Origin of the sequence: Paraherbaspirillum soli (genome assembly GCF_042654985.1) — a bacterium.
GTDB lineage: Bacteria > Pseudomonadota > Gammaproteobacteria > Burkholderiales > Burkholderiaceae_D > Paraherbaspirillum > Paraherbaspirillum soli.
This window is the reverse complement of record NZ_JBHSMT010000026.1, coordinates 347,027-402,857: the sequence shown is the minus strand read 5'-3', so window position 1 is coordinate 402,857 and position 55,831 is coordinate 347,027. Positions and strand designations below refer to the sequence as shown.

Here is a 55,831-nt window from a genome sequence, read left to right as displayed (position 1 = left end):
GTCGGTGATGCCGTTGGCATCATGGGTAGTCAGCGTCACGGTCACGCGGTTGTAGACATTCGACCATTCGGGGTGATGATCCATTTTTTCGGCCAGCAGCGCGACCTGGGTCATGAAACCGAAAGCGGCATTGAAGTCGGCGAACAGGAAGGTCTTGTGAATCGCATCCCGGCCATCGACCGCATTCCAGCCGGGCAGGTTTGGCAGCGCGGCGGCAGCGCCGATAAAGGTAGTTGTTCTTGTCATTACAGTCTCCGGTCTAAAAACCATGATTTTATAACCGGAAGCGTCTGGACGAGCAAAAGATGCGAGTTGACCGCCGGGAACTGGTTGACTGTGGCGCTGGCAAATCCGTTAACGACAACGGATTTGCCAGTAATGCTTACCAGCGGCCGTTCATATCGTAGCCACCATACGAGGCAACTTGCAAGCCGTTAGTCCAGAACGGATCAATCTGGTATCCATACGGGTTTCCATACCGGTATCCATATGGGTATCCATATGGGTATCCAATCGGGTATCCAAACGGATCGCCTGGATTCGACAGGTTCACGATCCTGCTGCCATTGCTCACGACCGAGCCGGGCGAGCGGGCAAACCCATACCTGGTCGTGATCATGCCGTTGAAGTTAAGCGTCCGGCCATCGACAAGCAATCTCCCGGCCTCAATGCCTTGCCCCCAGCGCATGGTCTCGTTGTTGATGAGAAAACCGCGGACCCGTAGGTCGCCACCCGCCTTGATAAAACCGCTCTGATTGATGAGTCTGTCATTTGCGACAATCGAGCCCTGGGTATGCAACTTGCCACCCAAATTGTCGATGCCACCAACGGCGTTGATGTCGCCGCCCGCCTTGATAAAGCCGCCCTGATTGATGATTGTGCGATTTGCGACAATCGAACCCTCGGCAGTCAACTCGCCACCCGTGTTGTGAATGCCACCAGAGGTGTTGATGTCGCCGCCCGCCTGGAGAAAGCCGCTCTGATTGGTGATTCCGATAAATCCGAAAATCGAACCCTTGGCATTCAACTCCCCGCCCAGGTTGACAATATCCATGGCTCTGACCTCGCCGAAGCTGGTCAAGACGCCTTTGGTATTGTCGAGCTGGGCGCCCCTGACAAGACCGGCCTTAACCGTGCCCTCGCGGTTGTCGAAGCCACGAACCGACCTAATCAGGCCATTGACCTCCATCCCGCCCCGGCGGTTAACGATTTCTTCGGCATAGACGTAGCCGGCTGCCAGCAGGCCGCTAGTATTATCCAGTCTGTCAACAACTATCAGGTTGCCGCCGGCTGCCAGCAGGCCGCTCGTGTTATCCAGCCTGCCAGCAACTCTCAGGTTGCCGCCGACCGCCAACCTGCCTTCCGTGTTGTCGGTATTGCGACCGACGTACAGGGCGCCGCTCAAATCGACATAGCCCATCTTGTTATTGAGATTGCCGTCAACATACAAATCACGCGCGAACACAATGCCGCCCGTGTTGTTAAGACTGTCGTCGATACGCACGCTGGCATCCGATGCCAGCGTGCCGCGGTTGTCTACCTGCGCGCCGGTGAAACTGATGCCGCGCTGCGCATCCACCCGTCCGGCATTCGTCAGCAACCAGGTCCGGGCATTGATCGTGCCAGCCGACATCACCGAACTGCCCTTCTCAAGCACCACGTCGCCGCCCGACGAAAGCGTGATATCGCCGGTCAATGACTGCAACTTGCCGGCGACGTTGACGCCGACACCGGCTTCCTTACCCACCAGGTTGATCGAGTTGGCATACATGCCGCCCAGCTGTGCAACGTCAATCGCAACCGCCGGCGCATCGTCTTGCGCGGTGACCACATCTGGTCTGCTGTTCGAGTCCGTCGTCGCATCGTAGTGGCCGGCTCCTGCCACCACGTTCAATTGCTTCGCATGCAGCGCAGCGTTCAGCTTCAAGCTGCGGGTGACCAGATCGAGCCGGTCGCTCCCTCTGGCATCGAGGCCTTCGCCCTCAACCAGGATGCGGCCCTGCTTCACATCGAGCGCGGCAACGTTGCCATCGCTGTCAAACACCGGTTTGCCGGTCGATAGCGTGACGCGCGACGCATTGATGAAACCGGCGCCGTTGGCTGTGATGCCGTTCGGATTGGCGACGATCAGATGCGCGGCTTGGCCGGCAATCTCGGTGCTGCCGTTCAGCAGCGATGGCGCACTGCCCGTCACCTCGTTCAGGATCACCTGCGCCGGCGTGGCGCCGAGTTGGCTGTTGCCGTCAATCCGACCGCCAAGCTGCGTATCCACCGCAGCATTGCTGTTGTTGACGATCAGGCCGGCTTTGCCGACGTTGTAATCGGTAAAAACATTATGCGAAACGCCCGCTGCATTCGGCCCTGTGATGTTCAGCACCGGCACCCCGTTCGCCGCGGCGGCGATGCCCGGCTGCTGCGCGGCATTGGCGTCCGGCGTCAGTTGCGCGTGCGCCGGCGGTCCGTACAGCATGACGATCATCGGCTGCAGCGCCAGCAGCGCCGTCACAATTTTCTTGCGCGTGAAAGGCTTTGATGCAGCCGTTATCGTAGTTGCTTTGGTCATTTGGTTTCGCTTCATGATGTTGTCCTGGTAAAGAATTAACTTGCCGCTCAAGCAAATTGCCTGGGCAGTGACGATTCGTGCATGACGGGTGAATTGCATGGACCTCCTTCCATAGAGTGACGATACGGATTGCCTGCTTTGCTTGCGGCAAGCAGGTTCAGAACCGATTGGTGACAAAAAACTGAGTGATGGGGCGCTGCTTTTGAAAACGGCACATCGAGTGCAGCACTGGCAGATCCGTTGACGGCAACGACCTGCCAGCAATGCTTAATCGTTAGCCGCCCGAGGCGATTTGCAAGCCGCTGCCCCTGACCATATCCAACGGATCTAACGGATCTAACGGGTATCCCAATGGATCGCCCGGATTCGACTGGTTCACGATTTTCCTGCCGTTGCTCAGGACCGAGCCAGGCTGACGGAAAAATCCATACTTGGTCGTAATCGTGCCGTTGACGTTATTCGTCAGGCTATCGGCAAACAATTTCCCGGCCTCAATGCCTTGCCTCTTGCCCGAGGTCTCGCTGTTGTCAAGAAAGCCGTGGATCCGTATGTCGCCACCCGCCTTGACAAAACCGCGCTGATTGGCTAGTCCACCATTGGCGACAATCGAGCCCTTGGCATTTACCTTGCCCCCAAGGTTGACAATGTCGACGGCACTGACATCGCCGCGGCTAATCACGATGCCTTTTGTATTGTCGAGCTGACCCTGGACCATGACGCCACCGGACTCAACTGTGCCGCTACGGTTGTCGAAGCCGCGATCCGTCGCAATCTGGCCATTGACCATGATCTCCCCCAGGCGGTTGACGATTTCGTTGACATAGGCATAGCCGTCGACTGCCACGTTACCGCTCGTGTTATCGAGTCTGCCAGCGATACTCAGGTTGCCGCCGACCGACAACATGCCTTCCTTGTTGTCGGTGTTGCGACCGACGTACAGGGCGCCGTTCAAATCGACATAGCCCATCTTGTTATTGAGATTGCCGTCAACGTACAAATCACGCGCGAACACAATGCCGCCCGTGTTGTTAAGACTGTCGTCGATACGCACGCTGGCATTCGATGCCAGCGTGCCGCGGTTGTCTACCTGCGCGCCGGTGAAACTGATGTCGCGCTGCGCATCCACGCGTCCGGCATTCGTCAATAACTTGGACTGGGCATCGATCGCGCCAGCCGACAACACCGAACTGCCCTTCCCAAGCACCACGTCGCCGCCCGACGAAAGCGTGATATCGCCGGTCAATGACTGCAACTTGCCAGCGACGTTGACGCCGACGCCGGCTTCCTTACCCACCAGGTTGATCGAGTTGGCATACATGCCGCCCAGCTGTGCAACGTCAATCGCAACCGCCGGCGCATCGTCTTGCGCGATGACCACGTCTGGCCTGCTGTTCGAGTCCGTCGTCGCATCGTAGTGGCCGGCTCCTGCCACCACGTTCAATTGCTTCGCATGCAGCGCAGCGTTCAGCTTCAGGCTGCGTGTGACCAGATCGAGCCGGTCGCTCTCTCTGGCATCGAGACCTTCGCCCTCGACCAGAATGCGGCCCTGCGTCACATCGAGCGCGGCAACGTTGCCATCGCTGTCAAACACCGGCTTGCCGGTCGATAGCGTGACACGCGACGCATTGATGAAACCGGCGCCGTTGGCCGTGATGCCGTTCGGATTGGCGACGATCAGATGCGCGGCTTGACCGGCAATTTCGGTGCTGCCGTTCAGCAGCGATGGCGCACTGCCCGTCACTTCGTTCAGGATCACCTGCGCCGGCGTGGCGCGGAGTTGGCTGTTGCCGGCTATGCGGCCGCCAAGCTGCGTATCCACCGCAGCATTGCTGTTGTTGACGATCAGGCCGGCTTTGCCGACGTTGTAATCGGTAAAAACGTTATGCGAAACGCCCGCCGCATTCGGCCCTGTGATGTTCAGCACCGGCACCCCGTTCGCCGCAGCAGCGATGCCCGGCTGCTGCGCGGCATTCACATCCGGCGTCAGTTGCGCGTGCGCCGGCGGTCCGTACAGCATGACGATCATCGGCTGCAGCGCCAGCAGCGCGGTCACAATTTTCTTGCGCGTGAAAGGCGTTGGCACCGCAGTTGACGCACTTGCTTTGGTCATTTGGTTTCGCTTCATGATGTTGTCCCAATAAAAATTAACTGGTCGCTCAAGCGCATTGCTTGAGCAATATCGATCCGTGCGTGACGAATGGATTACATAGCCTCCTTCCCGAAAGTAGTGATACGGATTGCAGGTCGACAAAAAGCCTTTCAAACTGTCGACCTGACCGCCGATCGTTACAGCACCGGCCTCAGCCGCGCCATCACAGAGCCCAATCCAGGTACGACCCGACCTGGCCATTGACCTCCATATGCCCTCCCTGATTGACTATTTCGTCGACATAGGCATGCTCGGTAACCATCACGCCATTCGTGTTATCCAGTTTTTTCGTCTGCAGAATTCCGCTGCCCTCGTACGCCCAATCATTGACGTCGCCGACACGAATATGAATAGAGCCATTTTTGTTATCGACTTCGTCAGCGCCTATGTAGCGCGCGTCGATATTTCCATTTTTGTTATCGAGCTTTCCAAACACGGTTATATAGCGTGCGTCGATATTGCCATTCGTGTTGTCGAGAGTCCCGCCAATGCGCATATCGGCATCAGATGAAATCGAGCCGCCGTCGTTGGATACAAGCCCGTAGGAAGTGTGAACACCGTACTGCGCCACTATCTTGCCGGCATTACTTAGCAACTTGGATTGGGTAGAAAGCATGCCGCCGATCGATGCCACCGAACTGCCTGCAGCAAAGACCACGTCGCCGGCGGACGATATGACGATATCGCCCGCCAACGACTGCAGCTTGCCGGCAACGTTAACGCCAACGCCTGCTTTCCGAGCGACCAAGTAGATCGAGTCTGCATACATGCCGCCCAGCTGCGCAACGTCAATCGCGACCGCAGGAGTATCGCCTTGCGCGGTGGCCGCACCTGCCGGCGCTTGCAGTTTGCCGTACGAGTTATGCTCCACGTCGTAACGACCGACACCCGTCATCACAGTCAATTGCTTCGCATGCAGCGCCGCGTTCAGCTTCAGGCTGCGTGAGACCAGATCGAGCCGGTCGCTCCCTCTGGCATCGAGGCCATCGCCCTCAATCAGGATGTGCCCCTGCGTCACATCGAGCGCAGTAACGTAGCCATCGCTGTCAAACACCGGTTTGCCGGTCGATAGCGTGACACGCGACGCATTGATGAAACCGGCGCCGTTGGCTGTGATGCCGTTCGGATTGGCGACGATCAGATGCGCGGCTTGGCCGGCAATTTCGGTGCTGCCGTTCAGCAGCGATGGCGAACTGCCCGTCACCTCGTTCAGGATCACCTGCGCCGGCGTGGCGCCGAGTTGGCTGTTACCGGCTATCCGGCCGCCAAGTTGCGTATCCACCGCAGCATTGCTGTTGTTGACGATCAGGCCGGTTTTGCCGACGTTGTAATCGGTAAAAACGTTATGCGAAACGCCCGCTGCATTCGGCCCTGTGATGTTCAGCACCGGCACCCCGTTCGCCGCGGCGGCGATGCCCGGTTGCTGCGCGGCATTGGCGTCCGGCGTCAGTTGCGCGTGCGCCGGCGGTCCGTACAGCATGACGATCATCGGCTGCAGCGCCAGCAGCGCCGTCACAATTTTCTTGCGCGTGAAAGGCGTTGACGCCGCAGTTGTCTTGGTCATTTGGTTTCGCTTCATGATGTTGTCCTGGTAAAGAATTAACTTGCCGCTCAAGCAAATTGCCTGAGCAGTGACGATTCGTGCATGGCGGGTGAATTGCATGGACCTCCTTCCATAGAGTGACGATACGGATTGCCTGCTTTGCTTGCGGCAAGCAGGTTCAGAACCGATTGGTGACAAAAAAACTGAGTGATGGAGCACTGCTTTTGAAGGATGTCGGCTTCACTAGCGGCATGCCGATCATGACGTCATAGCCGAACGTTTTCAGGCCGCCGCGCACGCCAAGCGCGGCACCGGCCAGCATGCGTCCCGTGAATTTCTGGATGGTCTTGCCCGCGATATAACCGGCGTCGACGGCGGTATAGATCTCCTGCCCGCTGACGCCGAGCCCGGCCGCCAGCTCATTGCGCGCCACCGCGCCGCCTGATCCGGCAAGCGTCGCGTTGCCGTCGAAGCCGCGCACCGAATAACGGTCGCCGATGGACAGGTATTCGGTAGACGGAATCGGCACCGGTGCGTGCTGCGCCTGCAGCGCTCCGCGATAAGCGGCGCGCAGTCCGCCGATGGCAAACGGCACTTCGAGGGCGGCATTGGCGGAGACAATGTGATAGCTGCCGCTCCAGTTGGGCTGGTCCGCAACCAGCCCGGGTGTGCGGCTGAGACCGGGCAGGCTGCCGCGCAGGTCGGCGCCGGCGCTCCACGACGCTCGCCCCGTACTTTGACGGTGTGTAAAGCCGATGCCGTACGCCGTTATGTCGCGCGCTTGCGTGACAAGATTGATGCCGCCGAACGAGGTGTTATCGGTACGCCGGTTCAGTTTGAACTGCAGCGAACCTTTGCTGTAACCGGTCCGGTAGAGCACGTAGCCGATGCCGGCTTCGACCCGCCGCGTGCGGCTGACATACGCATAGTCGCGCCCGCCTATGTTCACCGGCTGCCGCGACGACCACTCGCTGGCGCTGAGCGAAAACGTGGCGTAACCATACGGCACGCTCCAGCTGACGCTCTTTGAGCGTGAGCCGCGCGCGTCGTTCTTGAAATGCGCATCGCTGTTGTAAGTGGCGATCAGTTGATCGTACAGATGCAATGGCGAGTCCAGCGCGATGATTGCGCCGAGCTGGTTGCGGCCGGTTGCATCGATCCCGGTGTTCCCCGCAGTCAGCAAAGCGCGCCAACGTTTCTCGGCCGGATGTTTGATCACGATGTCGGTTTCGGCAAACCTGGCGCCAGGCAGCAGATCGAACGCAACACGCGCCTGCCCCGGCAGGCGGCGCATGTTTTCGAGCGCCTGATCGAGGTCGTGCACGTTCAGCACGTCGCCCGCCGCAATCGGCAGCGCGGCGCGTTGCCAGCCTACGCTGCCGCCTTCATCGCTGACGCGGCCGACACGGCCGGCAACGATCTCCACGATGAGGTTTCCGCTCGCGAGGTTCTGTGGCGGAATCTGCGCATGGCTGGTGATATAGCCGCGCGCGATCAGCGCGCGCGTGAGCCAGTCCTGAAAATTGCGCAGGCCCTGCGCGCCGACGCAGGCGCCGATGATGGGTGGATTGGCGGTCAGCCAGCGAAATGGTTCGGCACCGCGCCATTCGAGTTCGCGAATCGCGAAGCACGGCGTTTCCGTCGGCAATTCGAGCCGTTCAGTCCTGTTTGCCCGTTCCGGCGTGAACACATCGGGCCGTGCGGCGGCGCTTTCCTGCGCCTCTTCTATTTGCTGCGCCTGACGACGCGCGGTGGCGGTATCGGCGGCGGGAACTGGAGAGGTTTGCGCCTGCACTCCGTGCGCAACGAATAACACAAGGAACAACACTGCGATCACCGCACTTGGCGCAACGCCAAGTTTGAATGGGACTGACAAGAGATTTCTCCAACCAGAAAACCGATGAATTCGAACCGACGGCTTGATCCGATCCAGTCTCTAAGAGTTTCAAGAGAAATGTGATTGTGACAATCTTTTTGAAAAAGAAGAAGCCTGTTCGCTCCTATATCAATTCAAGAAAAGTCCTATTTCGTTGAATGCGCAGAAGGCCAGCTGACGACGCGCGCCGGCGCTGCTTATGGCTGGCAATCAGTGAAGTTTTAACCATTGAAAAGTAACCGCGGTAAGTAAGTGCTTCATTGCTTGCACTCCCGGCTCTTGCAGCTATAGTTGCGATATCACAATCAACTGTGAGTTTTATATGAAGCACATCTTCTGTGCCGCGGCACTCGTCGCCATCAGCGCCATCGCATGGATTCCGGCGCAGGCTCATGCCAACGTTGATGTCAATATCATCGTCAATTCGGAGCCACCGCCGCCGCGTTATGAACTTGTCCCGCCGCCGCGACATGGATACGTCTGGGCTCCGGGCTACTGGAGTTGGGATGGCCGTCACCATGTGTGGCGGCAAGGACATTGGGAACGTTTCCGATCAGGTCAGTACTATCAGCGTCCTGGCTGGGTACGGCGTCCGAATGGATGGCAATTCGAACACGGCGGCTGGTATCGTTCCCGAGACCGGTACGATCATCACGGGCATCATGGTCACAGAGATGGCTACCATTGCCCGCCGGGCCAGGCAAAAAAGGGAAATTGCTGATGACTCTCATCACGTAGAACCCGACTATCCGGCTCGCAAAAAAAAAGCCGCAACATCGCTGTTGCGGCATTTTTTTTTGCGAGCGTCTTTAGGGCACCTCGAACAACCTACTGCGCAGCCCCGACCTTGAGCCGCTCGCTACGGTTTTTCGAGGTGCCCTTTATTTCAAACTACTGCTCAGCGGCTGCTCTTAACGCATTGCGCATATCCGCTTTTAGATCCGCAATATTCTCAATCCCCACCGATAGCCTGACCAGCGAATCGCTGATGCCAAGCGCCGCCCGATGCGCTGCGGGAATCGTGGCGTGGGTCATGATGGCTGGGTGTTCGATCAGGCTTTCTACGCCGCCCAGGCTTTCGGCCAATGCAAAAATCTCACAGCGTTCCAGAAAACGCCGGGCGCCGGCCAGGTCAGCTTTCAACTCGATCGAGATGATGCCGCCGTAGCCATCCATTTGACGCTGCGCCAGCGCGTGCTGCGAATGCGATGGCAAACCCGGATAGTAGACCCGCGCCACTTGCGGCTGGCTTTCCAGCCAGCCGGCCAGTTCCAGCGCGTTTTCGCAATGCCGTTCGACCCGCAGGTTCAGGGTTTTGACGCCGCGCAAGGCCAGGAAGCTGTCGAACGGGCCGGCGATCGCGCCCACCGCGTTTTGCAGGAAAGCCAGGCGCTCGCGCCATTCCGCCTGCCGCGGTTCGCCGCCGACGACGGCAATGCCGCCGATGATGTCGGAGTGGCCGTTCAGATATTTGGTGGTCGAATGGACCACGATATCGAAGCCGAAGGTCAGCGGACGCTGGACCCGCGGGCTGGCGAAGGTATTGTCGGCGACCGCGATGATGCCGCGCTCGCGGCAGATCTTGGCAATCGCTGCCAGGTCGGCCAGTTTCAGCATCGGGTTGGTCGGCGTTTCCACCAGCACCATCTTGGTTTCCGGCCGGATCGCCGCCAGCAGGTTTTCCGGGTTGGTCATATCGACGAAGCTGAACGACAAGCCGGCGCTGCGCCTGCGGACCCGCTCGAAGAGGCGGTAGCTGCCGCCATACAGATCGTCGCCGGCAATGACGTGGGCGCCGCTGTCCAGCAGTTCCAATACAGTCGCGATGGCGGCCATGCCGGAGGCGAACGCGAATCCTTGCGCGCCCTGTTCCAGATCGGCGACGCAGCGCTCCAGCGCCCAGCGGGTCGGATTGTGCGAGCGGCCGTAATCGAGGCCCTGATGCACGCCAGGACTTTGCTGGACGTAGGTCGAGGTGGCGTAAATCGGCGGCATGATGGCCCCGGTCGACGGATCGGGGCTCTGCCCGGCGTGAATCACGCGGGTGCCGAAATGCAGGCCGGAGGTGTCCTCGGAATGCGATGCGTTTTCAGAATTTTTTGCGGTGGTCATAGCTGGCTCCTGCGTAGATGATTGAGAAGGTCGAAACGGGTAATCAGTCCATAAAATTGCTCGCCGTCGTCAATGATGGCGACCAGGCCGCGGTCAAGCGTGCCGCGCAACGCATCCATGCCTGCATTCGGCCTCAGTTTTTCAATTGCGCGCGTCATGGTGCTGCTGACCGGGGTGGAGAAATGCGCGGCATCGGTCTGGACCTTGAACAGCAAATCGGATTCGTCGATGATCCCGACCACGTGTTGGCCGTCGATCACCGGCAGTTGTGAAATCTCGGCGTTGCGCATGCGGTTGAACGCGATCATCAAAGTGTCGGTCGGCGCCACGCTGATGACGCTGCCTTCCGCATAGCGGCGGCCGATGATGTCGCGCAGGTCGCCGAAGGTTTCGCGTTTGAGCAGACCCTGGTCGATCATCCAGTTGTCGTTGTAGATCTTGGACAGGTAGCGTGTGCCGGTGTCGCAAACGATGGTGACGACGCGCTTGGGCTGGGTCTGCTCGCGGCAGTAGCGGAGCGCCGCCGCCAGCAGGGTGCCGGTCGACGAGCCGCCGAGGATGCCTTCGGCACGTGCCAATTCGCGCGCGCTCAGGAAACTCTCTTCATCGCCGATGGTGTACGCATGCTTGACGCCAGACAGATCGGCAATCGACGGAATAAAGTCCTCGCCTATCCCTTCCACCGCCCAGGAACCGGAGACATCGCTGATTTTGCCGCTTTCGACGTATTCGGTCAGGATCGAGCCTTTCGGATCGGCCAGTACAAATTCCAGCGCCGGGTGAGCCTTGCGGAAAAATCGCGAGAGGCCGGTCAGGGTGCCGCCCGAGCCGACGCCGCACACGATGGCGTCGAGGCGGTGCCCGCATTGTTCCCAGATCTCGGGAGCGGTGGTGCGTTCGTGCGCCAGCGGATTGCTCGGATTGTTGAATTGGTCGATATAGAAAGCGCCGGGCAATTCACGCGCCAGGCGCGCCGCATAATCCTGGTAGTACTCGGGGTGGCCTTTACCGACATCCGAGCGGGTCAGATGCACTTCCGCGCCCAATGCTTTCAGATGCTGAATTTTTTCGACAGACATTTTGTCCGGGACCACCAGCACCACACGGTAGCCCTTGGTACATGCGACCAGCGCCAGGCCAAGACCGGTGTTGCCGGCTGTAGCTTCAATCACGGTGCCGCCCGGTTTTAGCCGGCCATCTTGTTCGGCCGCTTCGATCATGGCCAGACCGATCCGGTCTTTGATCGAACCGCCCGGGTTTTGCGATTCGAGTTTAAGAAAAAGCTGACAGCAACCGGTATCGATGCGCGTGACTTCGATTAACGGGGTATTGCCGATCAGGTCCAGAACTGCAGGACGGGTTGAAAAGTTCATGAGCAAGTCTTCCTGTTGGAAAGTCAATGTTTCATAAGATGAATGGCCGTGGTGCACAAAATTATCAATAGGCAATAATTTTTATCGAATCATAATTCCTAATCCGAAAGCGTGCTGATGCACATGATTTCGGTGGTCGTTATCCTGTCAACCTTGACAGTTACGTCGTGCCCTGCGAGCGAGCAGGCTTTCTTGAACGAAACTGAATTCCAGGTCGCTCCTCATCATGAAACGGCATGATTTGGACAGTAACTCCCTTCTGATCATCACCGGTACGCGGAACAAGCGGCCCTCCCCGTACCTTAGGCATTCGTTAGGCTGTGCTGGAATAGCCGCAACGGCATGGTCTGACTACCAGATATCGCGGCTAATCACGATAGGAGAAACACCATGGCTCTTAGAAAAGATCTTGATGGGCTCCGCGTTCAATTGCCCGGCAATCCGGCGGTTTATCTGGTGGATGCAGGTAGAAAGCGTCATATACCGGACCCAGCCACGTACAACAACCTGTTCCGCGATTGGAACGGCATCCTGCAGGACATCGCTATCAATGAAATCGACACTGGCACGCCAATCAGCGTAGGCGCGGTACTCGCACAAGGGTTCGGCGATCCCGCGGTATACCTGATCGACAATGGCATCAAGCGCCATATCGGATCGCCAGCCACCATGGATCGCTATAACTTTGCATGGGACAAAATCCAGCATGTGGCGCCTATCCTGATTTCCTCGATCGAAACCGGTCCGGCGATTGTGTGGCCGGAGTGAGAGATGCTGTCCACATAGGGTTCAAGAATCACTTCAGCTTATTGCATCGCATGCGTGTCTGCTTTGCCTGATGGTTGACGCAACCCGGACTGGCGCGACTTTATCGCGCCAGTCTCGCGTCGGGACAATGCAATTCAAGTGCGCATCGCTACCGGTACACCGCTTTAAAGGGAGTTTCAAATGCCTCGCAACCATACTGCGCATGCAGAAAAATTGATCCAGGAAAGCAAATTGACGTCGTCAACGGTAAGTCTGTTGAATCAGCAATTCCAAAAGGCGATCCATGAAAAGGTGACTGGCAACGCCGGTTGGCATGGCGCAACCGATATCAAGACGCTGGACGGCTTGGCCGGCACGTTTCTGTGGACGGAAGACCCGCTCAAGGCCAGCAACATTACTTTCAAATTCAACCCCGGCCAGGTCGGCAGTGACGGCACGTATGCAATCACCTACCTACAAAACACGATAGAGCAAGGCAGTTTCCATTGCACGCCGAACAACCCGGCGATTGGATGGGCCTTTATCCTTCTGGATCCGGAGCAGAATCCCAGCGCATTGCGGAGTTTTATCGTGTCGGGAATGTTCACTGACAATGAATGGAAAATCATTATCGCGCTGCTGAACAAGGTGGGCGACAAAGGGCCGCTGTTGCCGCCGTTCTCTGCTGTCCGCATCAGCTAAGGGCACCTCGAAAAACCTACTGCGCGTCCCAATCTCATGGCTGCGATGCTCGCCGTACCTCCGTACGGTTGCGCTTCTCGCCCCGACCTTGGGCCGCTCGCTACGGTTTTTCAAGGTGGCCCTAATTTTGTGAAAGGCGAATATGACTCCATGGATGTGGTTTTGGGCTCCACAGCTTCACCTCCCGTTCAGTGGCAATTTGGCGCAACAGATCGAGCCTAATACCGACTGGTTCTTTAACGGCATCCAGCCAAAAGCGGGAAACGCCGATGTCGAAAAACAGGCTTTTAATATTGCGTCATATGGAAAGCAGCTCGGCCTGCTGACGGAGGTGCTGCTGTCCATCGCCGACGCCGAATCGGTTGATCCGAAAAAGGCGGCCGAGTCGCTTGCCAGGTTAAAAGAAATCCGTCAGAAAATTGAGGATCTGAAATCCGAAAATGCGGCAAAACCGGCCGAGGCAGCGGTCGCGCTGCTTGATAAATTGCGAGCCGACGACCGCCAGCAATTCGATATTGTGCTGCAGCGTTACACGGCGCGACCCGAGACTTGATGGACACCTTTAATTGACTTCAAGATTGCCATCGGACACGAGCCCCCTTGCCCCCAAATACAGTTCCCCAATAGCAAAAAACCGTTGACAGCGAAGGCTATCAACGGTTTTTACTTATTTGGTTGCGGGGGCAGGATTTGAACCTACGACCTTCGGGTTATGAGCCCGACGAGCTGCCAGACTGCTCCACCCCGCGTCTGAAGAATGAAAGTATATACCTTATCAGACATCTTTGCAAACTTAATCGAACTAATCGCATTCACATTGCGCGGTGATACACTTCCAAGCTGCTTTGGTATCCTGTTTAGCCAGTGATTCTCACCCCCATTTCAACGCAACGCGGGGCGTCGCTCAAGCGCCGTCCCGCGTTGCCCAAACACTTATCGGCCTCTATGAAATTTTGCTCCGAATGCGCGCATCCCGTTAGCCTGCAAATCCCGCCGGACGATAACCGCATGCGTTATGTCTGCAGCAACTGCGGCACCATTCATTACCAGAATCCGAAAATGGTGGTCGGTTCGATACCGGCATGGGAGCAGGACGGCGAGTTGCGTGTGCTGTTGTGCAAGCGTGCGATCGAGCCGCGCTATGGATATTGGACGCTGCCTGCCGGTTTCATGGAAAACGATGAAACCACCAGCGAGGCAGCGCGCCGCGAAACCCAGGAAGAAGCCGGCGCACGGATCGAGCTGCATGAATTGTTTTCGCTGCTGAACGTGACGCAGGCGCACCAGGTGCATTTGTTTTATCGGGCCACCCTGCTCGACCGCGATTACGCCGCCGGGGTCGAAAGCCTGGAGGTCGAGCTGTTCACCGAGGCTGAAATTCCGTGGGGCGAGATCGCCTTTCCTACGGTCGAATATACCTTGCGCGCGTTCTTCGCCGATCACAAGAAAGCCAAGCAAGAGGGAACCGGCTTCACTTTGCATACGCACGATATTTTCAAGCCTATGCGCACGGCATAAGAACGGCGCCGATTGTTTTCCATCGGCGATATTCATTACGAGAAACATCAATCGAGCATGTGCACCTCATCCTGCATGTCAGCAATTGAGCCGGGGAAACGGCAATGATCCCCTGGCTTGAACTGGATACGCCTTTCCCCGACGTCAGCGAAGCATTGACCGACGACGACGGCGCCGCCGGATTGCTGGCGGCCGGTGCAGACCTGTCGCCGCGGCGTTTGCTGGATGCGTATCGGCATGGCATTTTCCCGTGGTTTTCGGAAGGCCAACCGATTCTTTGGTGGAGCACCGATCCGCGCATGGTGCTGCACACCCAGCAGTTCGAAATCTCGACCAGCTTGAGAAAAACCCTGCGCAAAGTACATCGCAGCACCCGGACCGACCACCGCTGGCAGATTCGCTTCGATTTTGCGTTCGATCAAGTCATGCGCGAGTGCGCGGCGCCGCGCCGGGATGGCCCGGGGACCTGGATTTCCGATGAGATCGTGACCGGCTACCGCGCCTTGCACCGCTTGGGATACGCGCACTCGTCCGAGGTTTGGCTGGATGACAAGCTGGTCGGCGGCGCCTATGGGGTCAGCATCGGCCACATGTTTTACGGCGAGTCGATGTTTGCGCGGGTCAGCGACGGTTCCAAAATCGCATTGGCTTACCTGGTGCATTTCTTGCGCTTGCATGGCGTCAAGATGATCGACTGCCAGCAGGAAACCCAGCATCTGGCCTCGCTCGGCGCGGCGCCGATTGCGCGCACCGAATTTATCGCGCACTTGCGGCAGGCCATAGCCCAGCCGCAAATTCACGACTGGCGGCCGCCGGTTTTATTTACGGATTAAGGTCGGTCCGGTTCTTATGCAAATTGAATTTACGGTGTAAATTATCACCACCGTCGGTAGCCTGGAATGCACATGACGCACTTAAAAGATCTGCCTTTTTCAGCCTTGCAGTTTTATGCGACCGCCCCCTATCCGTGCAGTTACCTGGATAACCGCCAGGCCCGCTCGCAAGTGGCGACGCCGTCGCACCTGATCAACGCCGATGTGTATTCGGAGCTGGTCAAAAGCGGGTTTCGGCGCAGCGGCATTTTTACCTATCGCCCGTATTGCGACGGCTGCCAGGCTTGCACGCCGGTGCGGATCATAGTGGCGCCATTCACCGCCAATCGCAGTCAGCGCCGCGCCTGGGACAAACACCGGGAGCTGACCGCCTTGGTCACCAATCTGGCCTACGTGCACGAACATTACGATCTGTATTTGCGCTATCAGACCGCACGCCACTGCGGCGGCGGCATGGACCAGGACAGCCGCGACCAGTACGCCCAGTTCCTGTTGCAAAGCAAGGTCAATACGCGGCTGGTCGAATTCCGCGACGCCGACGGCACCTTGCGCATGGTCAGCATCATCGACATCCTCAATGACGGCTTGTCGTCGGTATATACCTTCTACGATCCGGACGTGCCGGGCGCCTCTTACGGCACCTACAACATCCTGTGGCAAATCAGCCAGGCCAGGCAACTCGGCATGCCCTATGTCTATCTCGGCTACTGGATCAAGGAAAGCCAGAAGATGGCTTATAAAGTCAACTTCCAGCCGCTGGAAGCGTTGCGGCAGGGTCAATGGAGTGCGTTAGAATAGCCGGTTTTGCGCCGCCCTCCGCCGCCGACCACACCACTTTATCCATTAGCCTCAAACCTATCGTGCCCGCCAAACTCCTGTACGCCCTCGCCCGCCCCGCCCTGTTCTCTCTTGACCCGGAAGCCGCCCACAACCTGACTTTACCGGCCTTGCGCCGGGCTGCCGCACTGGGACTGACCTCCCTGCTCGGTCAACCGGCGGCCGATCCGCGCACCGTGATGGGAATCCGCTTTCCCAATCCGGTCGGACTGGCAGCCGGCCTGGACAAGGACGGCGCCTACATCGACGGCTTGGCCGCGCTCGGCTTCGGTTCGATCGAAATCGGCACCGTGACGCCGCGGCCCCAAGCCGGCAATCCGAAGCCGCGCATGTTCCGGCTGCCTGCCGCCAATGCCATCATCAACCGCATGGGCTTCAACAACGGCGGCGTCGATGCGTTTGTCGCCAATGTCCAGGCTTCCAGGTTTTATCAGGAGCGGCAAGGCGTGCTTGGCCTCAACATCGGCAAAAACGCCGATACGCCGATTGAACGCGCGGCCGAAGATTATCTGCACTGCCTGGAAAAAGTGTATCCGTACGCCAGTTACGTCACCGTCAATATCTCGTCGCCGAACACCAAAAACCTGCGCCAGCTGCAAGGCGCGTCCGAGCTGGACGCCTTGCTGTCGCAACTCAAGCAAGCCCAGCAAAGGCTGGCCGACCAGCACCGGCGCTATGTCCCGATCGCACTGAAGATTGCGCCGGATATCGACGCCGAACAAATCAAGACCATCGCCGACGCCCTGCTGCGTCACAAGATCGACGGCGTCATCGCCACCAACACCACCATTACCCGCGACGCTGTCAAAGGTTTGCCGCATGAGAACGAGGCCGGCGGTTTGTCGGGCGCGCCGGTATTTGCGTTATCGAACAGCGTGGTCCGTCAGCTGCATGGCGAATTGGGCGATGCGCTGCCTATCATCGGCGTCGGCGGCATTTTCAGCGGCGCCGATGCTCAAGCCAAGATCGCCGCCGGGGCCGCACTGGTGCAGTTATACAGCGGCTTGATTTATCGCGGCCCGGCGCTGGTGCGGGAATGTGCGGCGGCACTAAAAGCTTAATACTTACCCACAGAATCTGTTGGTAGCCCTGTGGATAACTACATTAGATTCTCCCTATCCCATTGATCCATATGGATTTTTTTGCGGTGACACAGGGCGGGCAAAAAAAGCCCGCTGACCTTTCGGCAGCGGGCTAAAACCGAACCCTGACGGCATTCGGAGGAGACAGCGGAGACTGTGCGCGTCGCCCTGCGGCAAAACGCCTTCGGCACATTTCTTTCAAGCCAGTTTTAAAACACGCGGTTCAGAGGCGCTCTTGTGAACCGTGTTGATCCCAGCCGCATGCGGTTCCGCGTGCAGCGCTGCGACGATATCGGCCCGCTTCAACTGCGGCGCAAACTGCAAAATAAAATCATACGTGTACGAACGCAAATACGCGCCGCGCCGCACTGCCAGCCGCGTCACATTGGACGCGAACAGATGCGACACCGCAATCGAACGCAAGCCGTTCTGGCGTATATGTTCGGTCGCCATCGAGGCCACCAGGCCGACCCCAAGGCCGAGCGACACATACTGTTGGATCACGTCGGAATCCATCGCCGTCAGCACGATGTCCGGGTTGATGCCGGCCGCCTGGAATGCAGCGTCGATATGGCCGCGGCCGGTAAATCCGACGTCGTAGGTGATCAACGGATAAGCCGCCAGATCGGCGAGGCTGAGCGGCTCGGCAATCGCCAGCAGCGGATGCTCCTCCGGCACCACCAGCACGTGGCTCCATTCGTAGCAAGGAAACGAAATCAATTCCTTGAATTGGCTCAAGCCTTCAGTCGCGATGCCGACGTCGGCTTTGCCGGATATCACCCACTCCGCGATATGTTCCGGCGAGCTTTGCTGCAGCGCGATGCGGACATCCGGAAAACCGGCGCGGAAACCTTGCACGACACGCGGCAGCGCATAGCGGGCCTGGGTATGGGTGGCGGCGACGGTCAGCGTGCCGCTGGTTTCGCCGGAATATTCGTGGCTGGCCTGACGCAGGTTTTCAGCTTCCTGCAACAACCTTTCGACGATCCGCAAAATCCCTTTGCCGGGATCGGTCAGACCGATCAGGCGCTTGCCGTTGCGGACAAAAATATCGACCCCGAGCTCCTCTTCCAGTTCGCGAATCTGACGGCTGACGCCGGGCTGCGACGTGAACAAGACGTTCGCCACTTCGGTCAGGTTGAATCCGCAGCGGGCAGCTTCGCGGATCGAGCGTAATTGTTGAAAATTCATATTTTTTCCTTTTTCTTCTTACTCTACAAACACCTGCAAACGACGCGGCCGCACCACCAGCGTTTCGCCATCCTTCAAATTGAGTTGACCGAAACGCTCGCTGGAAATCACCGCTTCAATCAAGCCGGCATCGTCGTTGCGCTCCAGTTCCAATTGCGCCAGCGGCCCGATGGCGTGGGCGCGCTTCAGTTGCACCACGATACCGTCGGCGCCTGCGGCGTAGCGTTCAACCTCCAAGTCATGCGGCCGCACATAGCCGATCCCGGCCGCATCCTGTGCCGCGGCGTGATTGGGCGCATCGAAAGCGACGCCGCCGGCTTCCAGCACGCCGCGATGCACTCTCCCGTGAAACAGGTTCACATTGCCCAGGAAGCCGTATACAAACGGCGACGCCGGATGTTCGTAGACCTGTTGCGGGGCGCCGACCTGTTCGACCTTGCCCTGGTTCATCAGCACGATGCGGTCCGCCACTTCCAGCGCTTCTTCCTGGTCATGCGTGACGAAAATACTGGTGACCTGCAACTCATCGTGCAGCCGCCGCAACCAGCGCCGCAGCTCCTTGCGCACCTTGGCGTCGAGCGCGCCGAACGGCTCGTCCAGCAGCAGCACGCGCGGCTCCACCGCCAAGGCCCTGGCCAATGCAATGCGCTGGCGTTGACCGCCGGACAGTTGCGGCGGATAGTGATCGGCCAGCCAATCCAGCTGCACCAGGTCCAGCAGGCTGCGGACTTTTTCACGGATAGCGCTCTCGCTCGGACGCTGGCTGCGCGGCTTGACTCGCAGGCCGAAGGCGATGTTTTCAAACACCGTCATGTGCTTGAACAAGGCGTAATGCTGGAACACGAAACCGACCTGCCGCTCGCGCACGTGGCGCGCCGAAGCGTCCTCGCCCGCCAGCAGGACCTGGCCGCTGTCCTGCGCTTCGAGGCCGGCGATGATGCGCAACAAGGTGGTCTTGCCGCAACCGGATGGCCCCAGCAGCGCAGTCAGCTCGCCGCTGGCAAATGCCAGCGAAACCTGATCCAGCGCGACAAACTGGCCGAAGCGCTTACTGATGTTTTTTACTTCGATGCTCATGCCCTGCTCCTGTTAAGCGCCACTCAAGCAACGATTTCAGCGCCAGGCTCACCAGCGCCAGCAACGCCAGCAAGGAAGCCACCGCAAACGCCGCCTGGAAGTTGTATTCGTTGTACAGAATCTCGACCTGCAGCGGAATGGTGTTGGTTTCGCCGCGAATATGGCCGGACACCACCGACACCGCGCCAAACTCGCCCATCGCCCGCGCATTGCACAGAATCACGCCATACAGCAGGCCCCATTTGATATTGGGCAGGGTCACGCGCCAGAACGTGTTCCAGCCGGAAGCGCCCAGCACCAGCGCCGCCTCTTCCTCGTCGTTGCCCTGCGCCTGCATCAAAGGAATCAATTCGCGCGCAATGAACGGAAAAGTCACGAACACGGTCGCCAGCACGATGCCGGGCACCGCGAACAGAATCTTGATGTCGTGCTCGCGCAGCCACGGACCGAACCAGCCTTGCGCGCCGAACAGCAGCACATAGATCAGGCCGGAAATCACCGGCGACACCGAAAAAGGCAAATCGATCAGCGTCAGCAAGACGTTTTTGCCGCGAAACTCAAACTTGGCAATGGCCCAAGAAGCCGCCACCCCGAACACCAGGTTGAGCGGCACCGCCAGCGCCGCGCTCAACAAAGTCAGCTTGATAGCGCTGAGCGCGTCCGGCTCGGTGATCGCGCTCAGGTAGGCGTCCCAGCCCTTTTTGAACGCTTCGGCAAATACCGCCAGCAGCGGCATCAGCAGGAACAGGGTAAGGAACAGCAGTGCCACGGCGATCAATACTGCGCGCAGCCAGCAAGGCTCCAATGTCGCGCCCGGCGCTTGGCGCGGCGCGATTGCTACCTCTTGGCTGGCCTCGGCCGCCTCCATAAAATGTGTCGCAACGGCGCTCACGTCGGCTCCCTATACGCTTTCCGCCTGGCCGCGCTTGCGGGTCCAGGCTTGCAATGCATTGATGGTCAGCAGCAGCAGGAACGAGGCGACCAGCATCACCACCGCGATCGCAGTAGCGCCGGCATAGTCGTATTGCTCCAGTTTGGTAATGATGAACAAGGGCGTGATTTCCGACACCATCGGCATATTGCCGGCGATGAAAATCACCGAGCCATATTCACCGGTGGCGCGTGCAAACGACAGCGCAAAACCGGTCAACAAGGCGGGGAAGATGCTCGGGAAAATCACCCGCGCAAAAGTCTGCCAGCGGCTGGCGCCCAGGCTGGCGGCGGCTTCTTCCAGCTCGCGCTCGGCATCTTGCAGCACCGGCTGCACGGTACGCACCACAAACGGCAAACCGATAAAGGTCAACGCCACCAGGATCCCGAGCGGGGTAAAAGCGACTTTGATGCCGAGCGGTTCCAGATAACGGCCAAGCCAGCCGTTGCCCGAATACAGCGCCGTCAACGCAATCCCGGCCACCGCAGTCGGCAACGCAAACGGCAAATCGACCAGGGCGTCGATCAGCTTCTTGCCGGGAAACCGGTAGCGCACCAGCACCCAGGCGACGATGCCGCCGAACACCACGTTGAGCAAAGCCGCCAGCAGCGACGCGCCGAACGTCAGGCGATACGAGGCCAGCACTCTGGGCGATGTCACGGCAGCAACAAACCCGTCCCAACTCATCGTGAAGGTTTTGAGAAACACCGCCGACAGCGGGATCAGCACGATCAGCGCCAGATAGAACAATGTGAACCCAAGCGCCAGCCGAAAGCCCGGCATCACCCGGAACGGGCTGGAAGGCGGGAAAAATTGGGTATCGGGTAAAACGGCGGCAGCAGCCATGCTTCATCCTCTTATTACAAATACGGCTAACGAATTCAAATATTCGCATCGGATTGTTATAAAGAGAACGAACTTTTTAGCATGTGCATAGAATGATTTTGCATAAGGGAAATATTCCTGACGAGCGCCCTGGCTAGTGGACTGCAACAGCCGATGCGAGAGTGAAGGGCACGTGCCCGGCGCGCAGAGCAAGGCGCAAAGCGCAGCAATAGCGAGACTATTGCGAGCATTTGCAACGTCGCCATGCGTGTCGGGTACGTGACAGGCGCTCTTGAATCGGTTGTTACAGTCCACTAGCGTTTTCCGCCTGAATTGAAAAAGCGCGGCGGCCCTGCTAACTGGGGCCGCCGCGCCGGGCGTCGAGAGATTAAATAGGACTTGAGGAGAAAGAAGGGCCGGATCAATCCGCCTTGAGCATCCCGCAGGACAGAATTTCACGGTCTGATAATAAAGAGTCCTTCCAATCCGGCAAATCCCTTTTCTGGTAAGCCTCTAGCGACGGATAACCGTTCGCGTCCCAGACCTGTTTGTTGTAATGCCGTAGTTCGATGACTGCATGCTGACAATGCTTGCTGCGCTGTTTTAGAAGGTAAGCAATCCTGGGTTCCTTTCCAGTCATGTCCTGTTCGATAATCTGGTAGCGGCTCTGTTTGCAAGCGCTGTAAGTCGAATGCCATTCAATCGTTTTAGTACGAACATAAAGAGCGCCGGAACAAGCGCGTCCATTGCCAAGAAATCTCCCGGTAAACGGCTTGTCAGCAGCAATCGCACCTTTTGCTGCTACAACTTGCATCGGAAGCTTCGATTCGGCTGCGCTAGTCGCGACAATTGCAAAGCATAAAAACAATAATAGATAGCGACTCATTGGATTACCTTACTTGCTTGAAAAGGCGCGGCAGCCTTGTCAACTGGAGTCGCCGCGCCAGGCCTTAGAAAGCTAAACGAGGCATACGCAGGAGGGGCTGGCCGGATCAATCCGTCTTGTGCATCCCGCATAACAACACCCCACGCTCCGGCAGAGCCGAGTTTTTCCAGTCCGGCAAATCCTTTTTCTGGAAAGCCTCAAGTGAGCGATAGCCCTTCGCACTCCAGACTTCATCGTTGTATTGATAAAGCTCGATGACCTCATACCGACAATGCTTGCTACGTTGTTTTAGAAGGTAGGCAATCCTGGGCTCCGTTCCATTCATATCTTGCTCAAGAACCTGGTAGCGACCTCGTTCGCAAGCGCTGTAAGTCGAATGCCATTCAATCGTCCTTGAGCGGACATAAAGTCCTCCATAGCAAGCGCGTCCATTGCCAAAAAATTTCCCGGTAAATGGCTTATCAGCCGCTGCCGCATTGCTTGTCAATGCAACCGCCAGACATAGTCCAGCGATTTTTATTGTGTGCATAACGCCGCCTTTCCATTGCGGACTAACGTAAATGCATAGTCCAGCTTCTTGCCATACAGCGCATCACCGCCGCCGTTGTAATAGAACGCAATGCTTGACGGAGCGATGAACTTCCAGCCGACGATCACTTTCCGCATCGCGGCTTTCCGGTACCTCAACACTTGACCGGGACGCAGCATATGCGCGCCTGGATTGAGTTGCTTGAGCGATTCGATGGTCGTGCCCTGCGTCCTGGCGATCTTGTCGAAGTTATCGCCCGCCTTGACCGTCAGCTCATAAGTACGGGTATCGGCATCCGGCACGTTCTTGATCGCGAAGTTCGCCATGCGCATTAACAGGTAGCCTATGCCCGCACGAATGTTATGCGGGACAAAGTTGGTCGCAGTGCCGTACGTTAGCTTGCCCCGCCACGCAGGCGGAAGGATCAAGTTTCCTCCCTCATTGCCTATCAATAGCGACCTCAATCCCGGGTCGCCGTCATTGCCAATCTGCATCGGGTTTGTCTGCCATTCCTCGTCCTTCGCTCCAGTCTCCACCCAAGTCATGGCCTTGATGAGTTGCCAGTCCAGCGGCCTATATCCGGCCACGTCGCGCAAGTGGCGATTGAACTCGTCCACTGCCCTTTGAATTTCGCAGTCGTAGACATTCCATTTGGCATTGTTCACCCCTTGATTGACGTAGTTTTGCCAATCCTCGAATTTGGGTTTCGACCTGTTCATAGTTGTCATGTCCTTCTCCCTCTAGTTGCTATCGATAAGCCCCGCTGGCGCGAGGCTGCGCGGTTCGGCAAACCGGCTCTGACAGACGGTTGCGCCGTAAATCGAGAGCCATGTTATCAAACAACTATTATCACTAAGGAAATATTTTCGATTGCAAACAGAGTGATTGGGAAAGGCAGAACGGCAACAGGACAGCCACGCCGACCTCAGCAACCGCACCGGACCTAAGGCAGTTACACGCTAGGCCGGTATCGAGCACGATAACAACCCGCAACCGCGTGCATTTCAGTACGGCAAATTTGAATTCTGTCCCGGCATTTCTGCAGACTGTCGCATTCGGATGGCGGCTCCCGATGCGCTTATCTAAAGTGACGACATGCAACAACGTCACCCACTCAAAAGGAGCTTTCAAATGAACACAGCACGCCAACTTCAAATCGCCATCCTGTTAATCGTTTCCCTGGCCACCGGCATCGCCATGATTGCAGGCACAAACCGCAGCATGCCGGCAAGCGCCGAGGCCAGCCAATTGCCAACCGTAACGGTGATAGCAAAACGCATGAGCCCGCAGGAAAAAGCCGCATTGGCACAAGCCGAGCAACTGCCGACGGTAACGGTTATCGGCAAACGCATGAACAAGAACCTGACGCCGGCAGTCACTGCATAAGCGTCCATCATTGATATCCAGCCTGCTGGGAGAACCATCATGAAATCATCACGCCAACTGCAAGCCGCCACGATGTTGATCGCGGCCCTCATCAGCGCCGCCGTCCTGTCCATCGCCGTCAGCCCGGCGCTGACCGCCACCAGCCCGGTGCTTGCCAGCGAACTGCCAACCGTCACGATTATCGGAAAGCGCATGAGCCGCGCGGAAAAGGCGGCTTTTGCGCAGCCGGAAAACACCCGCAACGACAAGCAAACCACGCTCGCCAAGACCGAAGCGACTACGCTGACAGCGCCAAGCGTCGATTAGCGGCCATTATTGGCCCTACCGTTAGTCATAGCGATCAGCTATTTCGCGCACCTTGCGTTTAAAATGGCGGCAATTTAGATACGTTGCCGCACAACAAGAGCCCACACATGAAATCTGAAACGGTCACCGCACTCAAGGAAACCTCGGCCATCGTCCTCAGCCACCTGGCACGCGCCTTTGACAAGATTGCGACCTGGGTCGCGCAATTATCGTGGTGGAAATTTTTCCTGTTTGCGGTGCTGGCGATGACCGCAAGCGGGATTTTGCAAAGCATCCTGTTTTCGTCGGATCAGGACATCATTTTCATCGAAAATAAAAAGTCAAAAAAACACAGCCCGGCAGCGATCAAAGCCACCGTCAACGGCGATACCAACGTCCAGCTCGACGGCAACGGTCTGCGCATCAACAAAATCTATACCTACACCGACGACGGCCAGGACGCGGCAAGCATGCCAACTCCGCCGGCGCCGCCCGCCCCGGCAACAGCACCGACAGCACCGACACCGCCAGCAGCCCCCGCGCCCTTGCCGCTGCCGCCCGACGCCGCACGCGATGTCAATAACGCCATCGACGAAGCGGTTAGCGCGATCGACGAAGAGGCCGACGACAAGGCGGAAAAAAGGGTTGCCCACTATCAGAAAAAATCGTCTCAATGGTTTGAGAACTTCGTACTGTTGCTGGTGCTCGGCTTGTTCGGCACCAAGGCTTTAATGGGCGGCAAGAAGCGCGCCGAAGCGCTGGCGCGCACCGCCAACGCGGCAGCCGAACACGCCAACCTGCAACGCCAGGTGTCCGAGGCCAAAATACAAATGATCCAGGCGCAGGTCGAACCGCACTTCCTGTTCAACACCCTGGCTTCGGTCGAGTACTTGATCGAAACCGATCCGCCTCGCGCATCGGCCATGCAGAAACGCCTGATCCAGTATTTGCGCGCCGTGTTGCCGCAAATGCGGGAAACCGCCACCGTCACCAACCTGGGACGAGAAACCGACATCGTGCGGGCCTACCTGGATCTGTTGAAGATGCGCATGGAGGAACGCTTGAATGTCGACGTCCAGGTTTCGGATGGACTGCGCAGCGCGGCGTTCCCGCCGATGATGCTGCAATCGCTGGTAGAAAACGCCATCAAACACGGCCTGGAATGCAAGACCGAAGGCGGCACCTTGCGCATCCTGGCGGAAGTCGCCGACAACAAGCTGCGCGTCAGAGTGACCGACGACGGCCTGGGCTTTGGCGCGGTCCCCAGCAACGGCACCGGACTGGGATTGCAAAGCATCCGCGATCGACTCAAACTGTTGCACGGCGATCAGGCCCAATTGGTCATCGTGCCCAACAGCCCCAGCGGCGTCTGCGCGACGATCGAAGTGCCTTATCAATTGGCCAGCCAGAGCAAGGCTGCTTGAAGCGATTCAAAAAAAACCGACATTTCCAACTTTCCACAGGAGCCATCGCACATGAAATCCAGACCCCGTTTTGCGCTGATCTTTGCACTGACGACAGCCGCAATCATTCCTTTTTTAAGCACAGGTGATGCCATGGCCGAAGGCAATGTGACCAAAGCTGAACGCACGGTAGGCGAATTCCAGCAACTGGAACTGCAAGACAGCATCGACGTGTATCTGACCCAGGGACCGGTCAAGCCGGCGGTGATTGAGGCCGAAGAAAGCCTCATTTCGCAGGTGGAACTGGTGAAGACAAACAAAGTGCTGCAGGTAAGAATGAAGCACGATTCATTTTTCGGCAGCCATCATTTCAGTAGTCATCACCCGATTAATGTCTACCTCACCGCACCTGATGTGAACAGCTTGAGCGTGGCCGGCTCAGGCGACATCAAGCTGACTGGCAAATTGAGCGAAAAAGACAGGATCAATGTCTCCTTGTCCGGCTCCGGTGGCGTCAGCGGCGAACTGAACGCCCCCACGGTAAAGGCATCCATCGCGGGTTCCGGCGATATCAAGGTCAACGGCAAGACGCGCGACCTGAATGTGGCGATCGCCGGCAGCGGCAGTTTCGACGGCCCCGCGCTGCTGTCTGAAAACACCAGCGTTTCGGTGGTCGGCAGCGGTGATGCGCATGTCTATGCCAGCAAGGAACTGACGGTCAGGATTGCAGGTTCCGGCGACGTCACTTATAGCGGCGAGCCGCAGGTGTCGTCCAAGGTGATCGGTTCCGGGTCAGTACAAAAGAAAAAATAAAATTCAGGCGCCCCTAAAAACCTACTGCAGGATTTAGCAAGCCCGCCAATCTCGGGGCTGTGATGCTCGCTGTACCTCCGTACAGCTGCGCTTCTCGCCCCGACCTTGGGCCGCTCGCTACGGTTTTTTGAGGCGCCTGTAAAAAATCTTCCACACCAAAATTCAACTATGCCAACCGCCATTATTGCCGACGATGAACGCCTGATGCGCGACCAAATCCGGCTGCGCCTGAGTCAAGCCTGGCCGGAACTCGAGATCCTCGGTGAAGCCAAGAACGGTGAAGAAGCGATCGAACTGGTCAATCTGCACCAACCCGATTTCACTTTTCTCGACATCCGCATGCCGGGCAAAACCGGCCTGGAAGCCGCGCAAGCGATCGGCACCCGCAGCCATATCGTGTTCATTACCGCCTACGACGAATATGCGATCCAAGCCTTCGAGCAAGGCGCAGTCGATTACGTCCTCAAACCGGCCGAAGCCGACCGTCTGAGCCTGACCGTGGCCCGCCTCAAAGCGCGCTTGAGCGCGGCGCCGGCCGACATGAGCACGATGCTGGCGCAGTTGGCCAAGCAGATGGGAATCGCCACCAAGCCGAACTACCTGCAGTGGATTCAAGCCAGCATCGGCCAGCAGTTGCGGCTGATCCCGGTGCAAGAGATCCTGTTTTTCCGTTCGGATGAAAAATACACCAGCGTTCAGACCGGCAGCTATGAAGCGCTGATCCGCAAGCCGGTGCGCGATCTGGCGGAAGAACTGGACCCGGATTTATTTTGGCAAATCCACCGCGCCACGCTGGTCAACGTCAACGCCATCGAAGGCATTACCCGCGATTTGCGGGGCCGTCACCTGGTGCTGGTCAAAGGTCATAGCGAGAAACTGGAAGTGAGCCGCAGTTTTATCCATCTATTCAAGCAGATGTAAAAAACCGGAAACTGCAGCCGTCCGTTGGGGTCCGTAGGGCGGATGAGCGCAGCGTTATCCGCCGATGGATGTGCCACATGTGTTTGGGGCATTAAAAACGGCGGAAGACGCTACGCTTTTCCGCCCTACTTGTTGTTCAAGCAGATGTAGCCAACTCAGGCGCAGCCAATGCCCGCAGCGCAGCCTGCGGCAAATCCCACAAGAAGCCCTGGGCATGCAGCGGCATCGCGGCACGTTGCGCCAGCCGCTGCAAAACATCCAGGTCGCGCTCTTTTTCAAGCCGCTTGAAAACCACCTGAATCGCGCGCGCTTCACAGTCTTCCAGCAAACGCCTGGTCGGATCGTCATCATTGACGCCGCGGGCGTCGATCTTCAACACGTCCGGCCGCACCCGCTGCAGTAAGCTCGCGGCCTGCGTCACATCGTCGGCATTGATCGCCAGCCGAAATTGATTGCGCCGATAGTTGTCCAGCACATAGTTCAACAACCAGCCCTGGTTTTCCGTGACGGTCGGCAGTTGCAGCACGATCCGCTGATGCGGCAGTCCCAGCAATGCCAGGATGCGCCGGAACGCCATGCCGTGATTGCTGTCGACCGCTGCCAGCAAGCGCGGATGCACGCTCAAAAACAGATCGCCGGCCGCGGCTTGCGGCTGCCGATAAAAATTAATCGCATGCAGCATGCGGCACAGCCGATCTAGTTCCACCGACTCATCGTCGCTGGCCGCATGATCCAGCAGCTTCCATAGATACAAACCGTTGTCGCTGGCCGAATAGCTATGGGCAAAGCCCTCGTAGCCGACTATCTGTGCCGGCTCCGCAATCTCGCGCAGCGGCTGGAACACGCTAGTCAGCGCGGTATTGAAGTAACGGCCTTGCGCCCGCCCCTCGTTATCCAGCCAGACCCGGCTATCGCCGCGGGCGCCGCGCCGGCTGCTGCTGTGCAATTGGGCCAGATATTGTTCCAGCGCGGGAAAGGACATGGGCGACCTCGATGCGTTAGGTGAACAGGACTGGATTGAACAAGATTCAAATCTTGGCGATCGACACCTCGGTCGCCTTCACCAGTGCGACCACTTCGGTCCCCACCTCCAACCCCAGGTCCTTGACCGAGCGAGTGGTGATGACCGAGGTGACGATCCCGGCCGGGGTGTCGACGTCGACTTCCGAGACCACCGTGCCTTCGATGATCTCCTTGATTTTTCCCTTGAATTGATTGCGTACGTTGATGGCTTGGATGGTCATGATTTTTCCTTGAGCGAATTGATAGGAGCTTGAAAATTCACAGCTTGGCGATCGCCACTTCGGTCGCCTTGACCAAGGCGATCACTTCCGATCCCACCACCAAACCCAGATTCCGGACCGAGCGCGTGGTAATCACCGACGACACGATGCCGGCGGGTGTTTCGATCTCGATTGCGGACAACACCTCGTCCTCGGTGATGTGCTGGATTCTGCCTCGAAATTGATTGCGGACATTGATTGCCTGGATACTCATCTTTTCTCCTGTGGGTAATGGTCGGCTCTACAAACCTACTGCCCGGCTCAAGCACCTTGCGTAGGGCGGATGAGCGCAGCGTTATCCGCCGTTGATGCGCCACCTGCGGTGGATTCGAGGCGGGTAACGGCGGAAGGCGCTGCGCTTTTCCGCCCTACGCGACTGCCCGGCTCAATCACCTTGCGTAGGGCGGATGAGCGTAGCGTTATCCGCCGCTTTTTAATGCGTCAAACACATGTGGCACATCCATCGGTGGATAACGCTGCGCTCATCCACCCTACATTGAGAACCAATCGCATTATTTCGCGCCGGGTTGATAAATCTTGTCGAACACGCCGCCATCGCTGAAGTGCGTTTTCTGCGCATTTTTCCAGCTGCCGAAAATGTCGGCGACGCTGAACAAACTCAACTTTGGAAATGTGGACGCATACTTGGCCGCCACTGTCGGATCGGTCGGACGATAGAAATGCCGCGCCGCGATGTCCTGGCCTTCGGCGCTGTACAGATACTCCAGATAGGCTTGCGCAATCTTGCGCGTGCCGCGCTTGTCGACCACTTTGTCGACCACCGCGACCGGCGGCTCGGCCAGGATGCTGACCGATGGGAAGACGGTATCGAACTTGCCCTTGCCAAATTCCGCCTGCACCAGATAGGCTTCGTTTTCCCAAGCCAGCAGGACATCGCCGACACCGCGCTCGGCGAAAGTGACGGTCGCGCCGCGCGCGCCGGAATCCAGCACCGGCACGTTCTTGTACAAGCGCGAGATGAAGTCGCGCGCCTTGCTGTCGTCGTTATGATTCTTTTTCAGCGCGTAGCCATACGCCGCCAGATAGGACCAGCGGGCGCCGCCCGAAATCTTGGGATTGGCGACCACCACCGACACGCCCGGCTTGACCAGATCGTCCCAATCCTTGATGCCTTTCGGATTGCCTTTGCGCACCAGCAGCACGATGGTCGAGGTGTACGGCGTGCTGTTATGCGGCAGCCGCTGTTGCCAATCGGCCGGCAGCAGCTTGGCCTTTTCCGAAATTTCGTCGATGTCGTAAGCCAGCGCCAAAGTCACCACGTCGGCCTCCAGACCGTCGATCACCGAGCGCCCCTGCTTGCCCGAAGCGCCGTGCGATGCCTTGAACGTGACCTGGTCGCCGGTTTTGGCTTTCCAGTATTTGGCAAAGGCACGGTTGTAGTCCTGATACAGCTCGCGGGTCGGATCGTAGGAAACGTTGAGCAGCGAAAAATCAGCCGCCTGCACCAGTTGCGCACCCTGCGCGAGCAAGGCAACGGCGATCACGGAACGAACCAGTTGCTTCAACATGAGCTGCTTCCCTCTTCAATATTGCTTGTTTTGGAGAAGACAGATTAATCAGGCGGGATGCAAAACAAAACGAATACTTTCTTCTCTCCATATCCGGAAAACAGATATGCAATCGCAAGGAGGATGAATTTAGGTGTTTTCCTTATATTGGCAATTTGGTATTTTTCTTATGATAGCGATACTTCAAATGTGCTTCCGTTTAGCTATAACGAAAACACAGTTGCAAGTTCTCCATTCATTTCTGAAAGGTATTACATGAAACAATATTTCATGCCTGCATTACTTGCCGCTACTGCGGCTATCGCGCTGAACGCACATGCTGCACCGGTCGCTATAGACAATACGACCGGCATGGTGCGTTTTACCGGCGAGTTCAATGCATCAGCCTGCGATCTGGCATCGACCGACATCAATGGCGGAGCGACGGTCCCGCTGGGTTCCTATAAAACCACCAATTTGACAGTGGCTAACCCGACGACGCCAATACAAAACTACCCAATCACGCTGACCAATTGCGATACCAGCGTCGCCAAAAAAGCACGCCTGTCTTTCACCGGCTTTAGCGATCTGGTCGACCCAACTTTATTGCAACTTCAACTAGGCGGTGCGACTGGTGTAGCGGTTGAGCTGTTTGATTCCACAAACAACAAATTGAACCTGGGCAGTCAATCGGCGCTGATGCCTCTGGTCGCCGGTTCCAATACGTATCAACTCGGTGCACGCTATAGAAGAACGGCGCCAGCCACCGGTTCAGTCACGGCTGGTAAGGCCAACGCGCAAGCGACCATCGTGATCAGCTACGACGATGGCTTGTAAATCCCCCCTGTTGGAACAGCGCGGCCTGACACAGGCCGGATGCTAGCGGTGTGACATTCGATCGCCTCATTTCGGGACGGCTATGGGGCGATCGCATTTATCCAAATCCCTCAATCCGCAAGGTACGGAAAGCTCAACATGCATAAGTGTTTTATGGCGCTGGCGCGAGGTCCGCTGCCTGTTGCCGCAATACTGGCGCTGACATCGCTGCTGCCCAGCGCCCATGCCGGCATCGTGGTCGGCGGCACCCGCGTCGTATTCGAAGGCGGCAAGCGGGAAACCTCCATTTCAGTCAATAACAAAGGCGATCTGCCTTACATCGTGCAGGCCTGGGTCGAGGATGCCGACAACCAGCCGCCCTTCTTGGTCACGCCGCCGATGTCGCGCCTGGAAGGCGAGAAGGAAAGCCTGTTGCGCATCATTTGCGTCAAATGCGACCAGCTGCCGTCCGATAAAGAATCGGTGTTCTGGCTCAGCATCAAGGAAATACCGCCGATGGTCGATGGCGACAATGTGCTGCAGCTGGCGGTGCGTACCCGCATCAAGCTGTTTTATCGCCCGCGCGACCTGAAAGGCAATGTCGGCGATGCGCCGCTCCAATTAGCCTGGACCATAGGCCAAGCCGCGGATGGAGCAGCGACGCTGGAGGTCAACAATCCGACACCCTATTTCGTCAGTTTCAGCAAGCTGACCGCGACTGGCGCAAGCGGCGAGCAGAACATCAAGGCCCGCATGCTGGCGCCGTTCGGCAAGGATAGCTATCCGCTCGACCGTGGAATGGTCGCCACCGCAGTCAGTTTTTCGACGATCAACGATTACGGCGCCGACGTCGACAGTCCCGCGGTACCGATCAAATCGCACTAAGGCGCGACTCTGACCGCGCCGCATCTAGGGGTGTTTTCCGATATCCCCTGACACCCGCGATAAAGACTGTTGCGTTGTCCCCGGGCAGTGCTTGCCCGACGCGCTCGTCCCCACTTCAGCCGGATGGTTTTGCAACGGCCTGTTGAAATTGCATGCATTGCCATGGTCCGCATGGCAATGGCTTTTATTGCCTTCTCGATGAATCCAACTCCCCCGCTCCCCTGTTCATACTTGCTTTGCACCGCCAGCTTCGGGCTGGCGCTGCTATGCGCCGATGGCGCGCACGCGGCAGCGCAAACGTCCGGCAGCAGCGAGATCAAATTCAACAGCGGCTTCCTGGAAAAGGGATCGCCGGACCAGAATGTCGACCTCAGTATTTTTGCCCAAGGCAATCGGGTGCTGCCGGGCGACTATGTCGTCGACGTGAACCTTAACGGCAGCAGAAAAGAAAAACGCACAATCCGTTTCGACCAGAGCGGCGGCAACGATGCGCAACCGTGCGTCACGCTGGCCATGTGGCAGCAATGGGGCCTCAACCTGAAAGCCTTCCCAGACTTGGAAAAGCTGCCGGCCGAACAATGCATGGATGGGCCCTCGCTCGGCATTCCGGAAGCGAAGGTGGCTTACGACGCCAGCAAGCAACAGCTCGACGTCAGCCTGCCGCAAGCCGCGATGCAGCGCGATGCGCGCGGCTGGACCGACCCGGCGCAATGGGACCAGGGCATCAATGCGCTGATGCTCAACTACAACCTGGGCACGACCCAATATCGCAACAACGCCATCGACAGTTCGGACTCCACCTATCTGAATTTGCGCGGCGGCGTCAATCTCGGCGCCTGGCGCTTGCGCAGCTCGGGCAACTATAGCCGCGGCACGCGCTCAGGCGGTGCCTGGCAGCGCAACGACAGCTATCTGCAGCGCGACCTGATTCCGTGGAACAGCAGCATCGTCGTCGGCGACAGCAATACGCCGGGGAATATTTTCGACTCGTTCGCGTTCCGCGGCGTGCAACTCAGCTCCGACGACAGCATGCTGCCGGACAGCCTGCGCGGTTATGCGCCTACCATCCGCGGCATCGCGCAAAACAATGCCACCGTCACCGTGCACCAGAATGGCTTTTTGCTGTACACCACCTATGTCGGCACCGGCCCGTTCGAGATCGACGACCTGTACGCCACCGCCGGCAGCGGCGACCTGGAAGTCACCGTCACCGAAGCCGATGGCCGCAAGACGCGCTTCGTGCAGCCGTACGCCGCGGTGCCCACCCTGCAGCGCGAAGGCCAGTGGAGCTATAGCCTGACCGCGGGCAAATACCGCAGCGCCTATGCGCAAGGCAAGCGCCCCGCGTTCGCGCAAGCCAGCGCGGCACGCGGCATCGGTCGCGGCTATACACTGTACGGCGGTTTGATGGGAGGCGACACCTATCAATCCTTGGTGCTCGGCGCCGGCGCCAACTGGGGCGACTACGGCGCTGCCTCGGTCGATCTGTCGCATGCGCAAAGCAGACGCCAAGACGGACAAGGCAGCAATGCCGGGCAATCGCTGCGTTTCCTGTACGCCAAATCGCTGGTCGAAACGTCGACCGATTTGCATCTGCTCGGCTACCGCTATTCGACCCCGGGCTATCGCACTTTCTCCGAATCGGTGAGCGAGCAGAATACCGCCGCCGGCGGCTCCTTCTTCAATCGACGCAGCCGGATTGAAGGCAGCCTGCAGCAAAAACTGGGGGACTATGCTTCGCTGTTCGCTTCAGTGGCCCGCCAAAACTATTGGGGCACCTCGCGCAGCGAACACTCGTTGCAGATCGGCTTGAACAGCGCCTATAGAAACCTGCTCTACGGCCTGTTCTACAGCAGCACTTCCGGCGGCTGGATGGGCGGCAGCAACCGGCAATTGATGCTGACTTTATCCATCCCGCTGGACGATGGCAGCAACGGCGTGTCGTATTCCGCTGCGCGCAGCGACAGTAGCGCCACCTCGCACAACGCGACGCTGTACGGCTCTGCGCTGCAAGACAAGGCGCTCTCCTACAGCCTGAGCGCCAATCATTTCAGCCAAAGCAATGGCAATGCCTCGCTGTCTTATCTGGCGCCGAGCGGGCGCTACAACCTCGCGCGCAGCCAAGGCCGCGGCCACAGTTCGACCTCGGCCTCGATGAGCGGCGGCTTGCTAGCGCACGCCGACGGCCTCACCTTGGCCCAGGAACTGGGTGACACCATCGCGCTGGTACAAACCCCCGGCGTGGCTGGCGTCAGCGTCGCCTCCGCCAACGGCGTGCGCACCGACCGCGCCGGCAACGCCGTGGTCACCAGCCTGACGCCCTACCGCAGCAACCGGGTGGCGATGGATCCGACCACGCTGCCGGAAGGCGCGGACCTGAAGAACACGGTGGCCTTTGTCATCCCGACCAAAGGCGCGGTGGTGCGCACCACCTTTGCCGCCACCACCGGCGGCGTGCGCATGCTGCTGCGGCTGCTGGACAAAGACGGCAAAGCGCTGCCGTTCGGTTCGCGCATCGAAAATGCGCAGTCCGAAGAGCAATCCATCGTCGGCAGCGCCGGCGAGACTTTTTTGGCTAGCGCACGCCCCGGCGAAATTCTGAGCGCGCACTGGGGCAAGGAAGCGCATCAATCCTGCAGCTTTCGGGTCGATGTGCAGATTGAACTGCGAACACACAGCAGAGTGGGCGAAGCCGCCAACGCGCTAGACCGAAGAGAAGTGGTTTGCCTATAAGCCCGCGCAGACGACAGGGCACCTCTAAAAACCTACTGCAGGGTTTGGCAAGCCCGCCAATCTCGTGGCTGCAGGGTTGGCAAGATCGTCACCGTACAGTCGTACGACTGCGCTTCTTACCCCGACCTTGGGCCGCTCGCTACGGTTTTTAGAGGTGCCCGACAAAGACATGATCAATCGACAGGAACACACGATGAAATCCGCAGAACAAAATACCTGGAAAAAAATATCGCAGACGGCATTGACCGTATTGTTGGCGACGACAGCCATCGGTAGTGAGGCAGCCTCAGTCACGATATCGATCACCGGCTCGATTACGCCGACCACGTGCACGGTATCGACCTCCACGATCAGCTTCGCGTTGGGTGCGGTTTCGGTAGCGAAATTCAGCGGAATCGGCACCGGTTCGGACTGGGTCAATCGGGATCTAACACTGAACTGCCCCAGCATCACCGGCCTCAACATGGACCTGACGTTCACAGGAAACTCGACTGCCGGCTCCCTCCGTCAATATTTTGCGCTACCGAGCAACCAGGGCAGCGGCCTCACCGTTGCCTCCGGCGTCGCGGTCGAACTGTCCACCACCAATGCCAGCAACGGCCGCATCACCGCAACCACGACGCTGTCATGGAGACCGACCAGCAGCAACTCATCCAATAATTATTCCTACCCGCTATATGCGCGTTACGTACAAACCGGTGCGGCCGTGGGGGCCGGCTCCGCCAATGCCAGTTACACGATGAACATCACTTACAAGTAAGCCGGGATTGCGATGGCCATGGATTTATTGAAGCGCAATAAGATGCTGGCCGCTGCGGCCAGCCTGTCATGCATGATCGCCAGCTGCCCGGCCGATGCCGCCAGCGCCTCGATGCAGATCAGCGGCTCGGTCTACCAAAACACCTGTGCGGCAGCAGTGGTGACGCAACCGGCCAATGGCATCGTCCGCCTGGGCAGTTATTGGATGGATCAATTCGTGGCGCAGGGCGGCAAGACAGCTTGGCGCACTTTCACGATTTCGCTGAGCGGCTGCACCATCACGACCGCCAGCAATGCGCAATTTTCTTTCGATGGTCCGGATACATTGGCGCCGGCATTGTTTGCGCTGGCCGCCGGCAGCGTCCGCGGCGTGGCAATCGAACTACGGCGGAAAAATGCCGCCACCAGCATTACGCCCAAGGTCGCGCTGGCTATCCCGATCACCGCCGGCAGCAGCAGCTACGACTTCGAATTTGACGCGCGCTACCGCGCCAATGGCGCGCAACTGGGTGTGGGCAGGGCCAATGCCAATGTGCCGTTTAGCGTGTCGTATAACTGACTCAGGACGCCGTTGCGTCAATCCCGACCGCCAATCTTGAACTACCTCTGCATGAATAAACTAAAAATGACTACACCAACACCTCGCAAATATCGCACCGTGCGACAAGCCAGCTTGACCTCATGCCAGCGCCGCGTCTCTCGACTGCGTTGCCTGATGGCGACAATTATTGTTATTGCTACAGCGCCATCTTATGCGGCCTGCTCGCTCACACCTGCACAACAAAACCTGCACTTCGATCTCGGCAACTTGGCGATCAGCAACGACTCACCCAGTGGCGCGGTGATATACACGACATCAAGTCAAACCAGCGGAACCATAACCAGGCGCTGCCAGCGACCAACCGATCCGGTCCTTGATTCTCCGATGTACTCCATGCGGTTCGGTCGCGGAATTCGTTTCGCACCTCAGATGGGAAGTGCATGGGGTTCACTGCACGCTAGCAATAACGTCAATTGGAAATCCACACTACGGATGCAGGCCAATATGCAAATTCCGTCCACGACACACGCACTCCAAATATCCAAGTGGGGGCAAGCGGTAAATCCCGGAGTCGTAAATTATGCAGAGATAGGAGTTGTCTCCATACCTGATGGACGAGGTGGAGCATCGGCAATCCGATTCACCGCTAGCTACACCATCACACAACCTACTTGCGCCATCTCAACCGGGGATCAGTCAGTTTCGCTCGGGAATATGTCGGCCGGCGGGTTTGCCGGCGATCAAGGAGGGCCATGGAAAAATTTCTCTGTCAGCTTCAGCAGCTGCAGCAATGTCGGCACGATTAACTTTGCCACCTCAACCGGCGAAGCCGATGCGAACAAAACAGGCTTCTACAGGATCTCCAGCACTTCAGGCGCGGCGCAAGGCGTCGCTATCGAATTGAGCCGCAATGAGGGATCGAATACCAATGCGATTGCGCCAGGCGCTTCTTTTAGCGTCGGCACCGGCGGAGCGGCCAACGTGACCGCCAGATTCAGGGCGCGCTACAGGCAAACTCTCAACACGGTCAAACCCGGCTCGGCCAATGGCGCGATCAGTTTTACTGTCACTTACAGTTAATTGCAGCCGTTAATTGCAGCAAACAATACGAGACGAAATAAGTGCTGCCGTCACTCGTGACCGGACTACATTTCTCGCGCTAGATGCCGTTATAGATGCTTGTGAATTACTTTTCTTCACAGGGGCACGACGTTTCGATTTCATCATGACTTTGAAGCACTTCATCCATATTCGGCAATTCCATTTTTGACAGAGACATGAAAAAGACTATCGCAGCTTTTGGTTTGATCGCAGCTTGGTTTGCGGCTGGCGCCGCGCACGCAAGCGATGTCGGCATCACGGCCGATCTCGGCACCACCGGCATGGGTTTCCACGTGACCGTTCCGGTGCAGTCGAGTTTGAACGCGCGTTTCGGCCTGAATTATTTGAGCTACTCGTACGACGGCAGCACCAGCGACCTGGATTACAAGTTCAAATTGAACTTGAATACGTTTGATGCCTTGCTGGACTGGTTCCCGATGGACAACGGCTTCCGCATCTCTAGCGGGCTGGTCTACAACAACAACAAAATTACCGCCAACGCCAAACCGAATCAGATCGGGACTTACACCATCAATGGCAACACCTACAGCGCCGCCAACGCCGGCCAGGTGGACGGCAAGATCGACTTCCGCAAGATCGCGCCGTATGTCGGTATCGGCTGGGGCAACGCGGTTGCCAAAGACAAGGGCTGGGGCTTTTCGTCGGATCTGGGAGTCTTGTTCCAAGGCGGTGCGCGCACTTCCCTGAACAATAGCGGTTGTACCGCGGATGCCGCCACCTGTGCGCGGCTCGCCAGCGACGTCAATGCAGAGAATGTGACTTTGCAAGACAAGGTGCACAACTACAAGGCTTACCCTGTGTTGCGAGTAGGCGTCAGCTATCGCTTCTAAGAGCCGGCTCAAAGCGCTCGCTTCCGCAAATTGCCGCAACGCACGATCCTGTCCAACAGATCGTGCGTTTTTTATTGGGCGCTGTCAGGATTTAAATAGAGGAAACAGGATCACGGCCCAGGTTGCCACTGCCAACATGAAAGTCAGCAGTACGGCGGCGCTGCCGAAGTCTTTGGCGTTCTTCGAAAGCGGGTTGCGTTCAAGCGACACCCGGTCCACCACAGCCTCGATTGCCGAGTTGATCAGCTCGATGATGATGATCCAGACCAGGACCGCAATCAGCATCAATTTTTGCAGCAAGGACACCGGCAAAAACAACGCAACAATGATGCCGGGAATCACGATCGCCAATTCCTGGCGGAACGCGTGCTCATTCTTCCAAGCCGATTTAAAACCTTCGATCGAGTAGAAAAAAGCGGAAAAAATCCGCTTGAAGCCGCTGGTGCTTTTGAATTCGCTGATGCGTTGGGGTGCTTGCTGCGACTGCGATGGGGGCTGTTGCGACTGCCTTGGTTGGTTTCTTTTGCTCATACTGTACTGATCTTCGATAAAAGCGCAAGGTTGCGCCGACGAATTTTAACAGCCCGGATCGGCAGCATGCGAAATGGATTTTCATTGTGATATTTAGCGCTTCAGGCGGTGGCGCCGGCTTGAATTACGGCTCTAATCGAGAGCGATACCAAAGCACAATTTTTCACATTATGATATAAACACCTCCACTGCAATGCACCATTACTTCGATGAAAACTGACCCAACCGACGACACAAGTAAAATTTCGATCCAGGTAATCGAGCGCATGGTTTCGCTGCTGGATACGTTGGCGCAATACCCTGATCCGGTCAGTCTGAAGGAGTTGTCGGCGGTCACCGGTCTGCATCCATCGACTGCCCATCGGATTCTCAACGACCTGGTGGTGAAGCGCTTTGTCGATCGTTCCGAGCCAGGCAGTTATCGCTTGGGCATGCGCTTGCTGGAATTGGGCAATGTGGTCAAAAGCCGTCTCAATGTGCGCGAAGCGGCGCTCGATTTCATGCGCGGGCTGCATCGCAAAACCAATCAGACGGTGAATCTGTCGGTACGTCAAAGCGATGAAATCGTCTATATCGATCGCGCATTTTCCGAACGATCCGGCATGCAGGTGGTGCGCGCCATCGGCGGCCGGGCGCCGCTGCACCTGACCTCCACCGGCAAACTATTCCTGTCCATCGACGATCCGAAAATGGTGCGCGCTTATGCGACGCGGACCGGCTTGGCGGGACATAACAAGAACTCGATCACCGACCTCAGCAAGCTCGAACGCGAGTTGAGCCTGGTGCGCGCCCTGGGCTACGCGCGCGACAATGAGGAGCTGGAGCTGGGCGTGCGCTGCATGGCCGCAGGCATCCGCGATGACTCGGGGAAAATGGTTGCAGGATTGTCGATTTCCGCCCCTGCCGATCGGCTGCAAGAAGAATGGGTGGAAGATTTGGTTAATACGGCGAATCAGATTTCTGCCGTGCTGGGATATACCCCGCAGCAATAAAATGCGGGGCGATGAAGCCCCCGTACCGCGGGCGACGCATCAATGGCGGATAACGCTGCGCTCATCCGCCCTACGGATAGTTGCAGTCGCGTAGGGCGGAAAGGCGCAACCCTTGCAGGGCGCGTATCCGCTTGCAAGCAGATACTGTTCCGCAGGCAGATGGCATGCCATCTGAAACCCCTGCTACACCCTTCCGCCGTTACCCGCCTCGAATCCACCGCAGGCGGCGCATCAATGGCGGATAACGCTATGCTCATCCGCCCTACGGACGACTGCAGTCGCGTAGGGCGGAAAAGCGCAGCGCCTTCCGCCGTTACCCGCCTCGAATCCACCGCAGACGGCGCATCAATGGCGGATAACGCTACGCTCATCCGCCCTACGGACGGCTGCAGTCGCGTAGGGCGGAAAAGCGCAGCGCCTTCCGCCGTTACCCGCCTCGAATCCATCGCGTCATTCGGAACAGCCGCACAAGCTAAAAGGGTTGGAATTTATCCATCAATAACTTGATGAACAAATTCCAACCCTTTTTTGATACCCGACGCAATCCGCGATCACGCTCAGGCGGCAAATCCCGGAAGCTAGTTAGCTCTGGCCGTCGGCCAACTTAACCTTGGTCAAAGTCGGCGCATGCGAATCGGCCAGCCATTTGCGGACGCGATCGGCGTCGGCTTGACGCGAATTCTTGCCGCGCGAATCAAGCAGCACCATCACGATCTGCCGCCCTTCAATCGTGGTTTGCATCACCAGGCAACGTCCTGCTTCGTTGATGTAACCGGTCTTTTGCAAGCCGATCTGCCATCCCGGGTTGTCGACCAGATGATTGGAGTTGGAATATTGCAGCGGACGCCCGCCCGGCTCGACCAGGTATTTCGGATCGGTCGAATACTGGCGGATGACCGGGTGTTGATATGCGGCCAACACCAATTTGGACAAATCGCGTGCACTGGCGACATTGAGATGCGACAGCCCGGTGCTGTCGACGTAATGGGTGTCCGTCATGCCGAGCGCTTTGGCCTTTGCATTCATGGCTTCGACAAATGCGGGCAAACCGCCGGGATAGTGACGGCCGAGTGTTGATGCTGCGCGATTCTCGGAACTCATCAGCGCGATATGCAGCATGTCGGCGCGAGTCAATTCCGAACCGACGCGCAAACGTGAACTGCTGTGTTTTTCGCGGTCGATGTCTTCGTCGGTGACGCTCAACACCTCACTCATATCCTGCTTCGCCTCGACCACTACCAGACTGGTCATCAGCTTGGTCAGCGACGCAATCGGCAATGCCACTTGGGAATTTTTGTCCAGCAACACCTCGGAACTGTTTTGATCCAGCACTAGCGCGACGCTAGAGCGCAAAGCTAGCGGATCGCGCGTCAGATTCAAACCTGCCAACTCGCCGGCGGACATGACAGGAGGCACCGCGGGCACGACTGGCGCAAGGGCAACGCGCTGATAAACCACCTTGCGGCGGCCATGCACCATCACAACTTTCCGGACCAGCTTCTCATTTTTATCGAGCGAAGCAACATTGCGTTGCTTGCGCGCATGCGAAGACGCCGCATGGCGTTTTTTACCAGCGGCGTTGGCGGCAGTTTTTTTATGGGGAGAGGTAGTGGCAGTTGCCTTCTTTGCGGACTTTTCAACAGGTTCTTGTTGTGTTTGAGCAAAACCAGAACTTACAGGCGCGATCGCAAGCGCAAGAAACAATGATAAAAATGCAGCAAGCGCGGATTTGCCCATATACAACTCCAATATCCCAAAATTCGGCTAACAATAACTTTGTCGAAGTGTAGGGAAATACCCGATAAATCGCAAGAAAATTAGGCAGTTAGCGTACTACGTTAAACAATTTTCGATGTCGGACCGTCGGTTCGAAGCCTAAATTATGTCACAACCAGCCGGTCCGGCATTCGCTCTAAAATAATATTTTTTTATTAACCTCAAGCAATACCGTGTCGATTGAGAAAGAATAATCTTGCCGCAAATCAAAATATGCCGACACTTCTGCCGGTGCGCTGTCCCACAGTGATTTGATCGCGATCACGCGCTCTGCCGGGGTGCGCATTCTGGCCACCCAGGTATCGAATTGCAATGGCAATTTCCATTGTTTGTCGCTGACGGGGGTAAATCCTGCCTGCGCCAGCAACTGATGCCATGCAGAAACGCTACGGTTGCGCACGTGCGAGCTATCTCGCAGCAATTCGATGGACTGCAAGTAAGTGTCGGCCAGCACATCTTCGGGCGACGCCGTGTCGATCACGATGCATTTGCCGCCCGGCTTCAGCACGCGCGCCATCTCGGCCAAGGCCTGCGGCAAATTTTTCCAGTGATGCGCACTAAAGCGACTGCATACCAGGTCGAACGAGGCATCGGCGAACGGCAACCGGTCAGCGCTGCCCTGCCGCACTTCCAGATTATTCAGACCGCGCTCGCGCGCAGCGCCTTGCACTACTTCCAGCATTTCGCTCGCCAGGTCATAGGCGATTACTTTGCCGGCGTGCGGCGCCATCGCAAAACTGACATGGCCGCCGCCGCAGCCGACGTCCAGCACCGTGGCTTGCGGGAATTGTTGCGCATAAGCGGCGAGCTGCTGCAAATCCTGTCCCTGCGCATGGACTGTACTGGTCAAGTAAGCCGCGGCGGTGCTGCCGAATTGCTCGGAAACCACCTTATCGTGATTGCGTGTGTTGTGCATCAGGTTCTCCTCAGAAATGGCGAAGCGCCAATGAAGCACCAGTCTAGTGATTATTTATCCTGTTACAAGACTAGTGTTTATACTATTACTATTGATAACAGAAAACTAAGGCGAACCATGGATCAAACCAGCAGACGCAAAGCATTGGGCGCATTCATCAAAACCCAGCGCCTCCAATTGTCGCCGGCAGAACTGGGGCTGGGCGCCGGCTCTCGCCGCCGCACGCCAGGCCTGCGGCGCGAGGAACTGGCCCAGTTATGCAACATCAGCGTCACCTGGTACACCTGGATCGAGCAAGGCCGCACCGTGTCGGTGTCGGCGCCGGCATTGGCGCGAATCGCCGAGGCCTTGCGCCTGTCGCCGGCCAAGCGCGCTTACCTGTTTGAGTTGTCAGGTAAAAAAGATCCCAGCCAGCAAGACATATTGCAGCAGGAAATTCCGGATGAGATTCTGGCTGTCGCGAGCAATATCAAGACGCCCGCCTATTTGCTGGATCGCTATTGGAATGCGGTGGCATGGAATCGTCCCGCGAGAAACCTGTTTGCCGGCTGGCTGGATCAAAAAAGCGGCCCGAAAAACCTGCTGGAATACACTTTTTGCACGCCGCAAGCGATGACGCTCATCAGCGACTGGGAACAACGCGCACGCCGTCTGGTCGCCGAATTCCGGGCCGATTGCGGCTTGCTTCTGGACGAGCCGCAAATCGCCGAACTGGTGACGCGCCTCTGCACAAATAGCGCCGCCTTCAAACGCGCGTGGAATTCACACGACGTCATAGAAAAAGAAGGCGGCGAGCGCCGCTTCAATCATCCAACGCTCGGCCAGTTGTCGTATCAGCAGGTCAATTTGCGCGTCGCCAATCGACCCGAATTGAAGCTGGTCGTGCTGCTGCCGGCCTAGCTATTTCTTCACGACAAAAGCCACGCCCAGTACCGCAACCAGCATGCCTATCATGCCCAGCAGGCTGAACGCCTCGCCGAATATCATCCAGGCCATCAACGCTGTGGTTGGCGGCGTCAGGTACAGCAAGCTGGTGACCCGGGTTGCGGCGCTTTTGCGGATCAAAGCGAACAGCAGGAAAATCGCGCCTATCGACAATGCCAGGATCGACCATAGCAAGGCGCCGACAAAACGCGGCGTCCATTGGACTGTGTCCAGCGTTGGCCCCAAGTGCTCATAAAAAATGGCGAACGGCAGCAGCACGACAATCGAAGCGGAAAACTGGATGATGGTGCCGGTACGCAGATCGAAATGGGCGCAATTACGCTTCTGATACAGGGTGCCAAGCGTAATCGACAGCAAGCCCAGGACGCACAGTGCGATGCTTTGCCAGGACAAGCCGATCAAGCTGATCTTGGCGGCCACCACAAGACCCACCCCGCAGATGCCGAACAATAGGCCGAGCCATTGGCGCGGCTTGACCGACTCGCCGATCAACGGTGCGGCAAACGCGGTCAGGATCGGCTGCATGCCGACGATCAGCGCCGACACCCCAGCCGGCATGCCGAGCTTGATCGCGCACCAGACGCCAGCCAGGTAACCGGCTTGCAACAGGACGCCGGCGACCGCGATATGCCGTATCTGGCCGAGCGGCCAGGGTGCCCGCATCAGCAACACGATAGGCACCAACACCAGCAATACGCCGACGAATCGCAGCAGCAGGAAGGTCAGCGGCGGCGCATAGGGCAAGCCGAACTTGGCAACGATAAAACCGGTACTCCAGATCACCACGAACAGCAGCGGCATCGCCGCCAGCAAACGATTGGGTGCGGTTGAAGCGCCGGCGAAAGCGCTTGGTGAATTACTTGCTGAACGCATGGCTTATCCGATTTGAGAGGTTGATGCAGGCCGGAACGTGCCGAACCGGCGCTTGCAGCTTGAGTGCGACTGGCCGCAACGGAGACCGTCGACCTTTTTCGCAGTACTTGACAGGGTGCCATTGGCGACAGCACCGATATACTGCGGATTATGCGCCAGCGCCTTTACATCATTGCCGGTCACGATAAGTAATCTCTCATTCGACATTAAGTAAATTCCTATATTTGAAGAATTTCTATTGCAACGCACAAAAAATTCTTGACAGGGGAATTGAACGATCTACAATGGATTTGTTGCGCCGCACAATTTCCTTGATTTAAGTATTTGCTGCCAGCAACCGAGGCTACCTATAGCCGCCTATCGACGCCGTTTTGTATAACCTACAATCTTCCAGGAGAAGCCATGTCTACCGTTGCAGAACAATTCTCAGCTGCTGCCAAAGCAAATTTTGAAGCCAATCTGGCGCTGTACACTGATTTCACGACCAAGGCATTTGCCGGCGTTGAAAAGCTGATCGACCTGAACCTCACTGCAGCCAAGGCTTCGCTGGAAGACTCTCAAGCAGCCACAAAGAAATTGCTGGCAGCTAAAGACTTGCAAGAATTTTTCTCGCTCAGCGTTGCGCAAGCGCAGCCGAACACTGAAAAAGCCATTGCTTATGGCCGCCATTTGGCCAGCATCGCCACCAGCACTCACGCCGACCTGACCAAGGCTGCGGAAGCGCAGGCTGCTGAAACAAAACGCAAAATCATCGACTTCGTCGAACAAGCCTCCAAAAATGCGCCTCCTGGCACTGAAGGCGCAGTCGCCTTCGTCAAGTCCGCGATCGGCAATGCCAACGCCGGTTACGAACAGATCGCCAAAAGCACCAAGCAAGCGGTCGAAGTAATCGAAAGCAACGTCAACAGCGCCGTCGATCAGTTCACGCTGGCTGCCAGCAAATCGGCTGAGCGTCCGGTCAAGAAGTAAAAGCCTTTACAGCAATAGTTCCGACGACGTTCACCTAGTTTGAAATCCCCCTCGATACCCAGGTCTCCTCTCCACAGTATGGGTATCGTTTCTTTGCCCCGGATAGTCCGGGGCATTTTTTATGTCCGCTTCAGCTGTTTTTTTGAGATGCCCAGCAGGTTTTTAGCGCTGACCGCTGTCAGCGCTTGCCGGCCTTGAGCACCGCAACCAATTGCAGCAAACGCTGCAGCGTTGCCTCATCCATCTGCGCCGGCAGTTCGCACAGCCGCACTAACTGCTGTTCCGCATTCGGCGTCGTCGGGCCGGCCTTCAACGAGGTTTGCAGCACTTCGACCTGCAATTGCAGGCGTTCGCGCGCCAGCGCCGGCGGACTATCGATGCCGGCCAGGATTTCAGCACGCAGCAGTTCCTGTAACAGGAATTCGCGATTATTTTCAAGCATGGCGAGATAGTTGCCATCCTGGTGCAGCGCGCGGCCGAAACGCGCCGTCATGATTTTCTCAAACGGCGGCGCCAGCGCGGACAAGGCCTGCCAGCGGTCGCGCCAGTCCTGCGAGGCTTCCCCAATAGTCTCGACGGCAGCCAGGGCCTCAACTTTTTGGCAAAGAATCAGCTTGTCGCGCAAGGCGTTGCTTTGAGCTTCTGCAGCAATACGCAGGCTCTGATCCAGCTTGGTTTGTAAAGCCGTTGCAGCCGAGCGATAGCGCGCTTCAATCTGCGCTTCGGCGGCACGCGGCACTTGCCCGTAACGATTCCAGTCCAATTGCGCCTGTTGCAAAAGCTTGGGCAATCCGGCTTCCGGCTGGCTCACTGCGACTTCCAGCAGCGCGCACAACTCTTCTTTCAAACGCAAATTGTCGCGGCGTCCGGCATCGGCACTGGAAGTGACTTCTTTGCGCTGTGCGAATTTCAGCTCGTAAGCGCTGCTAAAACGATCCCAAAGCGGTATTTCATCCTCACGCGGCAAAGGCAGCCGTTTGGCATTGTCGGTCCAACGTTGCAGCAATTCGCGCAAGCGCTCCTCGGTATCGCGCTGACTGACGGACAATGCTTCAACCGCCGCAATCAATTGCTCACGAAGATTCTTTTCGATCTGTTGCTGCACCTCCAGCGGCGCCAGCAACAGCTGCATCGCAGCCTTGTATGCCGCTTCGAGCGGTTTTCTTTGGCTGTGATTGACCGGCCCCAGCTTGGCCCATGACATTTGCTTTTTCCGGCAGAATTTCAGGATGGCTTTCCAGTCCGGGCTCGGCTCGGCTTGCAGCGCAACTTCGGCATACTGCCGGATCAGGTCGATCAGCTCTTGCGCGTGAACCTGATTGGCTTGACGTTGCTCAGCCATTTTCCGGCGATGCTCGATCACCGCTTCGTGGGCGGTGGTGCAAGCGGCATCAAACCCTTCCCACAATGCTCTCGGCGCCGATCCGGCGGAAGCATCCAGCGATTTCCAGCGCGCGCGCAAGCTGCCGATTTTCTTTGCCAGCTCGACCGGCGGCAAGGCCTGCGCCGGCAACTCCTGCGCCGCCTTCATCAACTCCTCGCGCGAAATGTTGCCGCCCCAACGCGCCCAATCCTGCAAACGCCCCAGTTCGCTGCGCGCCTGGGTCAAGCGCGCGGTTTGCGCCGCGGTCGGCTTTTGCGTTTTGAAATCCATCGCCCGCAATGTCTTGTCAAAGTCCACCGCAACCTGTAACGAACCATCCTCCAGCGCTTTTTCGAGGCCATCCAATGCCTCCGAAATGGGTTGCTGCGGTTCTGTCGCTGAGGTCGAGGCTGGCGGCGCCGGCTCCTTCTTGGGTTTGCTGACCACCGTATATTTTTGCAGCAAGGCCTGATAGCGCTGCTCCAGTGCAGCGTCCTGCAATTCGGGCGGCAGTGCGGGCAATTTGCGCCAGGCGGATTTCAAGCTATCGACAGATATTTCCAAATTCGCATCCGGGTTCGACGCTTCCCATTGCAGCAGCAAATCGTGGCGCGCCTGCAACGCATGCTGGTGCTGCTGCAGACTCAGCAGCAGCTTGCGCACGGCTTGGATTTCCTGTGCGAAGTCGGTCGCCAGATATTTCGGCAAGTTTGGCGCTTCCGCATGACTCGAACAGGCCGCCATCTGCGCTTCCAGCGCATCCAGTTGCAGCGCGAACTGCGCATTATCGGCGCCTGCTTGCGCATGCATTTGCTGGTGCAAATCGCGCACGCTGGCCAGCAATCCCATCGCAGTCCGCTGCAAACTTGCTTGCGCGGTCAAGCGTTCGGCCAATGCCGTGCGCAATTGCGTGAATTGCTGTTGCAACGCATGCGGCACATCTTTGGATTCCCAGGCCCGATCCAGGTCCGCCACATGATTCGACATCAATAGCTGTTCCTGCAGCAAGCACCGGGCTAGCGCCACGCATGCCTCGGCCTTTTGCGCGACCTGCTCCTGCTGCTGCACGGCATCCAGCCGCGCCTGCATCAGTTTGGCGACGCGCCGGTCGATGTTGCGGCTGGCCTGCAATACCTGCTCAAGCGCTGCCCGGCTTTGCACCCATTGCGCCGCCCGCAAGCGGGCATCGGCAAAACCGGATTGCAGGATGAAACTGACGGCGCCGGCTTCATCGGTCAATGCTTCAGCGTGCAGCAGCGCTTGCTGCCTGGCCTGATCCACCGCTTGCTTGGCCTCGGCCCGAAGCGCGGTTTGAGGGGCAACATCAGTAGCATTTGGCTGCACAGCAGGCTTAGCGGAACGCTTGAATAGAAAACCGAACATGGGATATCAATCAAATAGAAGTGCGCTGCAACGGACAACTGGCTGCAAACGCAAATGGTTGTTATTGGTAACTTCGTGATTAAACAGTCAATGAGCAGTGAATGAGCGGTGAATGAACAACGCATCAGGCCGGACGCAAACTACGCCGGCCGATACTCTGCTTGCAGCCTATCCAGGCCGGACAGCAATTTCTTGAATGCAGCCGCGCTCTGGATTGGCTCTCCCTTGACGCCGAGATCGATATGGCGGCGCGTGTTGGCATCGCCGACGTGCGGCAAGCTGAACACTTTGACCAATGGAAATTCGGCCTCGATCGCTTCCATCAACGGCGTCAAGGTCGATTCCATCGCCTCGAACACCAGCACCGATTGTTCCAGCTGCGGGTTGCGGTGGAACAGGTCGGCGTAATAGGTGTCCAGCACCCAGGCAAACATCGGCCATGCCATCACCGGGAAGCCAGGCGCAAAGTGATGCGCCCCCTGCCCTGGATGACGGATCGAGAAGCCCGGAATCTTGTTATACGGATTGGGGATGATGGCGGCGCCTTGCGGAAATTCGCCCATCTTCAGTCGATGCAGGTTATCGGGCGTATCGAAATCAACTTGCGCCCCCGCTTCGCGGGCGGTATCGGCAATCCGCTCGCGGATTTTTTCGCGGGCTTCCGGATGCAACACCAGCGGCACGCCCAGCGCCGCCGCCGCGCACTGGCGGGTATGGTCGTCCGGCGTGGCGCCGATGCCGCCGGTACAAAACACAATGTCGTCGCTGGCAAACGTGCGCTTGAGGGTGGCCGTGATGCGGGCCGGATCGTCGCCGACGTATTCTGCCCAGCTTAAGCTCAAGCCGCGTTCCGTCAGCATTTCCAGGATTTTCGGAAAATGCTTGTCGACCCGTCTGCCAGACAAGATTTCGTCGCCGATGATGATAAGTCCGATAGCCATGAGATTTATGGTTGCGCTAATAATGTAGTGAAATGAAATAGTCGATAACTACAAACATATAACCAAGAAAAACTATGCCGGATATTACAGCGAATCCATATTTTTACCATCAGGCAACTGAATTGCATGCGATCCGTCGCTCTCAGCCAGCATTGCCGCGGCCTGGTTCGCGGCCCGATATTTAGCCAGCGCTTGCAGGCAGTAATATTCAAACCACAATCCGGTAAACACGAACACCAATACATACAACCAGATTGATCCCGCCGCCAGTAGCGGAAAGACCACCAGCCACAGCGCGCCGCCCAGCCATATGATGGTCGGCGCCGCCCCCAAGGCGCCGGTGACAATGCCGATCACCAGCAAGGGCCAGCGATGAATCCGCAGCAGCGCCCGTAATTCATGCTTATCCGCATGTGCCGCCAGCGCTTCATAGGCAAACACGCGATAGGTTAGCCAGCCCCACAACACCAACGGGATCAGCAGTGCAAACGGCGGAATCAGCCATAAGGGCAGAGTCACCACCCACAGCAGGCAAAACAGCATGAATGCCGAAAACGAGGTCCACGCGCTGCCGATCAGCGAGCCGCCCTTGCGCTGTTCCAGAGCGGGAAAATGGCGGCGGCCGACATACCGCGCAATCGCCGGCAACGCAAACGCGCCGACGAACAGCAAGGCGGTCAGGATCATCAGCGGCAGCAGCGCCCACAACGCCAGCCACGGGATGATGACTGTTTTCAGCGCGCCCAAGCCGAGCCAGGCAGGGATATAGTTGGCCAGCCCGATGCCGTCGTTTGCCGCAAAATAATTCTTTTGCAGCCAGTCGATGATCGGTTGCAAGCCCCACCACAATGCCAGTCCCCAGACCAGGATAGCTAACAAAAATGGCAACAGGGTCAGCATCAGCACGCGGAAATGCAGCAGCGACAACAGAGCCCGGCCGAACGCCACCAGCACCGGGCGCATCAGCGGGAAGGCTTTCTGGCAAATTCGACCATTCGCTTCAGTCCCAGCCATTGCTGCGACCAGAAGCCGCGGCCATAGTCGCGCGCTTTGCCGTGCGGTGCCGGCAATTGATCGCGCACCCCGGTGTGCTCAAAGGTTTTACCGAAATGAGCAGTGCCAAACAGCACGTCCCAGAACGAAAACAGGACCCCGAAATTGTGGCCGCCAAGCGTGCCCTTGCCTTTGCTTTCGTGACCGATCCCGATCGCGTGATGCCAGCGGTGGTAGCGCGGCGACACGATCAATGCGTCGCCCAGCTTGCCGAAATGGATCCGCACATTGGCATGCTGCAGACTTTGCAACATGCGCGTGGCCGACACCAGCAACACGTATTGCGATGGCTCGACCCCGATGACCAACGCCACCAGCGCCATCACGACGTCATGAATCATGTCATCCAGCAAATGATTGCGATCGTCGCTCCACAGATTCATGTTTTGCTGGCTGTGATGCAGGCTGTGCAAGCCCCACATCCAATTAAAGCCGTGCTGCGCACGGTGATACCAGTATTCGCACAGATCCAGCACCACCAGATACACCAGGAAGGTGATCAGCGGCCGGTCGGTGATGCCGGGCAGCAGATTTTCCAGGTTGAACGGATTGACGCCTTGCAGATGCAGCAGTTCGGTCATCTTCGCGGTCAATGGGTCGATCAGGAAAAACACCAGTATCGAGAATGCCCCCAGGCGATGCAGCACGGTATAGGTGAAATCGTTCCAGCGCGCGCGCTTGTCGGTGATCGGATGGACTGGAATCCACGCCTCCAATGGCCGCAGGATGAGGAACAACACGATCAACTCACAAACCCCGATCAGGAACCATTCGGTGCCGTCGAACACGTCTTCCAGATAGTCGCTGAATCCGATATTGAACAGGAATGGCTGCACCACCGCCTGGAACAGCCAGGCTTGAACGGTCGAAAACAAATTTACCAAGGTGTCGATCATGATGTGCTGTCTTGTTTAAGCGGGCCTTTGAGACTGCCCCGATAAGCAGGATGTTCGCGCAAGGTGGCGAAGCAGAAGCCTTTTTGCTCCAGGCCGCTGATCAAGGGTTCCAATACCGCCGGCGCCCATGGATCTTTGCGCGACCAGATACCCAGATGCGCCATGACGATATCGCCATCCTTCAAATTCTTTAGCGTGCGTTCCAGCAGCAACTTGTTCGGCCATTTCTCACTGGGCAATTCATCGCCGGTAAACCCGGCTTCGGCCCAGGCCACGTGCCTGTAACCGCAGGCTTCTCCCGCGGCCAGCGTATGCGGCGTCAAATGACCGCCCGGCGCCCGCCAGAACGGGTCGAGATGAGCACCGGTCAGCATATGAAAGCGTTGCTCGACTCGCTTGATTTCGTCGCAGTATTGCTGCGGCGTCCACGCCAGCAACTGGCCGGCGTTAGCGCCGAACTGCGGCTTCATCTCGATTTTGCCGCCGGCCAGATCGCGTTTGGCGTATACATGATCGAAGGTATGGCTGCCGAACGCATGGCCGTCGGCCACCAGCGATTTCCAATAAGGCGCCCAGGATGGATCGAGCGTGTAATCGCCATTCACGGTCTTTTCGTTGGCCATGAAGAAAGTGGCCTTGATGTGATGACGTTTCAGGGTTTGGGCGATGTATTCGGCCTGCGACTGGCTGCCGGTATCGAAAGTCAGGTACAGCGTGCCTTTGCATGCCTTGGCAGTCTGCGCTACGGGTTGCGCCAGCGCCAGTGTGCTTGGCATGGCTGTCGCGGCAGCCACCATGGCGGCTGCCGCAAGCAGGCCGCGTTTGCTTGCGGAAAATGGCCGCATATTACAACTCGGGAGCGCGATTATTAAAATAAATGCCATGCGGCGAGCGGCCGACCGGGATCGTCGTAATCACTTTGCGGCTGGCAAGATCGACTACCGAAACCTTCTTCAGCCAGCGTTGCGTCACCCACATGGTTTTGCCATCGGCGGTGATTTCCATGCAATCCGGGCCGCCCGGGATGTTGAAGCTGCCGACGCTTTCCAGCGTATTCAGGTCAAGGATATTGATGCTGCCAGCCACGCGATTCGAGACGAACACGTGGCGCTTGTCGCCTTGCGGACGGAAATTGTGGGCGCCGTCGCCGGTCTTGATTTTCTTGACGATCTTCTGGGTGCGCCAGTCGACCACGGCGACATAGTCGCTGCCCATCACGCCAACCAGCAAATACTTGTTGTCCGGCGTCATATAGATGCCGGCCGGCTGCTTGCCGATAGGCATGATCCATTTGACTTTCTGGGTTGCCATATCGACCGCGGCGATTTCATCGCTGCCTTGCAGGGTGATGAAAGCCAGCGCGCTATCGGCGCTAAACGCCATATGGCTCGGCATGGCCGGTAGCGGCAGGCGTTTGGCCAGTTTCAGATTCTTGCCGTCGTAACCATAAATATCAATCCGATCGAGACGCAAGCCGGTCGTGATGAACCATTTCTGGTTCGGTGAAAAGCCGATTTGATAAGGGTCGACGATGTCCTTTACCTGGCTTTGAATCTGGCCTGTCTTGGGGTCGAGGAAATACAGCGAATCGCCGGTGGCGGCGGCCACGATCAAGGATTTGTTATCCGGGGTCGGCATCAGGTGGTGCGGTTCCTTACCAACAGGAAATGTACTGATTTCCTTGTAAGTTGCCTGATCCAGCAGACTGATGGTGGCATCGCGAGAATTCAGCACCACTACGACATTAGCGGCTGTCGTGGTTGCAGCGACAGGGGCTGCCGCATAGGCGGAGAAAGCGGTGAATAGACCGCAGGCAACTAGGAGGGAACGACGGACAAAAACGGACATGGCAATACTCTGAAGGTTGAAATGCGAGGAAGGCTATTTTACCGCGCATGAATCGCCCTCATAAATTTAAATGGGATTTCTCGAATCCATCGCAAGCATTGCTGACAATTGCTTTGCGGCACGGGCTAGCGCTCAATTTTTGGTTTACACTGCGACCGATATTAACCACCTAAAAAAGGAAAATGATGACCACCACCACTACTGTTTCGGGCCTGCAATACGAAGAGATCACCGTCGGCGACGGCGCTGAAGCAAAAGCAGGGAATCATGTGACCGTGCATTACACCGGCTGGTTGCAAAATCCTGACGGCAGCGCCGGCAAAAAATTCGATTCCAGCAAAGATCGCGGCGACCCGTTTGAATTTCCGCTGGGCGCCGGTCATGTCATCAAGGGTTGGGATGAAGGCGTGCAAGGCATGAAAATCGGCGGCGTACGCAAGCTGATTATCCCAGCGGCACTGGGCTATGGTCCGCGCGGCGCAGGCGGCGTGATTCCACCCAACGCAACGCTGATTTTTGAAGTAGAACTGCTGGGCGTGTAAGCACTCCTCGCCTCACATTTAAGCGCCCGATGATAAAACCCAGCTCTCTCGATTTTGCCGGCGTGCGACGCGTTGCCGCTGCACTCTTGGCGACGACGCTATTGCTCAGCGGCTGCACGGCGGTGAGCGTCGCCACCTCGGTGGTCGGCGCCGGCGTCAGCGTCGGCAGTGCCGCCGTTGGCGTTGCCAGCACCGTGGTTTCGGGCACCGTCAAAGCTGGCGGTGCTGTAGTCGACGCGGTCACCGATCAATAGCCCGCGCCCTGCCCCGCTTTTCCATTCACATTTTTTTACGAGACTCTTATGACCCTGCAAGCTCAATTCGAACAAGCCCAAATCGATTCCAAAACGCTATCCGAACGTCCCGACAACACGACCATGTTGAAAATGTATGCGCTGTTTAAACAAGGCAGCGGCGGCGACGCCCAGGGCGATCGCCCTGGCATGACCGATTTTATCAACCGTGCCAAATGGGATGCCTGGAACGAACTGAAAGGCACTTCGCAAGAACAAGCCCAGCAACAATACATTGATCTGGTTGAGGGCTTGAAGGGCTGAGAAATTTGACGCCAAGCGAGGCGCGGATCATGGAACGGATTCCGGTCCGCGCTCTCCTTGACAGCTGTAGATTATTTTCCGGGATGACCTCATCATCCCTTGCGCCGAACCTCGGGATTCAGCAGGTTCGGTGGTAATACACCCTCTTTTTCCGGCAACAAGGCTGCCAGCAGATTATCGGCTGCACAATCTGCCATCGCCCGCCGCGTCGGCTCGGATGCACTCGCGATGTGCGGCGTCAGCACCACATTCGACAGCGTTAAAAAATCCGGATGCAGCGCCGGTTCGTTCTCGAACACATCCAGCCCGGCCGCCGCAATTTTCTTGGCGCGCAAGGCTGCGATCAACGCCGCATCGTCGACAATGCCGCCGCGTGCCAGATTGACCAGCGTGGCGCCCGGCTTCATCCATCCCAACTCCGTCGCACCGATGGTGTGATGCGATTCAGTCGAGTACGGCAGCACCATGATCACGTGATCGGCCTCGCGCAACAACTGCTCCTTACCGACGTAACGGGCGTTATTGGCTCGCGCTTCCAGCTCCGGCGCCAGCCGCGAACGGTTGTGATACAGCACCTGCATGTCGAAGCCCAGCGAACGCCGGGCAATCGCCTGACCGATCCGTCCCATGCCGACGATCCCCAAGGTCGCGCCGTGCACATCGGCGCCCAGGAAGCTGTCGTAGCGCCACTGCTTCCAGTGGCCGGCACGCAGCCAGTGCTCCGCTTCAGTGACCCGGCGCGCAGTCGCCATCAACAGCGCCCAGCCGAAATCGGCGGTAGTTTCGTTCAGCACGTCCGGCGTATTGGTCACCATCACGCCTGCTAGCGTGGCGGCGGCGACGTCGATATTGTTATAGCCGACCGCCTGATTGCACACCGCTTTCAGGCGCGGACAGGCGCTCAGCAATTCAGCCGAAATGCGTTCGCTGGCAGTGGCAATCACGCCATCCTTATCACGCAATTTCTCAGCCAGTTCGGCCGCGCTGAAGATGCGATCATCCTGATTCGACTCCACCTCGAAGTGCTGCTGCAAACGCGCAATCACTTCCGGGAACACCGCCCGCGCCATCAATATCTTTGGTTTCATAACTAGTGTCCTGAGTTACTAATTCGTTGAACAAATATGCCGAGAATCGCCCCGATACGGCGTCACAAATGCGCGCAAGGCTCCAGCCTTGCTGTGCTTTGTTCCTTGTCTCGAGCCGATTTCGACATATTTAATTCTTCAACGAATTAACGACTCAGGACACTAGCTCCTCAACGGAAGAAAATCAAGCTCATCACTGCAAACAACGGCAATAGCACCACGCAAGCCCAGGCCATATAGCCGAAGAAGGACGGCATGCGGATGCCGCGCTCTTCAGCGATGGCCTTCACCATCAGGTTGGGGGCATTGCCGATGTAACTATTGGCGCCCATGAATACCGCACCGCAGGAAATCGCCGCCAATGTCGCTCCCAGCTTGGTCATCAGTTCCACCGCATCGCCGGAAGCGGTATTGAAGAACACCAGGTAAGTCGGTGCGTTGTCGAGGAAAGACGACAGGATGCCGGTGGCCCAGAAGTACATCATATTGTTGGGCTGGCCATCGGCGCCGGTCACGGCCCGCACCACCATCCCGAAAGCGCCGTTCTCGCCGGCGCGCAGCATCGCGATCACCGGTGCAATGGTGATGAAGATGCCGGCAAACAGTTTCGCCACTTCCAGGATCGCCTCCCAGCTAAAGTTATTGCCTTCGCGCGCGATTTTCGGCGTCAGCCAAAGCGAGGCCAGGATCACCACAATCAACAAACCGTCACGCAGCAAATTCTGCAATTCGACCACTGTGCCGTAGATGTTGTAACTAATGCCGGATTTCCACAGCCCGCTCATCAGCACCAGCACCACTACAATTGCCAGCAGGATGAAATTGAACTTGCCTTCGAAACGCAGCCTGGCGTCGTCCGGCGTCGGATCCATTGCGGGTGGAAATTCTTCTTCGCGATTATGGTAATAGTGGCGGTCGAGGAAATAAAAAATCACTAGCAGGGAAGCCCACATGAACATGGTTTCCCAGAAAATATTCTTGAGAGTCCAGGAAAATTCAACGCCTTGCAAAAAGCCAAGGAACAACGGCGGATCGCCGAGCGGGGTCAAAGCGCCGCCCGCATTCGCCACCAGGAAAATGAAGAAGACGACAATGTGTA

The 55,831-nt window shown here is 57.6% G+C and carries 56 protein-coding genes and 1 tRNA gene (2 of these 57 cut by a window edge); 26 read left to right on the top strand and 31 right to left on the bottom strand.

Annotation, left to right across the window (positions count from 1 at the left end):
• From ACFPM8_RS15690 to ACFPM8_RS15670, 5 genes are all read right to left on the bottom strand, one after another.
• A protein-coding gene (locus ACFPM8_RS15690) for a 4a-hydroxytetrahydrobiopterin dehydratase (RefSeq protein ID WP_378998638.1) crosses the window boundary here: on the bottom strand, positions 1-246 show its 5' portion. 60 nt of this gene lie to the left of the window's left edge; only the first 246 of its 306 coding nucleotides appear in the window; the start codon lies at positions 244-246; its stop codon lies off the left edge, out of view.
• 136 nt (positions 247-382) lie between these two features.
• Positions 383-2,578 carry a two-partner secretion domain-containing protein gene (locus ACFPM8_RS15685; RefSeq protein WP_378998636.1) on the bottom strand — a complete coding sequence of 732 codons (2,196 nt, stop codon included), beginning with the start codon at positions 2,576-2,578 and terminating at the stop codon, positions 383-385.
• A gap of 259 nt (positions 2,579-2,837) precedes the next feature.
• Positions 2,838-4,688, bottom strand: coding sequence for a two-partner secretion domain-containing protein (locus ACFPM8_RS15680; protein ID WP_378998634.1), 1,851 nt, complete (start codon positions 4,686-4,688; stop codon positions 2,838-2,840).
• A 187-nt stretch (positions 4,689-4,875) separates the two neighbouring features.
• Positions 4,876-6,291 carry a filamentous hemagglutinin N-terminal domain-containing protein gene (locus ACFPM8_RS15675; RefSeq protein ID WP_378998632.1) on the bottom strand — a complete coding sequence of 472 codons (1,416 nt, stop codon included), beginning with the start codon at positions 6,289-6,291 and terminating at the stop codon, positions 4,876-4,878.
• A gap of 142 nt (positions 6,292-6,433) precedes the next feature.
• On the bottom strand, positions 6,434-8,131 hold the full coding sequence (locus ACFPM8_RS15670) for a ShlB/FhaC/HecB family hemolysin secretion/activation protein (RefSeq protein ID WP_378998630.1): 1,698 nt from the start codon (positions 8,129-8,131) through the stop codon (positions 6,434-6,436).
• Positions 8,132-8,453: 322 nt separating this feature from the next.
• Here ACFPM8_RS15670 and ACFPM8_RS15665 point away from each other — a divergent pair, with 322 nt between their 5' ends.
• Positions 8,454-8,852, top strand: coding sequence for a YXWGXW repeat-containing protein (locus ACFPM8_RS15665; protein ID WP_378998628.1), 399 nt, complete (start codon positions 8,454-8,456; stop codon positions 8,850-8,852).
• Between the two features lie 170 nt (positions 8,853-9,022).
• Here ACFPM8_RS15665 and ACFPM8_RS15660 read toward each other — a convergent pair whose 3' ends face one another.
• Both ACFPM8_RS15660 and ACFPM8_RS15655 read right to left on the bottom strand, forming a co-directional pair.
• Positions 9,023-10,243 (bottom strand): trans-sulfuration enzyme family protein, encoded by a 1,221-nt coding sequence (locus tag ACFPM8_RS15660; protein ID WP_378998626.1) that lies wholly within the window; start codon positions 10,241-10,243, stop codon positions 9,023-9,025.
• A complete protein-coding gene (locus tag ACFPM8_RS15655) occupies positions 10,240-11,616 on the bottom strand; it encodes a pyridoxal-phosphate dependent enzyme (RefSeq protein ID WP_378998624.1) in 1,377 nt (458 codons plus the stop codon). Before ACFPM8_RS15655 ends, ACFPM8_RS15660 begins: the two co-directional genes overlap by 4 nt.
• 390 nt (positions 11,617-12,006) lie before the next feature.
• Here ACFPM8_RS15655 and ACFPM8_RS15650 point away from each other — a divergent pair, with 390 nt between their 5' ends.
• The 3 genes from ACFPM8_RS15650 to ACFPM8_RS15640 all read left to right on the top strand — a co-directional run bounded on the left by ACFPM8_RS15650 (position 12,007) and on the right by ACFPM8_RS15640 (position 13,618).
• Positions 12,007-12,384: a hypothetical protein gene (locus tag ACFPM8_RS15650; RefSeq protein WP_378998622.1), complete on the top strand. Its 378-nt coding sequence runs from the start codon at positions 12,007-12,009 to the stop codon at positions 12,382-12,384.
• A gap of 180 nt (positions 12,385-12,564) precedes the next feature.
• Positions 12,565-13,065 carry a hypothetical protein gene (locus ACFPM8_RS15645; protein ID WP_378998620.1) on the top strand — a complete coding sequence of 167 codons (501 nt, stop codon included), beginning with the start codon at positions 12,565-12,567 and terminating at the stop codon, positions 13,063-13,065.
• A 142-nt stretch (positions 13,066-13,207) separates the two neighbouring features.
• On the top strand, positions 13,208-13,618 hold the full coding sequence (locus ACFPM8_RS15640; protein WP_378998619.1) for a hypothetical protein: 411 nt from the start codon (positions 13,208-13,210) through the stop codon (positions 13,616-13,618).
• A gap of 119 nt (positions 13,619-13,737) precedes the next feature.
• Here the strand turns inward: ACFPM8_RS15640 and ACFPM8_RS15635 are convergent.
• A tRNA-Met gene (locus ACFPM8_RS15635) sits at positions 13,738-13,814 on the bottom strand.
• Between the two features lie 196 nt (positions 13,815-14,010).
• On the opposite strand from ACFPM8_RS15635, the gene ACFPM8_RS15630 reads away from it, so the two are divergent.
• From ACFPM8_RS15630 to ACFPM8_RS15615, 4 genes are all read left to right on the top strand, one after another.
• Positions 14,011-14,583, top strand: a complete 573-nt coding sequence (locus ACFPM8_RS15630) for an NUDIX hydrolase (RefSeq protein WP_378998616.1) — start codon at positions 14,011-14,013, stop codon at positions 14,581-14,583.
• A 104-nt stretch (positions 14,584-14,687) separates the two neighbouring features.
• The gene (aat, locus tag ACFPM8_RS15625; protein ID WP_378998614.1) at positions 14,688-15,416 is read left to right on the top strand and encodes a leucyl/phenylalanyl-tRNA--protein transferase; all 729 of its coding nucleotides are present in this window, start codon (positions 14,688-14,690) and stop codon (positions 15,414-15,416) included.
• 72 nt (positions 15,417-15,488) lie between these two features.
• Entirely contained in the window at positions 15,489-16,214 is a 726-nt protein-coding gene (locus ACFPM8_RS15620; RefSeq protein ID WP_378998612.1) for an arginyltransferase, read from the top strand.
• Between the two features lie 62 nt (positions 16,215-16,276).
• Positions 16,277-17,314: a quinone-dependent dihydroorotate dehydrogenase gene (locus tag ACFPM8_RS15615; RefSeq protein ID WP_378998610.1), complete on the top strand. Its 1,038-nt coding sequence runs from the start codon at positions 16,277-16,279 to the stop codon at positions 17,312-17,314.
• 219 nt (positions 17,315-17,533) lie between these two features.
• On the opposite strand, the gene ACFPM8_RS15610 is transcribed toward ACFPM8_RS15615, so the two are convergent.
• The 7 genes from ACFPM8_RS15610 to ACFPM8_RS15580 form a co-directional block, all read right to left on the bottom strand.
• Entirely contained in the window at positions 17,534-18,526 is a 993-nt protein-coding gene (locus ACFPM8_RS15610) for a CysB family HTH-type transcriptional regulator (protein ID WP_378998607.1), read from the bottom strand.
• 18 nt (positions 18,527-18,544) lie between these two features.
• A complete protein-coding gene (locus ACFPM8_RS15605; RefSeq protein ID WP_378998605.1) occupies positions 18,545-19,603 on the bottom strand; it encodes a sulfate/molybdate ABC transporter ATP-binding protein in 1,059 nt (352 codons plus the stop codon).
• The gene (gene cysW, locus ACFPM8_RS15600; RefSeq protein ID WP_378998695.1) at positions 19,575-20,471 is read right to left on the bottom strand and encodes a sulfate ABC transporter permease subunit CysW; all 897 of its coding nucleotides are present in this window, start codon (positions 20,469-20,471) and stop codon (positions 19,575-19,577) included. Before cysW ends, ACFPM8_RS15605 begins: the two co-directional genes overlap by 29 nt.
• Positions 20,472-20,504: 33 nt before the next feature.
• Positions 20,505-21,380 carry a sulfate ABC transporter permease subunit CysT gene (cysT, locus tag ACFPM8_RS15595; protein ID WP_378998603.1) on the bottom strand — a complete coding sequence of 292 codons (876 nt, stop codon included), beginning with the start codon at positions 21,378-21,380 and terminating at the stop codon, positions 20,505-20,507.
• A 400-nt stretch (positions 21,381-21,780) separates the two neighbouring features.
• Positions 21,781-22,245 (bottom strand): hypothetical protein, encoded by a 465-nt coding sequence (locus ACFPM8_RS15590; RefSeq protein WP_378998601.1) that lies wholly within the window; start codon positions 22,243-22,245, stop codon positions 21,781-21,783.
• Between the two features lie 106 nt (positions 22,246-22,351).
• Positions 22,352-22,774 carry a hypothetical protein gene (locus ACFPM8_RS15585; protein ID WP_378998600.1) on the bottom strand — a complete coding sequence of 141 codons (423 nt, stop codon included), beginning with the start codon at positions 22,772-22,774 and terminating at the stop codon, positions 22,352-22,354.
• Positions 22,762-23,502: a LysM peptidoglycan-binding domain-containing protein gene (locus tag ACFPM8_RS15580; protein WP_378998598.1), complete on the bottom strand. Its 741-nt coding sequence runs from the start codon at positions 23,500-23,502 to the stop codon at positions 22,762-22,764. Before ACFPM8_RS15580 ends, ACFPM8_RS15585 begins: the two co-directional genes overlap by 13 nt.
• A gap of 403 nt (positions 23,503-23,905) precedes the next feature.
• On the opposite strand from ACFPM8_RS15580, the gene ACFPM8_RS15575 reads away from it, so the two are divergent.
• The 5 genes from ACFPM8_RS15575 to ACFPM8_RS15555 all read left to right on the top strand — a co-directional run bounded on the left by ACFPM8_RS15575 (position 23,906) and on the right by ACFPM8_RS15555 (position 27,582).
• The gene (locus ACFPM8_RS15575) at positions 23,906-24,160 is read left to right on the top strand and encodes a hypothetical protein (protein WP_378998596.1); all 255 of its coding nucleotides are present in this window, start codon (positions 23,906-23,908) and stop codon (positions 24,158-24,160) included.
• Positions 24,161-24,199: 39 nt separating this feature from the next.
• Complete coding sequence (locus ACFPM8_RS15570) at positions 24,200-24,466, top strand: hypothetical protein (protein WP_378998595.1); 267 nt, start codon at positions 24,200-24,202, stop codon at positions 24,464-24,466.
• 107 nt (positions 24,467-24,573) lie between these two features.
• Complete coding sequence (locus ACFPM8_RS15565; protein WP_378998593.1) at positions 24,574-25,869, top strand: sensor histidine kinase; 1,296 nt, start codon at positions 24,574-24,576, stop codon at positions 25,867-25,869.
• A 51-nt stretch (positions 25,870-25,920) separates the two neighbouring features.
• Positions 25,921-26,661, top strand: coding sequence for a head GIN domain-containing protein (locus ACFPM8_RS15560; RefSeq protein ID WP_378998591.1), 741 nt, complete (start codon positions 25,921-25,923; stop codon positions 26,659-26,661).
• Positions 26,662-26,829: 168 nt separating this feature from the next.
• Positions 26,830-27,582: a LytR/AlgR family response regulator transcription factor gene (locus ACFPM8_RS15555; protein WP_378998589.1), complete on the top strand. Its 753-nt coding sequence runs from the start codon at positions 26,830-26,832 to the stop codon at positions 27,580-27,582.
• Between the two features lie 136 nt (positions 27,583-27,718).
• Here the strand turns inward: ACFPM8_RS15555 and ACFPM8_RS15550 are convergent, their stop codons facing one another.
• The 4 genes from ACFPM8_RS15550 to ACFPM8_RS15535 form a co-directional block, all read right to left on the bottom strand.
• Entirely contained in the window at positions 27,719-28,564 is an 846-nt protein-coding gene (locus ACFPM8_RS15550; RefSeq protein ID WP_378998587.1) for an EAL domain-containing protein, read from the bottom strand.
• A gap of 46 nt (positions 28,565-28,610) precedes the next feature.
• Positions 28,611-28,826: a TOBE domain-containing protein gene (locus ACFPM8_RS15545; RefSeq protein ID WP_378998585.1), complete on the bottom strand. Its 216-nt coding sequence runs from the start codon at positions 28,824-28,826 to the stop codon at positions 28,611-28,613.
• Positions 28,827-28,863: 37 nt separating this feature from the next.
• Complete coding sequence (locus tag ACFPM8_RS15540; RefSeq protein WP_378998583.1) at positions 28,864-29,079, bottom strand: TOBE domain-containing protein; 216 nt, start codon at positions 29,077-29,079, stop codon at positions 28,864-28,866.
• Between the two features lie 298 nt (positions 29,080-29,377).
• Positions 29,378-30,394 carry a sulfate ABC transporter substrate-binding protein gene (locus ACFPM8_RS15535; RefSeq protein WP_378998582.1) on the bottom strand — a complete coding sequence of 339 codons (1,017 nt, stop codon included), beginning with the start codon at positions 30,392-30,394 and terminating at the stop codon, positions 29,378-29,380.
• Positions 30,395-30,451: 57 nt separating this feature from the next.
• Here ACFPM8_RS15535 and ACFPM8_RS15530 point away from each other — a divergent pair, with 57 nt between their 5' ends.
• From ACFPM8_RS15530 to ACFPM8_RS15500, 7 genes are all read left to right on the top strand, one after another.
• The gene (locus ACFPM8_RS15530; protein ID WP_378998580.1) at positions 30,452-31,210 is read left to right on the top strand and encodes a fimbrial protein; all 759 of its coding nucleotides are present in this window, start codon (positions 30,452-30,454) and stop codon (positions 31,208-31,210) included.
• 138 nt (positions 31,211-31,348) lie between these two features.
• Positions 31,349-32,074, top strand: a complete 726-nt coding sequence (locus ACFPM8_RS15525) for a fimbrial biogenesis chaperone (protein ID WP_378998578.1) — start codon at positions 31,349-31,351, stop codon at positions 32,072-32,074.
• 198 nt (positions 32,075-32,272) lie between these two features.
• On the top strand, positions 32,273-34,807 hold the full coding sequence (locus tag ACFPM8_RS15520; RefSeq protein ID WP_378998576.1) for a fimbria/pilus outer membrane usher protein: 2,535 nt from the start codon (positions 32,273-32,275) through the stop codon (positions 34,805-34,807).
• Positions 34,808-35,000: 193 nt separating this feature from the next.
• On the top strand, positions 35,001-35,567 hold the full coding sequence (locus ACFPM8_RS15515; protein WP_378998575.1) for a fimbrial protein: 567 nt from the start codon (positions 35,001-35,003) through the stop codon (positions 35,565-35,567).
• Between the two features lie 18 nt (positions 35,568-35,585).
• A complete protein-coding gene (locus tag ACFPM8_RS15510; RefSeq protein WP_378998573.1) occupies positions 35,586-36,125 on the top strand; it encodes a fimbrial protein in 540 nt (179 codons plus the stop codon).
• Positions 36,126-36,176: 51 nt separating this feature from the next.
• Positions 36,177-37,187, top strand: a complete 1,011-nt coding sequence (locus ACFPM8_RS15505) for a fimbrial protein (RefSeq protein ID WP_378998571.1) — start codon at positions 36,177-36,179, stop codon at positions 37,185-37,187.
• 197 nt (positions 37,188-37,384) lie between these two features.
• Entirely contained in the window at positions 37,385-38,059 is a 675-nt protein-coding gene (locus ACFPM8_RS15500) for a hypothetical protein (RefSeq protein WP_378998569.1), read from the top strand.
• Positions 38,060-38,143: 84 nt separating this feature from the next.
• Here ACFPM8_RS15500 and ACFPM8_RS15495 read toward each other — a convergent pair whose 3' ends face one another.
• Complete coding sequence (locus tag ACFPM8_RS15495) at positions 38,144-38,590, bottom strand: diacylglycerol kinase (protein ID WP_378998568.1); 447 nt, start codon at positions 38,588-38,590, stop codon at positions 38,144-38,146.
• A gap of 209 nt (positions 38,591-38,799) precedes the next feature.
• Here ACFPM8_RS15495 and ACFPM8_RS15490 point away from each other — a divergent pair, with 209 nt between their 5' ends.
• A complete protein-coding gene (locus tag ACFPM8_RS15490; protein ID WP_378998566.1) occupies positions 38,800-39,582 on the top strand; it encodes an IclR family transcriptional regulator in 783 nt (260 codons plus the stop codon).
• Positions 39,583-40,164: 582 nt separating this feature from the next.
• Here ACFPM8_RS15490 and pbpG read toward each other — a convergent pair.
• Together pbpG and ACFPM8_RS15480 are read right to left on the bottom strand one after the other, a co-directional pair.
• Positions 40,165-41,319: a D-alanyl-D-alanine endopeptidase gene (gene pbpG, locus ACFPM8_RS15485; protein WP_378998564.1), complete on the bottom strand. Its 1,155-nt coding sequence runs from the start codon at positions 41,317-41,319 to the stop codon at positions 40,165-40,167.
• 175 nt (positions 41,320-41,494) lie between these two features.
• Positions 41,495-42,274 (bottom strand): class I SAM-dependent methyltransferase, encoded by a 780-nt coding sequence (locus tag ACFPM8_RS15480; RefSeq protein ID WP_378998562.1) that lies wholly within the window; start codon positions 42,272-42,274, stop codon positions 41,495-41,497.
• Between the two features lie 117 nt (positions 42,275-42,391).
• Here ACFPM8_RS15480 and ACFPM8_RS15475 point away from each other — a divergent pair, with 117 nt between their 5' ends.
• Positions 42,392-43,174, top strand: a complete 783-nt coding sequence (locus ACFPM8_RS15475; RefSeq protein WP_378998560.1) for a helix-turn-helix transcriptional regulator — start codon at positions 42,392-42,394, stop codon at positions 43,172-43,174.
• On the opposite strand, the gene ACFPM8_RS15470 is transcribed toward ACFPM8_RS15475, so the two are convergent.
• Positions 43,175-44,020: a DMT family transporter gene (locus ACFPM8_RS15470; protein ID WP_378998693.1), complete on the bottom strand. Its 846-nt coding sequence runs from the start codon at positions 44,018-44,020 to the stop codon at positions 43,175-43,177.
• Between the two features lie 474 nt (positions 44,021-44,494).
• On the opposite strand from ACFPM8_RS15470, the gene ACFPM8_RS15465 reads away from it, so the two are divergent.
• Positions 44,495-45,061, top strand: coding sequence for a phasin family protein (locus ACFPM8_RS15465; protein WP_378998558.1), 567 nt, complete (start codon positions 44,495-44,497; stop codon positions 45,059-45,061).
• Between the two features lie 178 nt (positions 45,062-45,239).
• Here the strand turns inward: ACFPM8_RS15465 and ACFPM8_RS15460 are convergent, their stop codons facing one another.
• From ACFPM8_RS15460 to ACFPM8_RS15435, 6 genes are all read right to left on the bottom strand, one after another.
• A complete protein-coding gene (locus ACFPM8_RS15460; RefSeq protein ID WP_378998556.1) occupies positions 45,240-47,807 on the bottom strand; it encodes a DUF349 domain-containing protein in 2,568 nt (855 codons plus the stop codon).
• 140 nt (positions 47,808-47,947) lie between these two features.
• Positions 47,948-48,748 (bottom strand): competence/damage-inducible protein A, encoded by an 801-nt coding sequence (locus ACFPM8_RS15455; RefSeq protein WP_378998554.1) that lies wholly within the window; start codon positions 48,746-48,748, stop codon positions 47,948-47,950.
• Between the two features lie 84 nt (positions 48,749-48,832).
• Positions 48,833-49,711 carry an EI24 domain-containing protein gene (locus tag ACFPM8_RS15450; protein ID WP_378998692.1) on the bottom strand — a complete coding sequence of 293 codons (879 nt, stop codon included), beginning with the start codon at positions 49,709-49,711 and terminating at the stop codon, positions 48,833-48,835.
• Positions 49,711-50,697, bottom strand: coding sequence for a sterol desaturase family protein (locus ACFPM8_RS15445; protein WP_378998551.1), 987 nt, complete (start codon positions 50,695-50,697; stop codon positions 49,711-49,713). The genes ACFPM8_RS15450 and ACFPM8_RS15445 overlap by 1 nt, the downstream gene beginning before the upstream one ends.
• Positions 50,694-51,542, bottom strand: a complete 849-nt coding sequence (locus tag ACFPM8_RS15440) for a polysaccharide deacetylase family protein (protein WP_378998549.1) — start codon at positions 51,540-51,542, stop codon at positions 50,694-50,696. Before ACFPM8_RS15440 ends, ACFPM8_RS15445 begins: the two co-directional genes overlap by 4 nt.
• A gap of 1 nt (position 51,543) precedes the next feature.
• A complete protein-coding gene (locus tag ACFPM8_RS15435) occupies positions 51,544-52,545 on the bottom strand; it encodes a YVTN family beta-propeller repeat protein (protein ID WP_378998547.1) in 1,002 nt (333 codons plus the stop codon).
• A 185-nt stretch (positions 52,546-52,730) separates the two neighbouring features.
• Here ACFPM8_RS15435 and ACFPM8_RS15430 point away from each other — a divergent pair, with 185 nt between their 5' ends.
• From ACFPM8_RS15430 to ACFPM8_RS15420, 3 genes are read left to right on the top strand one after another with little or no spacing between them, the layout of a single operon-like run.
• Positions 52,731-53,087 (top strand): FKBP-type peptidyl-prolyl cis-trans isomerase, encoded by a 357-nt coding sequence (locus tag ACFPM8_RS15430; protein ID WP_378998545.1) that lies wholly within the window; start codon positions 52,731-52,733, stop codon positions 53,085-53,087.
• Between the two features lie 29 nt (positions 53,088-53,116).
• Positions 53,117-53,341, top strand: a complete 225-nt coding sequence (locus ACFPM8_RS15425; RefSeq protein WP_378998542.1) for a hypothetical protein — start codon at positions 53,117-53,119, stop codon at positions 53,339-53,341.
• A 48-nt stretch (positions 53,342-53,389) separates the two neighbouring features.
• A complete protein-coding gene (locus tag ACFPM8_RS15420) occupies positions 53,390-53,644 on the top strand; it encodes an acyl-CoA-binding protein (protein ID WP_378998540.1) in 255 nt (84 codons plus the stop codon).
• Positions 53,645-53,736: 92 nt separating this feature from the next.
• Here the strand turns inward: ACFPM8_RS15420 and ACFPM8_RS15415 are convergent, their stop codons facing one another.
• Both ACFPM8_RS15415 and ACFPM8_RS15410 read right to left on the bottom strand, forming a co-directional pair.
• Entirely contained in the window at positions 53,737-54,732 is a 996-nt protein-coding gene (locus ACFPM8_RS15415) for a 2-hydroxyacid dehydrogenase (RefSeq protein ID WP_378998538.1), read from the bottom strand.
• 170 nt (positions 54,733-54,902) lie between these two features.
• A protein-coding gene (locus tag ACFPM8_RS15410; protein ID WP_378998536.1) for a sodium:proton antiporter crosses the window boundary here: on the bottom strand, positions 54,903-55,831 show its 3' portion. It continues 481 nt past the right edge of the window; 929 of the gene's 1,410 nt are visible here — the last part of the coding sequence; the start codon falls outside the window, past its right edge; its stop codon occupies positions 54,903-54,905.

Excerpts from the sequence above, each read along its gene's own strand:
- ACFPM8_RS15460 (WP_378998556.1), bottom strand. The coding sequence starts at position 47,807 with ATGTTCGGTTTTCTATTCAAGCGTTCCGCTAAGCCTGCTGTGCAGCCA.
- ACFPM8_RS15480 (WP_378998562.1), bottom strand. The coding sequence starts at position 42,274 with ATGCACAACACACGCAATCACGATAAGGTGGTTTCCGAGCAATTCGGC.
- ACFPM8_RS15555 (WP_378998589.1), top strand. The coding sequence starts at position 26,830 with ATGCCAACCGCCATTATTGCCGACGATGAACGCCTGATGCGCGACCAA.
- ACFPM8_RS15580 (WP_378998598.1), bottom strand. The coding sequence starts at position 23,502 with ATGACAACTATGAACAGGTCGAAACCCAAATTCGAGGATTGGCAAAAC.
- cysT (WP_378998603.1), bottom strand. The coding sequence starts at position 21,380 with ATGGCTGCTGCCGCCGTTTTACCCGATACCCAATTTTTCCCGCCTTCC.
- ACFPM8_RS15490 (WP_378998566.1), top strand. The coding sequence starts at position 38,800 with ATGAAAACTGACCCAACCGACGACACAAGTAAAATTTCGATCCAGGTA.
- ACFPM8_RS15470 (WP_378998693.1), bottom strand. The coding sequence starts at position 44,020 with ATGCCGCTGCTGTTCGTGGTGATCTGGAGTACCGGTTTTATCGTTGCC.
- ACFPM8_RS15455 (WP_378998554.1), bottom strand. The coding sequence starts at position 48,748 with ATGGCTATCGGACTTATCATCATCGGCGACGAAATCTTGTCTGGCAGA.
- ACFPM8_RS15640 (WP_378998619.1), top strand. The coding sequence starts at position 13,208 with ATGACTCCATGGATGTGGTTTTGGGCTCCACAGCTTCACCTCCCGTTC.
- ACFPM8_RS15505 (WP_378998571.1), top strand. The coding sequence starts at position 36,177 with ATGAATAAACTAAAAATGACTACACCAACACCTCGCAAATATCGCACC.
- ACFPM8_RS15475 (WP_378998560.1), top strand. The coding sequence starts at position 42,392 with ATGGATCAAACCAGCAGACGCAAAGCATTGGGCGCATTCATCAAAACC.
- ACFPM8_RS15655 (WP_378998624.1), bottom strand. The coding sequence starts at position 11,616 with ATGAACTTTTCAACCCGTCCTGCAGTTCTGGACCTGATCGGCAATACC.
- ACFPM8_RS15685 (WP_378998636.1), bottom strand. The coding sequence starts at position 2,578 with ATGAAGCGAAACCAAATGACCAAAGCAACTACGATAACGGCTGCATCA.
- ACFPM8_RS15525 (WP_378998578.1), top strand. The coding sequence starts at position 31,349 with ATGCATAAGTGTTTTATGGCGCTGGCGCGAGGTCCGCTGCCTGTTGCC.
- ACFPM8_RS15520 (WP_378998576.1), top strand. The coding sequence starts at position 32,273 with ATGAATCCAACTCCCCCGCTCCCCTGTTCATACTTGCTTTGCACCGCC.
- ACFPM8_RS15545 (WP_378998585.1), bottom strand. The coding sequence starts at position 28,826 with ATGACCATCCAAGCCATCAACGTACGCAATCAATTCAAGGGAAAAATC.
- ACFPM8_RS15435 (WP_378998547.1), bottom strand. The coding sequence starts at position 52,545 with ATGTCCGTTTTTGTCCGTCGTTCCCTCCTAGTTGCCTGCGGTCTATTC.
- cysW (WP_378998695.1), bottom strand. The coding sequence starts at position 20,471 with ATGGAGGCGGCCGAGGCCAGCCAAGAGGTAGCAATCGCGCCGCGCCAA.
- ACFPM8_RS15530 (WP_378998580.1), top strand. The coding sequence starts at position 30,452 with ATGCAAAACAAAACGAATACTTTCTTCTCTCCATATCCGGAAAACAGA.
- ACFPM8_RS15465 (WP_378998558.1), top strand. The coding sequence starts at position 44,495 with ATGTCTACCGTTGCAGAACAATTCTCAGCTGCTGCCAAAGCAAATTTT.
- ACFPM8_RS15415 (WP_378998538.1), bottom strand. The coding sequence starts at position 54,732 with ATGAAACCAAAGATATTGATGGCGCGGGCGGTGTTCCCGGAAGTGATT.
- aat (WP_378998614.1), top strand. The coding sequence starts at position 14,688 with ATGATCCCCTGGCTTGAACTGGATACGCCTTTCCCCGACGTCAGCGAA.
- ACFPM8_RS15445 (WP_378998551.1), bottom strand. The coding sequence starts at position 50,697 with ATGATCGACACCTTGGTAAATTTGTTTTCGACCGTTCAAGCCTGGCTG.
- ACFPM8_RS15425 (WP_378998542.1), top strand. The coding sequence starts at position 53,117 with ATGATAAAACCCAGCTCTCTCGATTTTGCCGGCGTGCGACGCGTTGCC.
- ACFPM8_RS15450 (WP_378998692.1), bottom strand. The coding sequence starts at position 49,711 with ATGCGCCCGGTGCTGGTGGCGTTCGGCCGGGCTCTGTTGTCGCTGCTG.
- pbpG (WP_378998564.1), bottom strand. The coding sequence starts at position 41,319 with ATGGGCAAATCCGCGCTTGCTGCATTTTTATCATTGTTTCTTGCGCTT.
- ACFPM8_RS15500 (WP_378998569.1), top strand. The coding sequence starts at position 37,385 with ATGAAAAAGACTATCGCAGCTTTTGGTTTGATCGCAGCTTGGTTTGCG.
- ACFPM8_RS15420 (WP_378998540.1), top strand. The coding sequence starts at position 53,390 with ATGACCCTGCAAGCTCAATTCGAACAAGCCCAAATCGATTCCAAAACG.
- ACFPM8_RS15495 (WP_378998568.1), bottom strand. The coding sequence starts at position 38,590 with ATGAGCAAAAGAAACCAACCAAGGCAGTCGCAACAGCCCCCATCGCAG.
- ACFPM8_RS15590 (WP_378998601.1), bottom strand. The coding sequence starts at position 22,245 with ATGAGTCGCTATCTATTATTGTTTTTATGCTTTGCAATTGTCGCGACT.
- ACFPM8_RS15630 (WP_378998616.1), top strand. The coding sequence starts at position 14,011 with ATGAAATTTTGCTCCGAATGCGCGCATCCCGTTAGCCTGCAAATCCCG.
- ACFPM8_RS15675 (WP_378998632.1), bottom strand. The coding sequence starts at position 6,291 with ATGAAGCGAAACCAAATGACCAAGACAACTGCGGCGTCAACGCCTTTC.
- ACFPM8_RS15645 (WP_378998620.1), top strand. The coding sequence starts at position 12,565 with ATGCCTCGCAACCATACTGCGCATGCAGAAAAATTGATCCAGGAAAGC.
- ACFPM8_RS15440 (WP_378998549.1), bottom strand. The coding sequence starts at position 51,542 with ATGCGGCCATTTTCCGCAAGCAAACGCGGCCTGCTTGCGGCAGCCGCC.
- ACFPM8_RS15560 (WP_378998591.1), top strand. The coding sequence starts at position 25,921 with ATGAAATCCAGACCCCGTTTTGCGCTGATCTTTGCACTGACGACAGCC.
- ACFPM8_RS15575 (WP_378998596.1), top strand. The coding sequence starts at position 23,906 with ATGAACACAGCACGCCAACTTCAAATCGCCATCCTGTTAATCGTTTCC.
- ACFPM8_RS15610 (WP_378998607.1), bottom strand. The coding sequence starts at position 18,526 with ATGAATTTTCAACAATTACGCTCGATCCGCGAAGCTGCCCGCTGCGGA.
- ACFPM8_RS15605 (WP_378998605.1), bottom strand. The coding sequence starts at position 19,603 with ATGAGCATCGAAGTAAAAAACATCAGTAAGCGCTTCGGCCAGTTTGTC.
- ACFPM8_RS15650 (WP_378998622.1), top strand. The coding sequence starts at position 12,007 with ATGGCTCTTAGAAAAGATCTTGATGGGCTCCGCGTTCAATTGCCCGGC.
- ACFPM8_RS15515 (WP_378998575.1), top strand. The coding sequence starts at position 35,001 with ATGAAATCCGCAGAACAAAATACCTGGAAAAAAATATCGCAGACGGCA.
- ACFPM8_RS15535 (WP_378998582.1), bottom strand. The coding sequence starts at position 30,394 with ATGTTGAAGCAACTGGTTCGTTCCGTGATCGCCGTTGCCTTGCTCGCG.
- ACFPM8_RS15430 (WP_378998545.1), top strand. The coding sequence starts at position 52,731 with ATGACCACCACCACTACTGTTTCGGGCCTGCAATACGAAGAGATCACC.
- ACFPM8_RS15570 (WP_378998595.1), top strand. The coding sequence starts at position 24,200 with ATGAAATCATCACGCCAACTGCAAGCCGCCACGATGTTGATCGCGGCC.
- ACFPM8_RS15565 (WP_378998593.1), top strand. The coding sequence starts at position 24,574 with ATGAAATCTGAAACGGTCACCGCACTCAAGGAAACCTCGGCCATCGTC.
- ACFPM8_RS15550 (WP_378998587.1), bottom strand. The coding sequence starts at position 28,564 with ATGTCCTTTCCCGCGCTGGAACAATATCTGGCCCAATTGCACAGCAGC.
- ACFPM8_RS15540 (WP_378998583.1), bottom strand. The coding sequence starts at position 29,079 with ATGAGTATCCAGGCAATCAATGTCCGCAATCAATTTCGAGGCAGAATC.
- ACFPM8_RS15620 (WP_378998612.1), top strand. The coding sequence starts at position 15,489 with ATGACGCACTTAAAAGATCTGCCTTTTTCAGCCTTGCAGTTTTATGCG.
- ACFPM8_RS15680 (WP_378998634.1), bottom strand. The coding sequence starts at position 4,688 with ATGAAGCGAAACCAAATGACCAAAGCAAGTGCGTCAACTGCGGTGCCA.
- ACFPM8_RS15660 (WP_378998626.1), bottom strand. The coding sequence starts at position 10,243 with ATGACCACCGCAAAAAATTCTGAAAACGCATCGCATTCCGAGGACACC.
- ACFPM8_RS15665 (WP_378998628.1), top strand. The coding sequence starts at position 8,454 with ATGAAGCACATCTTCTGTGCCGCGGCACTCGTCGCCATCAGCGCCATC.
- ACFPM8_RS15510 (WP_378998573.1), top strand. The coding sequence starts at position 35,586 with ATGGATTTATTGAAGCGCAATAAGATGCTGGCCGCTGCGGCCAGCCTG.
- ACFPM8_RS15585 (WP_378998600.1), bottom strand. The coding sequence starts at position 22,774 with ATGCACACAATAAAAATCGCTGGACTATGTCTGGCGGTTGCATTGACA.